At 40.4% G+C, this 43,531-nt stretch carries 43 protein-coding genes; 12 read left to right on the top strand and 31 right to left on the bottom strand.

The window, feature by feature from the left end; all coding sequences use genetic code 11:
* Positions 1 to 105 precede the first annotated feature (105 nt).
* From LI074_RS13150 to greA, 4 genes are all read left to right on the top strand, one after another.
* A complete protein-coding gene (locus LI074_RS13150) occupies positions 106 to 444 on the top strand; it encodes a CGGC domain-containing protein (protein WP_118521761.1) in 339 nt (112 codons plus the stop codon).
* A gap of 379 nt (positions 445 to 823) precedes the next feature.
* Positions 824 to 1,765, top strand: a complete 942-nt coding sequence (locus LI074_RS13145; protein WP_008705918.1) for a hypothetical protein — start codon at positions 824 to 826, stop codon at positions 1,763 to 1,765.
* A 230-nt stretch (positions 1,766 to 1,995) separates the two neighbouring features.
* On the top strand, positions 1,996 to 4,701 hold the full coding sequence (locus tag LI074_RS13140) for a translation factor GTPase family protein (protein WP_173698258.1): 2,706 nt from the start codon (positions 1,996 to 1,998) through the stop codon (positions 4,699 to 4,701).
* Positions 4,702 to 4,716: 15 nt separating this feature from the next.
* The gene (greA, locus tag LI074_RS13135) at positions 4,717 to 5,217 is read left to right on the top strand and encodes a transcription elongation factor GreA (protein WP_008705914.1); all 501 of its coding nucleotides are present in this window, start codon (positions 4,717 to 4,719) and stop codon (positions 5,215 to 5,217) included.
* Positions 5,218 to 5,500: 283 nt separating this feature from the next.
* Here the strand turns inward: greA and LI074_RS13130 are convergent, their stop codons facing one another.
* Both LI074_RS13130 and LI074_RS13125 read right to left on the bottom strand, forming a co-directional pair.
* Positions 5,501 to 6,691, bottom strand: a complete 1,191-nt coding sequence (locus LI074_RS13130) for a site-specific integrase (RefSeq protein WP_003062094.1) — start codon at positions 6,689 to 6,691, stop codon at positions 5,501 to 5,503.
* A gap of 77 nt (positions 6,692 to 6,768) precedes the next feature.
* Positions 6,769 to 6,972: an excisionase gene (locus LI074_RS13125; RefSeq protein WP_173698257.1), complete on the bottom strand. Its 204-nt coding sequence runs from the start codon at positions 6,970 to 6,972 to the stop codon at positions 6,769 to 6,771.
* 546 nt (positions 6,973 to 7,518) lie between these two features.
* On the opposite strand from LI074_RS13125, the gene LI074_RS13120 reads away from it, so the two are divergent.
* The gene (locus tag LI074_RS13120) at positions 7,519 to 8,757 is read left to right on the top strand and encodes an IS110 family transposase (protein WP_118419932.1); all 1,239 of its coding nucleotides are present in this window, start codon (positions 7,519 to 7,521) and stop codon (positions 8,755 to 8,757) included.
* Positions 8,758 to 8,984: 227 nt separating this feature from the next.
* Here LI074_RS13120 and LI074_RS13115 read toward each other — a convergent pair whose 3' ends face one another.
* The 28 genes from LI074_RS13115 to LI074_RS12980 all read right to left on the bottom strand — a co-directional run bounded on the left by LI074_RS13115 (position 8,985) and on the right by LI074_RS12980 (position 32,893).
* On the bottom strand, positions 8,985 to 9,239 hold the full coding sequence (locus LI074_RS13115) for a helix-turn-helix domain-containing protein (protein WP_002322727.1): 255 nt from the start codon (positions 9,237 to 9,239) through the stop codon (positions 8,985 to 8,987).
* Between the two features lie 3 nt (positions 9,240 to 9,242).
* Positions 9,243 to 9,662 carry an RNA polymerase sigma factor gene (locus LI074_RS13110; protein WP_003061815.1) on the bottom strand — a complete coding sequence of 140 codons (420 nt, stop codon included), beginning with the start codon at positions 9,660 to 9,662 and terminating at the stop codon, positions 9,243 to 9,245.
* A 294-nt stretch (positions 9,663 to 9,956) separates the two neighbouring features.
* Positions 9,957 to 10,961 (bottom strand): sensor histidine kinase, encoded by a 1,005-nt coding sequence (locus LI074_RS13105; RefSeq protein WP_007286197.1) that lies wholly within the window; start codon positions 10,959 to 10,961, stop codon positions 9,957 to 9,959.
* Positions 10,958 to 11,617: a response regulator transcription factor gene (locus tag LI074_RS13100; protein WP_015517518.1), complete on the bottom strand. Its 660-nt coding sequence runs from the start codon at positions 11,615 to 11,617 to the stop codon at positions 10,958 to 10,960. The genes LI074_RS13105 and LI074_RS13100 overlap by 4 nt, the downstream gene beginning before the upstream one ends.
* A gap of 58 nt (positions 11,618 to 11,675) precedes the next feature.
* Complete coding sequence (locus LI074_RS13095; RefSeq protein WP_173698256.1) at positions 11,676 to 13,643, bottom strand: ABC transporter permease; 1,968 nt, start codon at positions 13,641 to 13,643, stop codon at positions 11,676 to 11,678.
* The gene (locus LI074_RS13090; RefSeq protein ID WP_003061398.1) at positions 13,633 to 14,403 is read right to left on the bottom strand and encodes an ABC transporter ATP-binding protein; all 771 of its coding nucleotides are present in this window, start codon (positions 14,401 to 14,403) and stop codon (positions 13,633 to 13,635) included. Before LI074_RS13090 ends, LI074_RS13095 begins: the two co-directional genes overlap by 11 nt.
* 166 nt (positions 14,404 to 14,569) lie before the next feature.
* Positions 14,570 to 14,800: a hypothetical protein gene (locus LI074_RS13085; RefSeq protein WP_003060191.1), complete on the bottom strand. Its 231-nt coding sequence runs from the start codon at positions 14,798 to 14,800 to the stop codon at positions 14,570 to 14,572.
* A gap of 15 nt (positions 14,801 to 14,815) precedes the next feature.
* Positions 14,816 to 15,145: a DUF3784 domain-containing protein gene (locus tag LI074_RS13080; RefSeq protein WP_005342570.1), complete on the bottom strand. Its 330-nt coding sequence runs from the start codon at positions 15,143 to 15,145 to the stop codon at positions 14,816 to 14,818.
* Positions 15,146 to 15,159: 14 nt separating this feature from the next.
* Entirely contained in the window at positions 15,160 to 15,369 is a 210-nt protein-coding gene (locus tag LI074_RS13075; RefSeq protein ID WP_005342572.1) for a helix-turn-helix transcriptional regulator, read from the bottom strand.
* Position 15,370: 1 nt separating this feature from the next.
* A complete protein-coding gene (locus tag LI074_RS13070; protein ID WP_009243022.1) occupies positions 15,371 to 15,685 on the bottom strand; it encodes a DUF6442 family protein in 315 nt (104 codons plus the stop codon).
* Between the two features lie 144 nt (positions 15,686 to 15,829).
* Positions 15,830 to 16,741, bottom strand: coding sequence for a conjugal transfer protein (locus LI074_RS13065; protein WP_173698255.1), 912 nt, complete (start codon positions 16,739 to 16,741; stop codon positions 15,830 to 15,832).
* A gap of 16 nt (positions 16,742 to 16,757) precedes the next feature.
* Entirely contained in the window at positions 16,758 to 17,765 is a 1,008-nt protein-coding gene (locus tag LI074_RS13060; protein ID WP_003059774.1) for a bifunctional lytic transglycosylase/C40 family peptidase, read from the bottom strand.
* On the bottom strand, positions 17,762 to 19,972 hold the full coding sequence (locus LI074_RS13055; RefSeq protein WP_003060083.1) for a CD3337/EF1877 family mobilome membrane protein: 2,211 nt from the start codon (positions 19,970 to 19,972) through the stop codon (positions 17,762 to 17,764). Before LI074_RS13055 ends, LI074_RS13060 begins: the two co-directional genes overlap by 4 nt.
* On the bottom strand, positions 19,972 to 22,422 hold the full coding sequence (locus LI074_RS13050; protein ID WP_003060327.1) for an ATP-binding protein: 2,451 nt from the start codon (positions 22,420 to 22,422) through the stop codon (positions 19,972 to 19,974). Before LI074_RS13050 ends, LI074_RS13055 begins: the two co-directional genes overlap by 1 nt.
* Complete coding sequence (locus LI074_RS13045; protein ID WP_003061368.1) at positions 22,400 to 22,798, bottom strand: conjugal transfer protein; 399 nt, start codon at positions 22,796 to 22,798, stop codon at positions 22,400 to 22,402. The genes LI074_RS13050 and LI074_RS13045 overlap by 23 nt, the downstream gene beginning before the upstream one ends.
* Positions 22,799 to 22,906: 108 nt before the next feature.
* Positions 22,907 to 23,410: an antirestriction protein ArdA gene (locus tag LI074_RS13040; protein ID WP_002323345.1), complete on the bottom strand. Its 504-nt coding sequence runs from the start codon at positions 23,408 to 23,410 to the stop codon at positions 22,907 to 22,909.
* A 17-nt stretch (positions 23,411 to 23,427) separates the two neighbouring features.
* Entirely contained in the window at positions 23,428 to 23,931 is a 504-nt protein-coding gene (locus tag LI074_RS13035) for an antirestriction protein ArdA (RefSeq protein WP_173698254.1), read from the bottom strand.
* Entirely contained in the window at positions 23,850 to 24,146 is a 297-nt protein-coding gene (locus LI074_RS13030) for a hypothetical protein (protein WP_008687105.1), read from the bottom strand. Before LI074_RS13030 ends, LI074_RS13035 begins: the two co-directional genes overlap by 82 nt.
* A gap of 90 nt (positions 24,147 to 24,236) precedes the next feature.
* Complete coding sequence (locus LI074_RS13025) at positions 24,237 to 24,656, bottom strand: nuclear transport factor 2 family protein (RefSeq protein ID WP_003060053.1); 420 nt, start codon at positions 24,654 to 24,656, stop codon at positions 24,237 to 24,239.
* Positions 24,657 to 24,723: 67 nt separating this feature from the next.
* A complete protein-coding gene (locus LI074_RS13020) occupies positions 24,724 to 24,945 on the bottom strand; it encodes a hypothetical protein (RefSeq protein ID WP_009265886.1) in 222 nt (73 codons plus the stop codon).
* A complete protein-coding gene (locus LI074_RS13015; RefSeq protein WP_117536720.1) occupies positions 24,946 to 25,080 on the bottom strand; it encodes a DUF3789 domain-containing protein in 135 nt (44 codons plus the stop codon).
* Positions 25,081 to 25,092: 12 nt separating this feature from the next.
* Positions 25,093 to 26,289, bottom strand: a complete 1,197-nt coding sequence (gene mobT / locus LI074_RS13010; protein ID WP_173698253.1) for a MobT family relaxase — start codon at positions 26,287 to 26,289, stop codon at positions 25,093 to 25,095.
* 183 nt (positions 26,290 to 26,472) lie between these two features.
* Positions 26,473 to 27,867, bottom strand: a complete 1,395-nt coding sequence (locus LI074_RS13005; protein ID WP_173698252.1) for an FtsK/SpoIIIE domain-containing protein — start codon at positions 27,865 to 27,867, stop codon at positions 26,473 to 26,475.
* 67 nt (positions 27,868 to 27,934) lie between these two features.
* Complete coding sequence (locus tag LI074_RS13000; protein ID WP_008787613.1) at positions 27,935 to 28,138, bottom strand: helix-turn-helix transcriptional regulator; 204 nt, start codon at positions 28,136 to 28,138, stop codon at positions 27,935 to 27,937.
* 3 nt (positions 28,139 to 28,141) lie between these two features.
* A complete protein-coding gene (locus tag LI074_RS12995) occupies positions 28,142 to 28,783 on the bottom strand; it encodes a DUF3796 domain-containing protein (protein ID WP_025579173.1) in 642 nt (213 codons plus the stop codon).
* Positions 28,784 to 28,885: 102 nt separating this feature from the next.
* On the bottom strand, positions 28,886 to 29,269 hold the full coding sequence (locus LI074_RS12990) for a YdcP family protein (protein ID WP_027089108.1): 384 nt from the start codon (positions 29,267 to 29,269) through the stop codon (positions 28,886 to 28,888).
* A gap of 15 nt (positions 29,270 to 29,284) precedes the next feature.
* On the bottom strand, positions 29,285 to 29,611 hold the full coding sequence (locus tag LI074_RS12985) for a YdcP family protein (protein ID WP_002606075.1): 327 nt from the start codon (positions 29,609 to 29,611) through the stop codon (positions 29,285 to 29,287).
* 237 nt (positions 29,612 to 29,848) lie between these two features.
* Positions 29,849 to 32,893, bottom strand: coding sequence for an SrtB-anchored collagen-binding adhesin (locus tag LI074_RS12980; RefSeq protein WP_173698251.1), 3,045 nt, complete (start codon positions 32,891 to 32,893; stop codon positions 29,849 to 29,851).
* A gap of 457 nt (positions 32,894 to 33,350) precedes the next feature.
* Here LI074_RS12980 and LI074_RS12975 point away from each other — a divergent pair, with 457 nt between their 5' ends.
* The 4 genes from LI074_RS12975 to LI074_RS12960 all read left to right on the top strand — a co-directional run bounded on the left by LI074_RS12975 (position 33,351) and on the right by LI074_RS12960 (position 38,925).
* Positions 33,351 to 35,120: a Na/Pi cotransporter family protein gene (locus tag LI074_RS12975; RefSeq protein WP_008705912.1), complete on the top strand. Its 1,770-nt coding sequence runs from the start codon at positions 33,351 to 33,353 to the stop codon at positions 35,118 to 35,120.
* A 298-nt stretch (positions 35,121 to 35,418) separates the two neighbouring features.
* Positions 35,419 to 36,087, top strand: a complete 669-nt coding sequence (locus LI074_RS12970) for a winged helix-turn-helix domain-containing protein (protein WP_025580682.1) — start codon at positions 35,419 to 35,421, stop codon at positions 36,085 to 36,087.
* Between the two features lie 32 nt (positions 36,088 to 36,119).
* Positions 36,120 to 37,463: a sensor histidine kinase gene (locus LI074_RS12965; RefSeq protein WP_022380566.1), complete on the top strand. Its 1,344-nt coding sequence runs from the start codon at positions 36,120 to 36,122 to the stop codon at positions 37,461 to 37,463.
* Positions 37,464 to 37,656: 193 nt separating this feature from the next.
* The gene (locus tag LI074_RS12960; RefSeq protein ID WP_062807319.1) at positions 37,657 to 38,925 is read left to right on the top strand and encodes an ABC transporter substrate-binding protein; all 1,269 of its coding nucleotides are present in this window, start codon (positions 37,657 to 37,659) and stop codon (positions 38,923 to 38,925) included.
* Between the two features lie 40 nt (positions 38,926 to 38,965).
* Here LI074_RS12960 and LI074_RS12955 read toward each other — a convergent pair whose 3' ends face one another.
* Positions 38,966 to 39,865 (bottom strand): helix-turn-helix domain-containing protein, encoded by a 900-nt coding sequence (locus tag LI074_RS12955; RefSeq protein WP_173698250.1) that lies wholly within the window; start codon positions 39,863 to 39,865, stop codon positions 38,966 to 38,968.
* 269 nt (positions 39,866 to 40,134) lie between these two features.
* On the opposite strand from LI074_RS12955, the gene LI074_RS12950 reads away from it, so the two are divergent.
* The 3 genes from LI074_RS12950 to LI074_RS12940 all read left to right on the top strand — a co-directional run bounded on the left by LI074_RS12950 (position 40,135) and on the right by LI074_RS12940 (position 43,423).
* On the top strand, positions 40,135 to 41,379 hold the full coding sequence (locus LI074_RS12950; protein WP_025580678.1) for an ABC transporter substrate-binding protein: 1,245 nt from the start codon (positions 40,135 to 40,137) through the stop codon (positions 41,377 to 41,379).
* Positions 41,380 to 41,625: 246 nt separating this feature from the next.
* Entirely contained in the window at positions 41,626 to 42,531 is a 906-nt protein-coding gene (locus tag LI074_RS12945; RefSeq protein WP_025580677.1) for a carbohydrate ABC transporter permease, read from the top strand.
* Between the two features lie 13 nt (positions 42,532 to 42,544).
* Complete coding sequence (locus LI074_RS12940; RefSeq protein WP_008705900.1) at positions 42,545 to 43,423, top strand: carbohydrate ABC transporter permease; 879 nt, start codon at positions 42,545 to 42,547, stop codon at positions 43,421 to 43,423.
* The last annotated feature ends 108 nt before the right edge of the window (positions 43,424 to 43,531 follow it).

The following is a 43,531-nucleotide window of genomic DNA, read 5'->3' as shown; positions in this document are numbered from 1 at the left end:
AAGAACCGCGGGACACGCGGGGATAGCCTGTTTTAGCTTTGCCCTGAAGGGCAATTGAGCAGGAAGCTCCCACTTCAAAATCTGTAAGATTTAAGTGGCGAGAGCATGTCACCGTGTATTCATTCTAATAATGTATGCGCCAGAGTTGGATGCCTGGCAGCATTTCAGAACAGAACCGATTTCTTTCAGGATTATCCGGAAGATACCTGTCTGGCAGCAATGATGACCTGTAACGAATGCAAAGGCGTCAACCCGATAGAACCCATAGAAGACAAAGGAATCCTGGAAAAGATAGACAGACTGGTCAGTGAAAAAATCAGTACCATCCACGTAGGTGTCTGTCGTCTCCCGGATGGAAAGCATGAATGTCCAAGGATGACACAGATCTGCAATATGATAGAAGAACGTGGAATCAAAGTAGTCAGAGGGACACATAAGGAATAAAAAAGTTTCCATACGTTACTGTTCACTCCGTTCACAGTAACGTAGCCAAAATTCATTCCAGATTGCCTGCGGCAATGGAATTTTGGCATATTCATGCCAAAACACCTCGCAGAATAGTGGTGTGTGAACAGTAACTCCCATATAATTTATAAAATAAAAAGAATATAAAATGCCTTGAAAATAAGAGTAAGTAATGCTAACATAAGTATAAAGCATATTTCTCTTATATTTCAAGGCATTTTTGCCGTCTGATTATTCTAATCTCAATTCAGAAATCCATGCTTTTAATTCCAGTTAATTATGAAAAGCAGGAGCTGAGAAGTGATAAGAATAGCACAAAATGTTCTTTGACTCCTGCGGAAAACAGGAGGTATTGCCAATGGCAAAAAGAAAGAACAAAAAAATTATTGTGAAAAGAAACCGATTGAAAGGCAACACAGCAACTGCAAACCGTAAGTACAAAGATACAGTCTTCCGTATGCTGTTTTCAGACAGAAAGAATCTGTTGTCGCTGTATAATGCAATCAATGAAACTTCTTATACAGATGCTGCTCAATTAGAGATTGTGACACTTGAGAACGCAATCTATATGGGAATGAAGAATGATCTGGCGTTTATTATAAATACGAATCTGTTTCTGTATGAACATCAGTCTACGTATAACCCGAACATGCCTTTGAGAGACTTATTCTACATTTCCAGCGAATATCAGAAAATGGTGGATTGGAAGTCCTTGTATACCTCAACAAGACTGAGAATACCCACACCGAATTTTATCGTATTTTATAATGGAACAGAGAAAAAAGAAGATAGGTGGGTAGATTATCTGTCAGAATCGTATGAAAATATGTCAGGAGAACCAAATCTTGAACTAAAGGTCATCACATTAAATATCAATGTAGGGCATAATAAAAAACTAATGGAAGAATGCCGGACGCTAAGAGAATATGCTCAGTATGTTGATAAAGTACGCAGATATTCTAATGAAATGGAACTGAATACGGCAGTAGAACGTGCAGTGAGCGAAAGCATTCAGGAGGGAATTCTCAAAGAATTTCTGCAAAAGAATCGAGCGGAGGTAGTTGCTATGAGTATATTTGAATACAATGAGGAAGAGGAAAAAAGGAAACTCAGGAAAGCTGAGTACGAAGCTGGAAAAAATGATGGGATAAAGATTGGACGAGAAGAGGAAAAACGTAAAATTGCAAATTCCCTTTTTAAAGAGGGAGATTCAATTGAAAAGGTAGCCAGGATTCTTTGCGAAAGTGAAGAAACTATCAGAGGATGGGTAAATGAAAAAATGGATATAAAGGTGGAGTAAGACATATAAAGAAAGCTATGGTGTTATCGATTAAAGTAGAACCATATTGGAATGTAAAGAATACTGCGCTCAATGCGTTCAATGCCGGATCACTTATTAAAGTAGAACCATATTGGAATTATATAGATTCTTATGTTAAAATAGTTCTTTAATTGATACAAACGATTAATTTTATTTAAGCCAATACTTATATATCAATTCATAAAGAAAAAGGAGCTTTTAAATATACTATGGAGAAACTTGTTGTAGGTATCCTTGCGCACGTAGATGCCGGTAAGACTACGTTGTCGGAAGGGATTTTGTATTTGACTGGAAAGATTCGTAAGCTGGGGCGGGTGGATCATAAGGATGCTTATCTGGACACCTATAACCTGGAACGGGAACGAGGAATTACGATTTTTTCCAAGCAGGCGGAGTTTGAACTGGGAAACAGGGGGATAACTCTTCTGGATACGCCGGGGCATGTGGATTTCTCAGCGGAGATGGAGAGAACACTGCAGGTTCTGGATTATGCCATCCTTGTAATCAATGGAGCGGATGGTGTGCAGGGACATACCATGACCTTATGGAGACTTCTGGCAAGATACCAGATCCCGACGTTCCTGTTTATCAATAAAATGGATCAGGACGGAACTGATAAAGAGAAACTTTTGGCAGAATTAAAGAAGCGATTAAGTGATAATTGCGTTGATTTCACCTGGGAAAAATCAGATCTGCAGTCTCAGTTTCTGGAAGATGTTTCTGTCTGCGATGAGGAACTGCTTGAAAAATACCTGGAAACAGAGGAAATATCAACATCAGATATCCGAAAAGTAATCAAAGAGCGAAAACTTTTCCCATGTTTCTTTGGCTCTGCGCTGAAAATGACAGGTGTAGAAGAATTCCTCCATGGTTTGGAAAAATACTGTGAGACACCAGAATATCCATCCGAGTTTGGCGCAAAAGTATTCAAGATTGCCAGAGACGATCAGGGCAATCGTTTAAGCTATATGAAAATCACAGGTGGAACATTGAAGGTGAAGGAACTTCTCACAGATACAGAGAAGGCAGATCAGATCCGTATCTATTCCGGTGCGAAATTTGAGCTTGCAAAGGAGGCTCCTGCAGGAACCATCTGTGCAGTAACCGGTCTTTCCCAGACACATCCGGGACAGGGCTTTGGGATTGAACGGGAATCCGAAATGCCGGTTCTGGAACCTGTATTAAATTACAGAATTCTGCTTCCTGAGGACTGTGATGTTCACCAGATGCTTAAGAAACTCAAAGAGTTGGAAGAGGAGGAACCGGAACTTCACATTGTATGGAACGAACAGCTTGGAGAAATCCATGCCATGCTGATGGGTGAGGTTCAGATCGAGATATTAAAGCATCTGATCTGGGAGCGTTTCCATGTAGCAGTAGAGTTTGGCACAGGAAATATCGTATATAAAGAAACAATCGCAGAGCCGGTAGAAGGTGTAGGCCATTTTGAACCGCTGCGTCATTATGCAGAAGTACACTTGCTTCTGGAACCCGGAGAACCGGGAAGCGGTCTGCAGTTTTTTACTGCATGCAGTGAGGATGTGCTGGACCGTAACTGGCAGCGTCTGATTCTGACTCATCTGGAAGAACGGGAGCACCCGGGAGTACTGACCGGTTCTCCGATTACGGATATGCAGATTACACTGATCACAGGGCGAGCTCATCTGAAACATACAGAGGGCGGCGATTTCCGGCAGGCGACGTACAGGGCTGTGCGTCAGGGATTAAAGAAAGCAAAGAGTGTCCTGCTTGAGCCATATTATGAGTTCAGACTTGAGATTCCGGGGGATATGATAGGGCGTGCTATGACTGACATTCAGAAAATGAATGGAACCTTCCAGCAGCCGGAAGCGGATGAGGATGATATGATGATATTGAAGGGGAGTGCACCTGTATCAATGATGCGAGATTATCAGACACAGGTAACCTCCTATACAAAGGGACGGGGCAGATTATTCTGTTCATTGAAGGGCTATGCCCCATGTCAGAATCAGGATGAAATTGTAGAGGAGATTGGATATGATTCCGAACGTGACCTGGACAATCCCACGGGTTCTGTATTCTGTGCTCATGGAGCTGGATTTGTGGTGCCATGGTATGAAGTAGAGGATTATATGCACTTAGAAGGGATTGACGAGTCTGAACTGGGGAATGCCATACCGGATAGTGAAGAAAGTATAGCAGGAAACAGGAACAGTAACAATCAGACAGATTCAGGTTATCGTCCACCCAGGAATGCCGGCGTAGGAAGCTATGAGGATGAAGAAGAGCTGAAAGCCATTTTCGAGCGCACATTCGGACCGGTCAAGCGTTACAAAGAACCACAGTTTAAGAGAACATTTTCTGCAAAATCTGACAGCGGCAGCTATTACCGCAACAGTTTTTCTGCTAAGAAGAAAGAAAAAGAATATCTCCTTGTAGATGGCTATAACATCATCTATGCCTGGGAAGATTTAAAAGAGCTGGCAGATGCAAACCTCCATGCAGCTCAGACAAAACTGATGGATATTCTGAGCAACTATCAGGGCTTTAAGAAATGTACGTTAATTCTTGTATTTGATGCTTACAAGATAGAGGGCCATGCAGAGGAAGTGATCACCTATCATAACATTCATGTAGTTTACACCAAAGAAGCTGAGACAGCGGATCAGTACATTGAGAAAACGGTTCATAAGATTGGCCGGGAAAATCAGGTAACGGTAGCAACATCCGATGGACTGGAGCAGATCATCATCATGGGACAGGGTGCCCACCGTATGTCTGCCAGAGGTCTTCGGGACGAAATAAAAGCTACAGAAAATCAGATCCGCCAGCAATGGCATGAGAAACGTCAGAGCAGTAAAAATTATCTGATCGACAATATTTCTGATGAAATGGCACAATATATGAAAGAGAAACGACTTGGAAAACAGTAAAAGGGAGATGCAGTCATGAAAGAAAAGCTTACACAGAAGGATGTTGAGAAAATCCAGCAGGAGATTGACCATCGCAAGCTGGTTGTACGAAAAGAGGCAATCGAAGCTGTAAAAGAAGCAAGAGCCCAGGGGGATCTGAGTGAGAACTTTGAGTATTATGCGGCAAAGAAGCACAAAAACCAGAATGAAAGCCGCATCCGCTACCTTGAGAATATGCTGAAAACAGCAACCATTGTTTCTGATGATTCCAAAGACGATGAAGTTGGAATGGATGATATTGTAGAGGTATATTTCGAGGAAGACGATGAGATTGAGAAATATAAGTTGGTAACTTCCATCAGAGGAAACTCCATGGAAAACCGTATCAGCATTGAATCTCCCATTGGTATGGCATTAAAAGGTCATAAGGTTGGAGACAGAGTGGAAGTAAAGGTAAATGATAACTACAGTTACTTCCTGGAAATCCGTTCTATTGATAAGACTGGTTCCGAGGATGAAGAAATCCGCGGATTCTGATAATAATACTGTCGAAATACAGGATCCGGATTGATAAAAGAACTATTGTAAGAGATGAACACCGGTTAGTGTCATATCTCCGGCAATGGTTCTTTTTATTTTTATATCAAAAACTTACTAAATTTCTGATTATCTTTTCATAAGTTGGTAAATGCCGATATATCCCGTATTTTAGGGCTTTATCGGTATTTTCTTTTTGGAAGATACCTTGCATAAGCTGGCATTTACCAGCATGAAAATGCAACCAAAAGTAGTAAATGAGTAGTAAATATAAGCTCCGATATTAACAAGCCAGTCTTTCCAGTTCTGCTTTTGCAGATTGAAATGTACCGTGTGCATAATAGCCAAGTGTCATGGTTATGTTAGCGTGTCCCATAAGATATTGCAGGGTGTTTGGGTTCATTCCTCTGTTTGCCATATTCGTACAGTAAGTATGTCGGAATGAATGTGGTGTGATGTTCGGTAACTTGTCCGTGTGATACTTGTTATACTTCTTAATTAGTCCTCGCACCATGCCCTCATAGTTTCCTGCAACTTTAGGTAAGCCCTCACGGTTCAAGAATAGGAAATTGCTATAACCACCTACAATCAACGGTTGTGCCTTTCCTCTGTTCTTTAGTATTCTTTGGATTGCTTGATAAGCCCGTTCTGTCAATGGAAGTTCTCGTTTTCCGTTTTTGGTCTTTGGCGTTTCAATATAGTAGCCGATTTCGCTGTCTTTCAATAACTGGTGGTCTATATTGAGTATTCTGTTCTGCATATCAATATGCGTCGTTAGTCCGCAAAATTCAGAAATACGAAGTCCCGTTTCCAGCAGAAGCACAACCTCATCATAATACTTGCTGTAAATCTTATCCTTTTCCATAAAGGCAAGCAGGCGTTCTTCCTGCTCTGGTGTAAGGATAACTTTCTGCTCCGTATCATCTTCCAGAACATCACTTAGCTTAAATTCAAACGGGTTCTTTCTGATACAGTCGTCTTGTATCGCCATGTAAAATGACGCTTTCAAGGAACGCTTGTAGTTATCAATCGTTTTATAGGCGTATCCTTTTTCGCTCATTCTGATAGCCCATTCTTTAGCGTCCGACTGCTTAACAGTATCAATCGCCCTCATACCCAATGGGTCATTTTTCAGAGCGTTCATAAGATACTGTCGTCCTTTTTCAGTAGCCCTCTTGATGTTCTTTCTTTGGCTGTTCTTCTTGTCGTAGAGCTGGCAGACTGTCATTTTACCGCCTGCTGTATCGATACCGTCGTTAAGGTCTTTTTTAATCTGTGTTTCTTTTTCCCTCAACGATATATCATCACGCTTTCCAGCAGGTGTCTTGTCTGTCGGTACAAGTTTCCAAGAATAGATAAATTGTGGCTTTCCGTATATATCGGTATATTTATAAACGTATCTTCCGTCTTTTCGCTGGCTCTCTCCATTACGCAAATTGCGATTTTTACTGTCTTTTCGTTTTACATTAGACATAGTGTAAAGCTCCTTTCCGTCATGGAACGAGCCGTGATACGCTATATTTATTATACCATATCTACGGCTCAATGACATTAGATTTCGTCCAATGTATCTATGATTTTTTCAAATTGTTTTCGCTTAATCTGAATACGGTTGCCGTTCACGATAACCCAGCCAACGTCAAGATTTTCTTCGGCTAATTTACGCAATTTCTTTTCGCCAATGCGGAAGTATTTGGACGCTTCTTCAACCGTCAGCGTATATTTTTCCCAAATAGGCACATCAGTATTGTTCATAATCTATGCACCCCCCTTTACTGTGTGTCGTTTTTTACAAGCAGGCAGACGGCTTTGGAAAGCTCCATTAGTATCTCAACTATTCCCATTCTTGTGGGCAGAACCGCACCATGCGGACGTATCATTATTCTGTGAGGATAGGTCGTGGCAAAACAACTTTTCCAACAGTCGCTCTCGGATCACTGCGTGGGTCGCTCGCTTTCTTTTGAAAAGGTCGTGGCGTACAGTCCCCGTGGCTCGCCATCTCACAAACGTATCTGTCTGCTTTATTCAGTTGTCAACGAATCATGAAAGCTTATCTCAGCCTATAATGAAAATAGGATACTGACTCCACTACTTTTTTCACTTCTCTTTTTGCCTTACAATAGTCTTAGGCAGGATTAAGTTTGATTGCACCTTGGAGGATTTGCACCCCGTTTGTCAACGTAAATGATTTGCCCTTGAGCACAGCATATTGTCGCACCTTTTATGAATAGCACGAGTAGCAAAGTCCGTATTATCTCGGGCAAATCTCCTGCCAATTCTATAGTAAAGGAGTTGTTCTGTATGAAAGACCTTCTGGAAATTTCCTGTGGACTGGATGTCCACAAAGAAAAAATTGTTGCATGTATCCTGACTGGTCCTCTGGGCAAGCCAACCCGTTCTGAAATCCGTGAGTTTTCTACATTGATTCCGGATATGATAGCATTACGGAATTGGATCGTTTCTAAAAACTGCCATCATGTAGCTATGGAAAGCACCGGTATCTATTGGATGCCGATTTATGAAATACTGGAGGATGCTTTCTATGGTGACATTACCCTGCTTGTTGTAAATGCACGCCATATGAAAAATGTTCCTGGCAAAAAGACCGATATGCGGGATTCCGAATGGATTTCCACCTTGCTTCGCGCCGGACTTCTGAACGGAAGTTTTATTCCCGAAAAAAGAATTCGGGAATTCCGCGATCTAAATCGTTACCGTAAGAGTGTCATCCGCGATATTACATCACAGAAGAACAGGATTGAGAAATTTTTACAAAGTTCCGGCTTCCGTCTATCATCCTTTATTTCTGATATTTTTGGCGCTTCGGGTAGAAACATCATTCTGCATTTAATTGAACATGGGCAGATTGATAAAACTGCTTTAGATTCTTGTCTCAAAACCAAGACCAGAAACCGTATTGATGAAATTCTCATGTCCGTGAACGGAACACTGTCAGAACACCAAAAGGCATTTTTAAGGATTCTCATGACTCATTACGATTCTTTAAAGAAACATCTTGCTGAAATTGAAACGAGTCTCGAGGAAGATATGGCTCCATTTACCCTGCAGGTTGAGCAGTTGAATAGCATCTATGGAATAAGCACAACTGCTTCCTGTGCAATTATTGCTGAAATCGGTATTGATATGAAGCCGTTTAAAACTGCGGAACACATCTGCTCATGGGCCGGTTTGTGCCCAGGTAATAACGAAAGTGCTGGAAAACGAAAAAGCACCTCTGTCACAAAAGGCAATCCTTACATAAAAAGTATGCTCTGCGAAATTGCCTGGGTGATTGCAGGGAAACGCAACACTTATCTTTCGGCATGGTACTGGAGAATCAAACAGAAAAAAGGAGCCAAAAAAGCGATTGTCGCACTTGCCCGAAAACTTCTTGTCATCATCTACACAATGTTAAAACAAGGAACTCTATTTGACGAATCCTGTTTTGAAACAAGACGTAAGCACTGTGAACAAAAACAGCTTTCTCGTTATATACGGGAATTGGAAAAACATGGTTATCATGTGGAAGCTCAAAGCTAGCCTTTCTTAAATACGATCAATCTCTCACTACAGGCAGCCAATACTGTGACTGCTTTATAGTGATGCTTTCATAATTGTTGAAAACATTTGTTGTCAAGGTTCAGTTTTTGGCTACGAGTTTTATTTTCGTAGCAAAGAGCTGTGGTGAAAGCGTGTTGCTTTCATATAAAAGCAGGTGGCAGAGCAGGAAAGAGGGGGATATTAAATCATGCTCCGCTAAAAACTGCTTATTCTTCTGGTTCTAAGTCCATATCTTCAATATCAAAACCTAAAATCATTTTGATAAGTGCTTCTCTGATACGTCCTTTTAATTCCATATCTACAACGATATAAACATTGCCGTATTCATCATAAAGTGAACGCAAACAGCACTTTGATATGTAAGGGTCATAAAATGCCAGTAATTTTTCAATCGCTTTTTCGTTTCCGTCCATAGCTGATGAAATCAAGTAATAAGACGGTTTCTTAAATAACTGTTTCATTTTCTAATGTTCCTCCTTGAGTATTTTTTTCATAGTTTCCAAAGCGTGATGTCGGTTTCTAAATACACCGCTTTGCGTGATTTTCTGCAAGTTGGCAATTTCACTTTCTGTCATTTCCAAGAAGTAATACATCAACAGAGTATTGCGTTTTCTTTCTGGAAGTTTCTTCAAGGCTTCTGCCAATTCATCATCAAGGACACGAATATCAATGCCACATACTGAAAAGATTGTATAATCTGTTTCGTAGTCGTCCCAAACAGCCATTTTATCAACAAGGACATCTGGCAATTCGCTGAAAGATATTTCTTTATTCTTACGACGGTTTAATTCCTTGTAATAATCTTTCACGACACTACGGACAACTTTCTTTAAACAACTTTCAAAACGACATTGAACTGTTTTCTGGAAGTCAGACGGTTTCATCAATCTCACCTCCTTTCCTTTATGATTTGAAAAGTGTTTATCCCTCTTTCCGCACCATATAAGGACAGCTAGGTGTGATTTAATGACCTCTTTTGAAAAATTTTTTAAATTTTTTCGGGTATGAAAAAAGCCCGCACAAAACATATAGTCTGTACGAGCCTTTAAAGCTAAAACATATTCAATTTTTAATAGTGTGCTATTAGGTGGGATTTGATTGCAAATAATTGTACTTAAAGCTTTCCATAACGCAAGCCCCCTTAAAGCACCGTATCAATGTTGGCATGGTTTTTCAAATTACTCTGAAAAATTATGAACTGTTCCTTTTGGAAATATAATTGTCAGTCTTGTATATTCTTTTTCCGTAGAAGCAATATCCAATTTCAATCCCAACCTATCGCATAATTTTTTAGATAGATACAGTCCCATACCTGTTGCATTTGCCTTGTTTCTGTTAGAACCAGTAAAGCCTTTTTCAAATACACGGGATAAATCAGACGTTTTTATTCCACAGCCATTATCTTCAATTACAAGCAGTATATTTGTTCCGTTGTCTTGACTGTATATCGTCAGTTTGTTTTCCTGCTTGTCAAAATACTTAATCGCATTTTGCACGATTTGAGATAGAATGAATGTCAGCCATTTTTCATCAGTATATACAACATTCTCTATGTCATGGATATTGATAATTACTTTCCTTTCCATAAGTGAATGACGAAATTTCAGAATGACATTATGTATCACTTCGTCTAACTGCAACTGTTTTACAAAATAGTCCTTTTCCGTATTTTCACTCCTTGCATAGTAGAGCATTTGTTCCACCAACTGAAATATCTTGTCTGTTTCTTTTTTTAACGTGTAATTTTTCGTATTATCGAACGTCAAAGACAATGCTCCTATCGGTATTTTAATTTCATGGGCGAAACTTTCCACATATTCTTGATAATCCTGCTTTTCCTCTGTGATTTTACCGATTTCATCATTCATAGATTTGCAGGCTTTTTTTAGTGCGTAGTAATAGGCTTCATTTTGAAATTCTTTTGGCTTTGGTAAAACATCTGCAATATAGTAGGTTTCTTCCAGTCCGTCTACTAAATCAATAATATGTTGCGAAGCCTTACGTTTCTTCCGATACAAACACCATTGAAAAAGCCCTTGTATGCTGATGAACAGAATTACCAGCAATACAACAAATAGCGTATCTACACCGTAGAAAATCAAGAGAAATGCTACTAAGGCAAGAAAGAAAAGCTGAAACAATATCTCTGTTATTTTTTCTTCTAAGAATGTAAAAAAGCTCACAGTTTCCAACCCTTTCCTCGTATATTTTCCAATAAATGAACAATACCGATTTCTTTCATTTTCTTTTTTAGACGGGTCATATTAACCAGTAATACATTTTCGTCTAAATAATATTTGTCGTTCCACAGCTTTTCCAATAGTTCTTCCTTACTGATAACTTTATCTTCGTTCATAAAGAAGTAGTATAAAATACGAAATTCATTTCTTGTCAATTCAATGCTTTTCTCTTGATACTTCAAAATAGATAAATGTAAATCAAGGGTACAATCTTTTTTAACAAGCTCACGGAAATTATTCGGGTTTGATAACTGCAATGCACGCTTGATCTTCTCAAGAAGAATAAGCGTGTCATACGGCTTTGTGATGAAGTCAATCCCACCCACTTGAATACTTTTCAATTCGTCAGCATTTGTATCTCTGCTTGTTACAAAGATAATCGGTACTGGCATGACTTGTTTTATTTTCCTGCATACTTCATAGCCATTCTCATACGGCAGGTTAATATCAAGCAGAACCAGTTCTATGGAATATTGCTTTAATTCATCTGTCAGGTTTCCAAAGTCAATCAATAAAACTGTTTCATATCCTTGTGTGTTCAATAATTTAGAAAGCTCCAAACGAGTGATTTCATCATCTTCGATAATTGCTATTCTCATTTCAACACCCCCTTGATTTACCATTATAATAATTTCACAGCAGGAGAGCTAGAAAAATCTAACTCTCCTCATTGATATTTCGTTTGAAACCGATATACGTTGCTATCCAGTAAATACTATAAATTAGGAAGAAGATAATTAAATTCAAGCCAAAGTACATTAGATAAAGGTGTTTATCTCCCAAAATTTGTTGATACACATTATTCAATGACGACATCATCACAAAAGAACATAATATTGCTGATATTGCAGGGACACAAAATAATATCAATAATTGTTTTCTGATTGTCTTAAATAGCGACTTATCATTTATTCCTAATCTTCGCAAGGTCAAGTAGCGATATTTGTATTTAGTAGAGTCGCTCAATGATTGAACTGCCAAAATTGTTCCTACTGCGGAAATCAAAATAAATGCAATGTACATAAACAGACTGGCTACTATTGCAACCATTGCTTTTTGTTGTTCTATTTCTGCACCTCTTACGTTTACTCTATACGACTCATCATTTATTTCTCCATTTTCATCAACCTTTACTAATTGATGTTGCATATCTTCTTTTATCTTATTTTCTAATTCTGCGTCTGTATCTTCTTTTGTATCTATAATCAAATGATTTTCTGATACTTCAAGTCCTTGAACATATTTATCTGGAAGTACAACAACAAATCTGCCAGTATTAGTTATAGAGTTCCAATAAGACTTAGTGTCATATCCTTTTAATTTCAAATTTTTATTTGCTACTGTTATGGTTTCAATATCTTTGTTATCTTCAACCTTATATGCAAACTTGCTATTTGTAACTATATAGTATTCGTTATCATTTAAAGAAAGCAACGGCATCTTTCTTAATTCCAGTAACCTATTATAATCACTTAACTTCAAGACTGGGTCAAAATCATAATATTCTGATTGGAAGAAATTTTGTACCTGATGATTCGGCTCTTTATAAATGTTGTACTCAATGGTATTAACAATCGTATATTCTTCTTCAATTACTCGAATATATTCATCAAATACCTGCTTATCATCAAAGAGTTGTACATCATATGGTGCATTTAAATTCACGCTGATATCATACGAAGCTTTGTTGATACTAGAATAATTCAGAGCCAGCAGTGAAGTTAAAATCAACATAGACAATGTACCAAATGTGAAGCTCATTGTTCTTGCTTTAGAAGCAAATGTTCTTGCTACAAACAGATTATCATTTTGATATTTCATTTTTTTATTCTTTAACAAAACAGTCAAGAACATATCTGCACAAGTTGTAGATATACCATAAATGCTGATAATCAACATGATTACGCTTACCATCAAATAAGTAAGTGTTTCTTGCTTATTAAAATTATCCATAGTACAACGTGAATTCCAGAGAAAAAGAGAAATCGCACCAAGAATAATACTTAAAACAAAAATGACATTTCTTTTTTTACTGTCACGGAACATTTTCTTTTCATTTTGTTTGTCAAAATAAAGAAAATCACGTATCGTCATTTTACTTATTCTTCTTAATAGATTAAGCAAAACCAAAACATAAATAGTTAAAAAATAAATTATCAATAGTCCAATAGAAACGAAATTCAAAGAAATAAAGAGAGTTTTTGGAATACCCAGTAAGTTTACAATTACTAACGACACAAACTGGCTGAATAAAAAGCCAATAGGAATAGCTAATACAAATGCTAAAATTCCCAACAGTATATTTTCAATTACAACTAAGTGGGCAATTTCTTTTTTCTTAATGCCAAGAAGCATATATGTTCCTAATTCTTTACTTCTTTTTTCAAACATAAATTTCGTTGTATAGTTGATCAAAAAGCATATCACAAAAATAATAAGAATATTTACAGCGAACAATGAACTCTTAAATGCATCCATACTGGAACATAACTTTACAATTTCATCAGAATTTGCCACCAAATTAAAAGCAAATATAAGAGAAAAGGATGCAGTAACGGTTATCAGATAAATCAAATAATCTTTAATATTTCTTTTTGTATTTCTATACGCTAACTTACCTAACATTTCCCACTTCACCTCCGAGCAAGGTTAATATATCCAGTATTTCATTGAAGAAATCTTTTCTGCTTTTTTCCCCTCTGAAAATTTCATTGAATATTTTACCGTCTTTCAAGAACAAAATACGTTCACAGAAAGACGCACTAAACGGGTCATGTGTTACCATTAAAATAGTAGCCTGCATTTTCTTGTTGATTTCAGACATTGTTTCCAGTAATAATCTGGAAGCTTTTGAGTCCAAAGCTCCCGTCGGTTCATCAGCTAAAATCAGTTTCGGTTCATTGATTAAGGCTCTAGCACAAGCACAACGCTGTTTTTGTCCGCCAGAAACTTCATAAGGAAATTTCGATAAAATATCACGAATACCCAATTTATCGGCGATAGCATGAACTCTTTTCTCAATATCAGTAGGGTTCTGTTTGTTGATAACCAATGATAAAGAAATGTTTTCTCCAATCGTTAAAGTATCTAAAAGGTTGAAATCTTGAAAAATGAACCCTAAATTTTCACGTCTGAAATCAGCAAAATCTTTATCCTTGATTTTGGTAATATCTTGATTATTGACTGTAATGTGTCCGCTGGTTACAGTATCAATCGTAGAGATACAGTTTAATAGGGTAGTCTTTCCAGAACCACTAGCTCCCATGATTGCGACAAATTCGCCCTTATCTACATACATAGAAATACCGTCTACTGCCTTTGTGATATTTCCAGAGTTACCCCCGTAGTATTTTTTTACTTGCTCTAAATTTAAAATGTGTTCCATTAAAAATCGCTCCTTTCTTCCTGCCACATTTATTTGTTTTGGAATACAATTAAATTATAGCAAGGGCAGTATTCAATTACACTTACAGTTTTGAAAGTAAACAGAGAGTAAAAGAGCCGTGATAATGCAGATCACAATTTTGTGAAGCATTTCCACGACCCTTTTATTATAATTTTGCCTTTGTCTTTTTCGTAATGATATAAATATATTCTTCTGGTGTAGGGCGTTTATTCCCAAAATACTTTTTGAAATTTGCCTGCACCTCTGGGTCGGTGCTATTCATAGCTTCATCAATCGTAGCTTCAATATCCGCCCGAACATCAGCCAATGATACACCGCCAGCTTTTGCACCAGCTTTCAATGCCTTTTTTATATCTCTTTTGTTCAGTCCTATCATATTCATACCTCAATTCTACTTTTTAAAGCTAATAAGTTTTCCGTTGTATTTTACAATGATGAATATGATATAAAACACTCCTGCAAAAATCAAAATAAGACCTATGTAATAGCCTAATTCAGAATGAGAGATTAAATTGATAATCGGCATAACAAGAATACCAATACTAACCAGTAAAGTGCCTATTCCTATTTTTTTTGTAAACACCTTTTTATCTTTAGGGTCAAGTTGTGTATAATGATAACCATGTAATAAAGTAATATTCTCTTTTATTCCTATTTGATAAGATATAAAAAGTAAAAACAATCCTATAACTATTTCAACAATCAATTCCTCTAATTCCATAATCGTTCTCTCCTTTAATCAAAATAAAATAATTCTTCAAATTTTTTATCTAAAGCTATACAAAGCACTAATGCCAATTTTGCTGTTGGATTGAATTGTCCAGTTTCAATAGAACTAATTGTATTCCGAGAAACCCCGACTAGTTCAGCTAATTCTGTTTGTGATAATTTTTTTTCTTTTCGTACAGTTTTTAATCTGTTTCGCAAAATTAAATGTTCGTCCATTCTATAAACCTATCATTAAAAATTTATAAAAGTAATACCCCATAAATAGAAGAAAGAATAAAGCAATAACAAATTTGGATTTATTTTTTGAAATATGTGCTTCATAACCCATAGAGCCAAATGCCACAGACCCAATAATTGTCATTATGTCATAGTAGGGTTCTTTACAAACTGCTTTAATGAGAAGAATTAAAATGCAGATAAATAAAACAAACATTAAGCCAAAAGATTTCCCTTGAAGTTTAATATGTTTTTCGTATTCATCAAGATATAGATTCTCTTTTTTGTTTTGTGATAGTATTTTTTCTTTATCCATTATATAACGCTCCCTTCAAATAATACCAAGTACACTTGTCATTTATATTATAGCATTCGGTCATTACAAGTCAATATTTTTGCACAGTTTTCTTGTCGTTTTGTAAAAGCGTGCAAATCTGATAGGAAATGCACGCTATATCATTTATCCTACAATCTTCCAGTTACTATCCTTATGTAGCACAAGCTCATACTGCGATACCTGCGTCGCTTTTGTCTGATTATCAATGAATTTTACCGCAACCTTGACTTTCACATTGTCGCCGTCCTTTATAAAGATAGGGTTTACCAGTTCAGAATAAAGGTAGTCCCTGCCGATAGGTTCAATCACATTTCCAGATACATAATAGGCAAGTTCTTTTTCTGTGGCTGTTGGATAGAGCTTAAAGAATGTTTCCAGAAAAGCGGTAGCGTCATTGACAGTATCAGCGTCTACGCTTGTGTCTGCTTCTGGTGTCTTAGGCTCATAGTCTGATTTTTCGATTGCTGGTGCAAGGGTAGGGTTCTGAACAATTACCATATCCCCGTCAGCGTCCACATGGACTTTTACCGTATAGGTTGCCTTGACCGCTGTTGTCTGTTCTCCCTCTTTTATCTGCTGATCTACTTCGTAGGTAGCAGAAAAAGTGTCCGTTCCCGACTGTTCAATACTCCATACAATCACATCTGTAACTGTGGAGCTGGTCGGTATATCGGTTCTAATGGTATCTATATTCAAGTCCTGCAATTCCTTTGTCAGATAACCGCTGATTGCCTGCGTCCTTGCTTCGATAGCTTCTTTGCTGTTATCCCATGTGTAATAGGACTTCGCAAAGTTTTTCACGAAATTTTCTATCCCGTTGGTGTCCTGCAAGCAAAGTTCAATGATTTCTTTTTCATGGGTGGTGTGCTGGTCGATAGCCGTAAAATTCTTATACACCCCAAAGCTCACGCTTGCGACAAGCACCACCCACAACGCAATCACGGTTTTCTTATGTGTGCCTACCTTGACAGTACGCACCTTTTTTTCTTTTGGTTCTTTGATAGTTTCTGTCTGTTTCTTATTCTTCTTAAACATATTTTTCAAGTCCTTTCTATTGTTTTACTCGTCCTGCACCGATTAAGTGCTGTTGCCAGTAACTACTACTTAGGTCTGCATATCCTATCGGGTCGCCTGCGTGGTACATCTGTGTCGGCGAAACAAGAATACCGACGTGTGTTACATACGAACCAGCGTTATAGGTGGAATGGAAAAACACCAAATCGCCTGCTTTTGCCTGCGAGAGTGGCAGATGTTGGGTTGCGTCATACTGTGCTTGTGCTGTTCTCGGTAAGGAGATACCAGCTTTTCCATAGCACCATTGCGTCAATCCCGAACAATCAAAGGAAGTATTCGGGTTACTGCCACCATACACATACTTCCAGCCTTGATATTTCAACGCTTCATTCATTACCTTTTGTGCCAGTTCTCCCGATACCTGCGGAACTGCTAAATACTGATTGACTACTTCCACATAGAACATATTTCCATAGCCATACCGCCAGCCCCCATTCTTAGCAACGGCTATCGGGTTGGTGTAGGTTACTTTCTTTCCACCCGATTTCTCACGGGCGAAGCTCTCTGCAAGATTAAAAGTGTGTTTTTTTCCTTTTCCTGCCACATATCCCACATAGCCACCGCCATAGTTATAAGACTGTATCGCTACATTCAAGTCGTCGATACCTTGATTTTTGCAGGAAGAAAGCAGGGACGCAAAATACTTACACCCCTGCTTGATTGAGCTTTCCGTATCTAAGGAATTAGGCGGTAAACCAAGACTTTCCGAACTCTGCATAACATCTTCTGCCGTACCGCCACTTTCTACTTGAATGATAGCAAGTAACACATTGACATACTCGGAGATACCGTTTTCTCTGGCGTATTTTTCTACCATAGGCTGATGTTTCAAGACTTCTGCGGATAGGTTCATACCCGTAATGCCAGAAGAAAAATTGCTGTTCTCGTCGTCGCTGTCCGCACTAATGAGGACGCCAAAGAAAAGCACCAGAGAAAAGAGGATAGGAAACAGACTGCCAATGATAGCGATATGTTTCAGTTTCATTTTTTCTTCTGTCCTTTCTTCGTTACAAGGTTACGGGTTTTCTCTATGGTCTGCTGGTTCTTCTGGACGCTCTGGGTCTGCTGAACCTTTATCCTGCGGTCTTTGGTGTCATTCTGGCGTGTTTCCTGCGATACCACTTTTTCTACATTCTGCCTATGTACTGTCTGTGTAGGCTGGGGTGCTTTCTTATCAGAAGCACCAGAAGATAACGGACGCTCTTTGATAACATTTGTCTTGACTGGCTCACTTGCTTTCGGAGTTGGAGCTGTGGCTGGGCGTTTGACTTCCTGCATTTTTTCAACACTCGGCTTTGGAATGGTTGAAGCTGTGACTGGTCGCTCATGGGGACGGGTAGCTCCCGTTGTCGCTGATCCGTCAGCCTTTCGCTGTACCTGCCTTGCTTCTTGTGCCTTTTGAAGCTCCATACGTTTGTCAGCGATATTTTTCTTACGCTGTTCCTGCTTTTCCAAGCGTCCCGTCTGTCTGGACTGCTGTTCCTGCACCATGCCACGCTTGAAGTCGGACACGCTGGACTTTGCCTTTTCCTTTGCGGAATACACCGCATAAGCGGTCTGTGTCGGCATATCCTTGATATTCTCTTTGACAGCGTTTGCCTTGTCTTTCACTTTATTTTTCGTATCTAAAACAGCACCGACTTTTGAACCTGCACGCTGTCCCATGCTGGAAGTGGTATTGCCCCGATTTTCTTTAGAAGCCGTATTTTTTCTTTCGGCTCTCTTGCCAGCAACGGCACTTCCAGCCACCGCACCAGCTACACCGCCCGAAATACCGCCAGCACTTACCGCCCTTGCAATACGGTGTTCCATACGCCTAGCCCGATGTCGCATAAACAGATACGGTCTGCGGAATATGCGTCGTCCCATGCTTTGACTGTCGCCAGCATTAAGTGAGAACATACTCATTAAGTCGCCCAGCTTCATGTAGATACCAGCGAAACATACTATCTGCAAGAACGCCACCATAAAGAATGGGTAGTCTGTGGAAATGTTGTAAAACATACTGGAAATACTAAATGCCACCGTTACAATGAGCGTTATTCCTGCCCGTGTCATTATGGTATTAAATACTCTCACGATTGCCTGCTTTGCCATGCTTTCATAGCTCGGTATCATGGAAAGTAAAAAACTGATAGGTAAAAACATTGCAAAGATAATAAAAAGTATCTGGCTGAACAACATCATGCCCGTAAGCAAGAATACAAATATCGTGATACCCAAGTTAAAGAACAAGAGGAAGAACACCATACCCAAACGGTTCACGACCTGCGGTATTGTCAGATTGTTATTGTCGTTGTCCTCGATTTCTGTTTTCACGACTTCCTCTCTGGTTTTCCCGTCCTCGTCCTCTGGACTTGCCGATACGAGAGCTTCTACACGGTCTGTCCCGATTTCTTCTGCGTTGCTGTTCCCGAATTGAAGCAAGAGCCACGGCTGTTCCACTTGAATAGAAAATAGGCTGTCCCGTATCAAGTCCACGCTGTCCTTACCCTCGCTGTCGGAGTTAGGGAGCATGATTTTTGTTCCCAAATCCAAAGAAGCGGTACTGATGTCTGATGAAAATTCATTTATCTTCTTGATATAGTCGGGAGCATAAGCAATAAATGAAGCGGACAGCACGAACACCACCACAAAGTTGATAACAGCGTGAAGTGCTTTGCTGGTTTCCCGTTTTATCAGTCCCGTATAAGCAACGTACATTCCCACCACTAAGATAATGAGAAGCAGGAAACCAACATAGAAGCCCGTAGAAGAAAAGCCGTTCTCGGTAACGCCTGCAAGGGTCTGTATGCTCTTTCCGATACTGTCTGCCATATCATTGATGAAGTCCAGCTTATAGGCTTCCTGCACCACATAGCCCGTTGCATTACTCAAATACAAACTGATAGTCCAGACAAAGTTGGTAATGCAGTACAGCCCGTATTGTACCGATTTTCCGATACCGTCGAGCCAGTTCCACGGAAGCCACGACCAGCTATTATCGACGAAAAAATCAAGCTGGTAGTTGGAAAGGGGATATTTTGAATAAAGATTTTCTGCGTTTATGGTATCGTCTACAAGCCCCGTCGCATGAGCCACCGTCCCCAAAAGTGAAAGCAGGATAAGGGAGAGTGCCACCACGAACAGAGCCATTTTGAGAAAGTGGAAAATCTTCTTTTTTGTGAACACACCTTTTATCCTTTCTTTCATCACTCCACCTCATTTCTCTGTACGGGCGGTCTGGTATCAAAGGCGTGTAGCAGTTCTTCAAAGACTGGGTGTATCTGCACCACACCGACACGCCCGTATAAGTCCTGCAATAAGCATTGTCCGTTCTCCAAATCACGCAAGCGTTTCTGGTTGTTCTCATCGTCCTTGTCGATACCGAAAAACTCTAAGGTCTGCTTTATCTCGTTTATATCCGTGCTTCTAAATGCAAACTTTAAGCCGATATTGTTTTTCAGACTTTCCTTTGACACGTCATAGGCAGACTGGGTAACGAAATAAACGCCTGCCTGCATAGCTCGCCCAGCACGAACCAGCTTATTTGATAAGGTTTCTCCTTGTGCCACATTTAAGAACGCCCACGCTTCGTCTAAATCGACAATCTTAAAAATGCTTCTGTCCGAATGGATAAAATCAAGGGCAAAGGTACTAATCACAATCAGCATAGACACAGACAACAATTCAATGGTCGTGTATTCTTCAAAAGTGGTATCTTTATCTGGCAGTACAAGGTCGGCTACTTGAATGATATTGAGCTGATTATCCAGACTGATAGCATTTTCTACCGTACCGTCTGAAAACAGCAGGTGTGCAAAGTCGTAGTCCGTGAAGCTGTCGATATGGTCTGCGATATTTCTTGATATGGGCGTATCTTCACGGCGTAGCTCGTCTATCACATGGAGCAAGCCCCGACTGTCGCTCTGGGTAACGGAGCGTACTGCCTTACGAAGTACGGGGAATTTTTCGCCGTCCCTTGAAGAAATACCCGTAAGGAATGTTAAGATGTCGATTGCCAGACTTTCAGCGTCTTTTACATTCTTCATAATCACAAACGGGTCAAGAAGCCCTGCATTGTCCTTATCGCTGGTAAGATTTACGATATTGATTTCATGTGCAATCTCTGGGAGCGTTTCTTTCCAGTTACCACGCTCACTTTTAGGGTCTAACAGAAGTGCTTGACCGCCAAACAGCACCGCATAATATACCAGAAGATTGTTACAGAACGATTTCCCACCGCCAAGCGAACCGACAAAAGCAGACGCTAAAGCGTTGGTAACTGTACCTTTTACACCTTGACTGGCAAGGGACGGTTGCAGGTACACATTTCTTCCCGTATCAACAGAATAGCCCATATAGATACCCGTAGTTTCTCCTAACTGCTGTGTCGCACCAAAGCCAAGCCCAGCTAAAAAATCTGATTTTACATACTGCACATAGTCATTGATATATCGCTTGCTGGCTGGTAAAAATTCAGAATGAAGCCCCAGCATATCCCCAGCAGGACGCACCAGCTTTACATTGAGGTCGTCGTAAAAGTCCTTGACTTCATCACAACGGCGTTTCAGCTCGTCAAGATCGGGTGCAGACACCCGTATGACGTAGCTTAACTTATACATACTTTCTTTTGTCTGGTCTAAATCAGTTTCCAGCTCGTCCACGCTGTCTAAAGCGTCCACCACATTTGAGCTGGTTTCACTTCCTGCTTGATAGGCGTGATTATCAAGGTCTTTCAGTTCCTTTTTCTTGTTGCGGACGGTCGTTAATGCTTTCCGATTTTCCACGATTTCTACATTCATGCTCGTATCAACGGGGAATGTGAATTGCTGTTGCTGGAAATAGAAGATTTCAGACGACGGAAAATCAAGCTCTCCTACAATCGCATTGACGGTAAAATAGGACACATAGCTTTCCTTGTCCTCATGTTCCAATCGTAAATACCGCTGGCTTTCCTCAATCACACACCTTGTCGGACGGATAAGGTCGTAGTATTTTATCAGCGTCTCTTTGTTCAATTTTTTCTTTGGTAGCTGGTACTCATAATCTTCATAAGCGATACCGTCCCTGCCGTAAAGATGTTCCATGAGATACCCAAAATCATGGATTTCCAAGCGACGCACCTTAAAGCGACGGGAGATTTTATTTTCCAGTAACTTTTCCATTTTTATGTAACGGTTGATTTCATCATTCGGCATGGAAACAAAATCATTCATCAGCGTGTGGTTCACTTCATGGAGAAATTCCGTGAACGTCAGCCACACCGATTTTTTGATGTTCTTCAGATTGAGCTGTTCTTCCGTAACCATGAGCTTAAAGCCAAGAAAAAAGCGGTAGTCCACTTGATTGTCCCCAATCATAGATACTAACGCTTCGGTCTGTTCGTCTATCTTCTGGCAGGCAACTTCCTTTAATTTTCCAGTTACCAGCTTCTTTGACTGTTCCTGCATACTGCGGATTGAGCTTTCTGTGGCAATCTGCAACGCATGAATTTTACCCTCACGGGACTGTGCGATAAGCTGTCGGAAACTGTCATGCACGATAAATTTCTGCTCTGCGGATAGAAAAGAATAGTTGTATGGTATCAGCTCATAGTAGGCGAACACCTCATTGTCCTTGTTCCAGACAAGGTTATTGTCAATATATTTTATCGGGAACATAGTTCACACTCCTTACTGCCGTGATTGTTTCATTCAATATCTGCTTATGCAGTTTTACGGCTTTTCCTGCATAAGTGATTTTTGGTCGCAGGGCATAGGTTATCTGTGATTTCAAAAAGCTGTACGGCTTCTTTCCGTCAAAGGTTTTCTGCGACATGAACCAAGTGAGAGCAACGGGAATACCAAAGTATTTGAGAAATGCTCCCTCAATCATGGAAAGTGGGGGAATATCCCCAAACAGAATGATGATAAATTCCGTAATCACAAACCATGTAATCTGTGTAAAAGTAACGGGAAAGGGTAAGTTAAAGTCATTGATTGCATATAAGACTTTTTCCACGTTCCAGATACCCGTGTAGCTTTTAATCTTTTTCAAGTTCTTTCAGCTCCTTTCAAAATAGAAAAGGACAGCCATTTTCAGACTGTCCCTTAAAAGAGAAATACGCTGTCAGTAGCAACAATGCTTGTCGCTGATCTTCCAGCGTTAATATGGTATCTCGCACATACCTCGGCTTGTTTCAATAAAGCAACCGCCCATATCCAAATCTCGCCCGTAGGCTTCATAGTCAATGTAATTCTGTAAGCTGGGTGGAATGTCCCCAAGTGCCTGCAATTCGTCTATGTAGTAGTAGGCAACATCTGTCATGGTTTCACAGTCGGGATAATAGTAAATATCGTCCTTATGTTCCACGACTTCTTCCAGCGTCCCATAGTGGCTGATAAATTCGTCTAGACACTCTACAATATAGTCGGGAAGTTCCTCTATCATTTCATACATCTCATTGAGTTCTTCAATGGAAACATACTCGCCAATCGCAATGGGAAAGTTGTCGGTATCATGGATAGCGTATTCCTCATACTGTTCATTCAAGCCGATTTTTTCTTTCACATCTTCCTCGTCAATGGGGAACGTGAACCAAGCACCGACTAAATAGCCCTCATTGTATTTGCCAAGATTAGCAATATAAACCGCCATATCATCAATCATAAGCACCACCTCATTTCCTACTCTGGCAGTTCAAAGATACCGTGTTCTGTTACTAAAAATTTCCCGTGTTCCTGCAAGTGAGAAGCGTAGGCTTCAAAGTCAAAGTAGTATTCTTGACAGTCCTCGGATAAATGCTTGAACATCGGGTCGTTCATCAGCTTTTGCCTTGCAACATCTATCATGATTTTACAGTCGGGATAAACAATAATCACGTTCCTGCAAATATAAAGTGCTTCTAAATTTTCAAACACCGTAAGTAGTGATACATATTCTTCCTGCATATCACTTGAAAGCTGGCGGTACATAAAATCTAATTCGTTGAGCTGGTACACGCTGGTGTGTTCGTGGACTTCATCAGCATAAGGCAACACCTTTTCGATAATACGATAATCCCCACTTTCTGCACCGATACCTAACTTTTCTTCAAACTCGGCAACATCTATCGGCAGGTCGAACCAGTATGATATTGTTTCTTCGCCAGTTGTTCCTCTCGTTTCCACCAGCACCCTTGTTTCCTGCATTGTTCCTCACGTCCTTTCTGTTGCTTCATCACATCTTTTAAGCTCTGGTACGACATACCAAACACATACTTTGAAAAATCTTCTAACTGTTTTATATCATAATTCGTAAGCGGTAATCGCTTCATTTCATGCCACACTTTACGCTTGTAAGAGGGCAGGTTAGAAATATAATCACAGCCGACGTTTGCCTGCATATCCTTAAAAATATCGCTCATTTCATCACTCCAATCTGATTTTAGGTAAGAAAAAAGCAGTCAATCCTAAGACTAACTGCTTTATGTATATGGATATAATTTGATTAAGTTTTAAAACCAGTTTGTTTTTTCATCTCTAAATTGAGGGTTATCGCTGTGTTGATATGGATTATAGTTATTCAGATTGCAACCATATTCTTTTAATGATTTGATTTTGTTATCTTCTGTCCATTCAATTAAGGAAATACCGTCAAATTCTTCAACGCTTCCCGTATTCATTTCATTTTTAAAATACCATTCTACGACAGTTTGATTTTCTTTATGAAAGAACTGTTTAATATCCCAAATAATGACTTTACCACGAGTATTCCATTCATTAAACCAATGTTTTACTGTTTTAAGATTTTCATATTTAGGACACCAGCTTTCCGTATAAACAACATCTTCTGTAAAAATTTTATCTATTCCTAAGTCTTGCTGTTTCAACCACATATCAAACCATAAACGAATAATTTTTTCTCTCTCATTCAAAATAGAACACCTCGATTACTTCTTTTTTCACATTATAGCACCCATACATCAGCCCCACAATAAAATTTTATGCACCGATAATCTTATTGAACAGCTCTAACAGTACATCTTTCACACCGCCAGCATTGAATACCAAGCCGACAGCAATCAAGGCAACTACTAAGAAGCCGATAAGTTTGGAAAACTCACGCTTGAACCCTAAGTAGATACCGATAACCACAATCGCCATAAGCACTAAGCTCTGTGCGTTGCTTAAAAACCAAGTGTAAAGATTTTGTCCGAAATTCATTTAATTGTCCTCACTTTCTTCTAATTGTTTCATTTTACAGTCAGCTTCTTTGCCGACATTCAAAATACACATCAAGACCACGCCGATACCCATTCCCATAGATACCAGCAGGAAGTCTTTTAATAATACCCACATTTTTTATCACTCCTAACTTTCTACTAAATCTTTTGCAGGGGTCGTCTGCTGTCTGATTATCATTTCATGCTTTTCTGTGAGCTTCGCCTGCTGTTCAATCATTTCCATGTAGTCTGTACCGTTTCCCTTATCAATCTTTTTCAGCATTTTCAAGGTTGGTGCTACCTGCCGTTGTACCCAACGCAATGTGCGGTCTAAGGTGTAAGGCTCTGGCTTTGTCGTCAGCTTCAAGCTCTGTCTGTTATCGCCGATAAACCAAGCCCAGCGGTCATTGAGCTTCCAGTCATTTTTTCGCTTGTCTGGTTCTTCATCAACAAACCGCACATACTGATTGATGATAGAAAAGGCGGTCTGTTCTGCGTCATAATACGTCAGCAAATCCCGTACTGCATAATAGGCACGTTCATTCCGAAGCCGTATCTCAAAACGGTTGATAATGTCGGCTTCATCAAGCGGTGTCCCTAACTTGACGTACTGCTCATAGTCCTTTTCATAGATACAGAAATACACATCAGATTTCAGCGAACCAAGATAAAGGGTACGTCCCATATATTCTCTGTCATCCTCTCTGTGCTTGATAAGCTCGCCCGACTGATAATATTTGTAGCTTCTGGACTTTCCGATATATTCCCGTTTTCTGCATTTTTCCGCAAGCTCTGGAATATCCAAAATGCCCGTATGGTCGTTGATAGCTAGGTCGATACGCTTCATCACGCCACCGTCTATGAGTGCGTCCATGAAAAAGTCATACCAGCTTCTTTGCTGTGCCAGCAGGTAACTTTCAAACTGCCTGCACCCACGCCCCTTTAACTCTAAAAGGACACCTTTTTCTTCGTCAGCCGACGTATAGATAAAGATGTCCCCTAAAGAGTAATGCTCCGTATAACTGTAATGTCCGTAATCTTCATGGAGCATATAATTGATATTCAGTTTTAATATATCTTTGATGATGTGCTGTATATCCAGCGTGGGAAAACGAATTTTCACATAATCAAACAGCATGGTAAGCGGTGCTTCTGGATTGAACCTTGCCAGTTCTTTATACAAAGTTTCCAGAAGTTCCTTTGACGGCTTCATTTTTCCGCTTTCTATCTTGTTGAGATATTCCCTTGTGATACCAGAAGCCACCGCCAGCCAGCCTTGTGAGATACCGTAAGCAATCCGTTTCTCCCGTAATTCTTTTATCCATTGTTCTTCATTCAGAACCATACCCCCAATCTGTAAAGTGTGAAGTTTTTTAAGGCGACTTCACAGCCGATTTTTGCTAGAAAACCATGCCAGAAGCCTTATGTTTCCTATGTTTTTTGTCTATTGTCTATTTGCAAACGTACCCCTCTGTTAGATACCGAGGGGTTTTACCTGCTGGCGTGGCTTACGCCACACCAGCAACGGCTAGTCCGTGCCGTCGCCTTTCGCTTCGCACGTCGCCGTTCCGTCCTGCCTTGCTTGTGCAAGAGAGCCGATAGTCTGCAAAAAATCATGTCCTTTCGGGACTAAAGGCGTGTAAAACTCACTGATAACGCTTGTTCCCACATCACAATATCCACGCCCCTTGATACGCTTCTGAAAAAACTGCTTTTTCACATCTGAACCAAACAGCATACCGTAACCTAATTCGCTGATACGCCCCAATCCCACACGGAAATTGAAGTTATCTCTGATACCGTCCGAGAAATACTTTGCGTCTGGACGCTGGCAGGCAACGATAAGGAAATAACCTGCTTGTCGCCCTAACATAACAATTTTCTTTAACTGGCTAAGTAGACTCACGCTTTCTTTTGTCCCCAGCATTTCAAAAAATGCCACATATTCATCAAAGATAAGAAAGCAGGGTGGCAGTCCCAGATAGGCGTAGTTTTCGCCCGTCTTATAGTTCGGGTGTTGCTTCATTTCCTCGCTTCGCTGTACCATGCCCTCATAAAAGGCATTGACGCAATCTATCATTTCTTCTTTAGTATGGTAGACGTTTGGCATGACTGTTCCCAAGTCCGCAAGGTCGCTGTTCTTTGGGTCTAAAATGTAAAGGACAGCGTTTGTATGCAGTAAGGCTTCAATGAGCGTCAGCAGAAAATAGGTTTTACCGCCACCAGTCCCACCAGCGATAAGGGCGTGAGGGAGTGCGTCATATTCCCAGACAAGGTTTTTCATCAATCTAAGACAGCCGTTTTCTGCCCGTACTTCATCAATGGTAATGCGGTTCGCTATCATATCATAAAGCAGGGTATATTCGATATAGCCGTCATGCAGGGTCTTGTCGGTCAGCTCGCAATATAAGCCACTTTCCAATTTATCCTCTAACCGTAAAAGCTGGTCTTGATATTTTCCTAATGTGATTTCACAGCGGATATGAAGCAGTCCCTTTTCCATTTGATAATAAATCTTTGGAAACCAGACGATTTTTTCCCTTGATCTGCTTTGCAGGTCAGTAAAAAAACCGCTGTTTTGTACAGTATCGGCTTCATACCACTTATTTTCCAGTACCATTCTTGCCAGCTTTTGACGGTGCAGGAGCTTCTTAAAACTGTCGTAATAGAAGCGGTAGTACAGAAAAGCGACCAATGCACAAACACCAGTCGCTATCAGTATGGTTATGAAGTTGTAAGGGGAAAGCGTCAAGCCATTCTCAAACAAGCTGAAATGCTCCCAATCGGTACGCATGAGCTGTTTGATATTCAGTAGCAAAAGAACCGCTACAAATACAAACAGAAGCGTTCCTATGGAAAAGTGATAGACAAGGTGCTTGTCGCTGGCTCTGATACGGTGTCCTTTGTTACAAATCTTACGCATAAATCAATCACTCCTTTCTGGATATGAAAAAGCAGTCAATCCTAAGACTAACTGCTTTAAACTGTCTTTATTCAAAAATAAATATATCTTCTATCGGAGCTTTTACAGCTCTTGAAATATCTATTGCCAATTTAAGTGACGGATTATATTGTGCTTTTTCTAATCTCATAATAGTTTCACGACGAACACCTACAATGTCAGCGAGTTGTTCTTGTGTTAATTCTTGTGCTACACGATATTTTTTTAAATTACATACAAACTTTGCTTCCATAATTTATTCCCTTTTTTCATAACGATATAATAAATAGTTGCTAAGAAAAAGAACAAGAGCATAGATAAGTGAAACAGAAATCAGCATAAATATTGCACACCACTCAACATTACGGGAAAACATACCTATTGCCATAAGCCAGATAACTACAAATAATAGTTTAAAACCTATCTTGTAGGCTTCTAATTGTGCCTTACGTTTATTTTCTTGAAAAAGCTCATCTTCTAAGATATGAGAAAGTTTACCTTCAAAGAAAAAACTGAAAAAACCAAAAAATATGAAAAAAGCAAAAGGAAATATTTCTCCAAATTTATAGTATGTCCAAAATCCGCCAAACCCCAGAAAACCAAACATTCCACAAAATCCCCAGTAAGGAGAAATTGTTCTTGAATATCGTTTTTCCCTGCTGTTTTTTGAAAAGACATTTTTAAAGCAGATAATTACTATATAGATAGCATATAGTGCTATTAAAGCTCCAATTACTAACATAGGAATATCCTTGTAAGAAAATACATATTCCGACATATCCATATTTTTGACCCAGCGTCCATCATTGTATAATAGGGAGTAGATTGTACCAACAATAAGCAATAAAGCACACCCTACCCCCATAAAAATAATTTTTTTAATTTGTTTCTTTGACATATTTATCTCTCCTTTCAAATGAGATGTTTTTGTATCTTTATGAGATAAATATATCACTCCGCATTGTTCGTGTCAATCAAAATTAAGACAAATACATCACTTTTATTTCTTCGGCTGTCCCTGCGGTGTAGGGTTCTGTGGACTGCCTGCGTTCTGGTTGCCTTTATTCTTCAACACAATATCCTCTGCCTTTACATACCAGTCCACATCTGCACCCGTATAGGTCTTTCGTGATACCGTATCAGCTACTGGATTGACAAGTTCCACAACTGCATTGTACGGAAATTCCCTTAATGGTACTTCTGGCGGTACAGACACGGGGATAATTCCACCATGCAGACTACATTTCAAATCATAGATACGTTTTTTTAGCTGGGTACTCGGTGTCCCGTCCTCATTCTGCAAGAATACATCTCGCACCGCTGTAAATTTTAATTCTCCAAATGTTTTCTCTTTGTCAATAACAAAACCGTTTGATAATCTCATAAATGCTTCACTCCTTTACTTTTCTTCAACTGCTACAATATCATCAGCAACTAACACATAATCGGTATGTCCCATATCTCCGATTGCGTAACCTCTGCCGTATAACTTCGGATTGACAAGTTTTACTTTCTGCTCATACTTGAAATGCTTTTCGCCAGCCTGCACGGGAATTTCTACCACAACATTTTCGCCTTTCTGTACGTCAGAATAAAGGTTATAGCTTCGTCTGGCTAAGACCCTGCGGTTATTTTTATCTCTTTCAAAGACTGGCTCGCTTTCGCCTGCAAATTCAAGAGTTCCAAAAGACTGTGCCATATCTGGCACAACATATTTCATTTCCATATTGTTTTACCTCGTTTCTTTCTATTTTTGATAAGTTTTTTGATTGTGATTTCTTATTCTGGCGGTTTGGGAAGTACCAGCAATCCCCCAGATAGTAAAGGGTAAAATCAATGCTTCGCACCCTTGACTATCCGTGTTCTTGCAGGTTGTTGGCAGACAAGCCGGAATAAGCGGAAGTCTGCCGTTTGACAGCTTCGGCGGAGAGCGTGATTTTTCTTTCCTCATACCGTTACCGCCTTATGATTTCTTCATTTTACGGCGTTTGTAAAGATATGTTCCAGCCAGTCCACCAGCAGACGCAAGCAACATCACGATAAATGCCATTACATTTGTACTGTCGCCCGTTTTGGGACTGTCGCTAGGTCTGTTAGGCTTTTCTGGTGTCGGTGGTGTTTCGGGTTTCTCTGGTTCTTCTGGCTTTTCCTTAAAGGTAATCGTCTGTCCCTTATCCTCAATATCCTTATGCTCGGTAACTTTCTTCGGCTCGTCTGGATTGCTTAAATCGTACAATCCTTCAAAAGTTACAAGCTGATTGCCGTCAAGGGAAGTAGCGTCAAACGTAAAAGCAACTTCCACTTTCATAGTTTCGCTGTCAGCAGTAAACGTATAATCACTTTCCACACGTTTTCCATTGATAAGAAGTTCTGTATTTTCTTCTTTCAACATCTGCCAGCCCACAAGTTTGTACTGTGTACCGACTTCTAAGCCCTCTAAGGTTACGGTATCAATGATTGTAACGTCTTTTCCAGCTTCAAGCTCTTTGTTGCCGTCCTTATCCGTAGCAGTCGTATGAATTTTGATGATACGCTCTGTGATAAGTACGGTCTGCCCGTCGTCCTCAATGTCTTTGTGTTCTGCAACTTTTACGGGTTCGTCTGGATTGCTGAAATCATACAATTCTTCAAAGGTAACAAGGTTTTTGCCACCTAAAGCAGACGCATTGAATGTATAGGAAATTTTCACTTTCATTTCTTCCTCATCAGCGACAAAGGTATAATCGTTTTCTACACGTTTCCCGTCAATGATAAGCTCGGCGTTTTCTTCCTTTAACATCTGCCAGCCTTTGAGCTGATACTTTGTGCCTTTTGTAAGTCCGTCCAATTTGACAGCATCAACGATTGTTACCTCTTTTCCTGCAAGGATAGTCTTTTCGCCGTCTTTGCTGGTCGCTGTGGTATGGATAGAAATTTCTTTTTCGTATTCATCAGTCAGCGTTCCTAAATCAATCACAAGATTAGTTCTTGATACCACGATTTCAAAAGGTGGGATAAGCTCAAAGCCTTTGTTGCTTTCAGAGCGTAATTCCTCGATGATGTAGGTATCATAAGGTAACGCACCCTTGCTGTCGTCTGGTTCAGAAGTTCCAAACCATACACCGTCCTCGCTGGTCTTGCCTGCGTTGGTATTGTGCTTATGTGAAGCCCAGTCAGAAGAAGTGGAGAATTGCCCGTTATCATCAGTTACCACTACATGATTTTCGCCCGTCGTCTTGCTTGTGATCCTAAAGGGAACATCAGCAAGACGCTTGTGTGTGCCTGCACCGATTTTTACACCCTCAATATCTCCACGCTTAATCTGATTATAGATAGAATGGGCTTTTTCGGTTAAGTCCACGATTTTTCCATTTTCTGTGATTGTAAAATCAATCGGCTTTGCACCGTCAGTTAAGTAACCGTTGGGAGCTTCACTCTCAACGATACGGAATTTTCCATAAGGTAAGAGGTCAGAAGAAGTAGAAGCGACACCCTCAATATCTGTACGAATTGTCTTTACCACTTCATTTTTCTTGTATAACTTGCCCTCAACCAATACTGCATTATCATTTAAGGAAATGATGTCAAAGGCAGTATCTTTCAAAGTGGCACTTCCTTGTGGCTTTGTATCGCCCGTTTCTAAATCTCGTTTCTGAATTTTGACACCGCCACGGATAACCTTGTCTGATACGGAAAACTGGTTACTTCCAGATAATACGGCAAGGTCGCCGTCCTCGGTAATCTGTGTTACATATAAGCCTTTTATCTGTTCGGACTTATCGCCAGCCTGCATATATGCACCCTCTAACAAGTAGCCGTTTGGAGCTTTTGTTTCTTCTACGGTTAGTGTTCCAAGTGGAAGAACCGCCTTGCCGTCCTGCATATAGAAGCTGTCGCCAGATACTTTGTATGTGTCCGCTAATTTTGTGATGTAGTGGGTTGTTCCGTCGCTGTCTGTTTCAGCGGTTGTCTTTGTAACCCATGTACGAGTAGCTTCGGCAGGGAGATTGTCTTTATTGTAGAAGCCAGCATAATACTTCCATGTAAATTCCGCACCTGCTAAAGAAGCGTTCCCTTGCGGATTGTCTTTCTGTGTTTCCATATCAATCTTGAAAAGCTCAATCAAAGTGTCCGTTACTTTTGGCGTATCTGATACTTTCAAAATTGCTGTCTTTCCAACTTCAACCTTTAAGGAATATACAGTTTTATCCACTTTATATCCTGCTGGTGCGTATAATTCCTTGATATAGACTGTGCCTGCTTTTACCTCTGCAATATCTGTGTTTCCGTTTTCATCAGTCGTAAGGGTGGCAAGCTGTTTTGTGCAGTCTTTATCAGAAAAGACACCGTATGTTGCACCAGCGATTGAGTAATTCCCGTTACCGTCTGTGATGCTGGCATTACTGGAAACCTTTTGCAGTTTCGTATTTCCGACATTCAGTTTCGCCCAGAATTGTCCCAATTCCTGCCCCTCGCCAGAGTAGATATAACCGCCACATTCATAGCGTCCTTTATTTTCTTTGACAAAGGCTTTCGCACCAGAGAAAACTTCGTCCTGCGTAGCCTTTGGAATTTCATCATAAGAAGCTCGCACGTTATCACATTGCCAGCCAAGATGTACGCTCAATCTCTGCCAGACTACAAGCTGTCTTAAAAGATAAGCGTGATTTTTGCTTATTCCGCTGTGGCTGTCTGTGTACTGTTTTACATATTCGATAGATAAGGCAACGTCGCTTATCTGGTCGGCACTCATACGGGTGCTTACGTCAGCTCTGGTCTTGTAACCATTCTTAAAGTCTGTGTTGATGTCAATACAGTAAGCGTCCTCGCCCTCAACGGTCAAATGTCCCTCATTAAAGGTAGAACCAATTGAACCGTCATTCATTACTTTTTCAACGATACCGACACGCTCTTTTGACTCCGTCCAGTATTGCTTACTTTCTGCATGAACGGGTGTAGTCGGCAAAGCAGTAACGACAGTTGCAAGAGCTAAGAAGCCCGTACACAATCGTTTTAACATCTTTTTCATAAATCTAATGCTCCTTTCATTTTGGGTAATAAAATAGCCGTCCAATAAGAACGGCTGGAAATAGAAAAGGAACGTCATGTTAGGCATTCCATAGTCTATAAAATATTTAATTTTTTCTTGTTTCAATACTGATGTGTTGTACCATAATATCTTTGCATATCTAGGAAAACTTGCGTATCAAGGCTCATTCGTTAGTAGTAAATAAGTAGTAAATTGATGTGTTTGTTTCCTTGAAAATGCTGATAGATACTGTGTTTTAGCGGATAATCAGATTTTTATTGTGTTTTTTACAAAAAAATACGGATGGATTTATGGGAACTTTACACAGAATGAATATGATGACTGGAAATTTTACATGGATTTAACATTCTCATGGGGATGATTTTACAAAGCATGGTTATGATGGGAAACAAGTTAAATAACCATATACTTATGAAAAGGGAAAAGGAGAATAATCATGGATTTATTCAGTATATTAACATTGATCGGAGGCCTTGCATTATTTTTGTATGGTATGAATGCAATGGGAGATGGCCTTGCGAAGGTTTCCGGCGGAAAGCTGGAGAAGATTCTTGAAAATCTTACTTCAAATCCGATAAAAGCAGTGCTTTTGGGAGCAGGAGTAACAGCAGTGATCCAGTCATCTTCAGCTACGACTGTTATGGTAGTAGGTTTTGTAAATTCAGGGATCATGAAATTATCACAGGCAGTAGGAGTGATCATGGGTGCCAATATTGGTACTACGATCACCTCCTGGATCTTAAGCCTGACAGGAATACAGAGTGATAATTTTATTATTCAGATGTTTAAACCAACATCATTTTCCCCTGTGCTTGCGATCATTGGTGTGATCTTCATTCTGTTTATCAATGATTCAAAGAAAAAAGATATCGGAACAATTTTTATAGGTTTTGCAATCCTGATGTACGGTATGGATATGATGAGTTCTGCTGTAAAACCTCTTGCAGAAGTGCCGGAATTTACAAACCTGTTACTTAAATTCTCAAATCCGTTGTTAGGTGTTATAGCAGGTGCCCTTCTTACTGCAGTGATCCAGTCATCTTCTGCATCTGTAGGTATTCTGCAGGCCCTGTGTCTTACAGGTGCAGTACCGTTCAGTGCAGCAATCCCGATCATTATGGGACAGAACATCGGAACCTGTATTACTGCAATCCTTTCTGCAATCGGAGCCAAGAAGAATGCAAAACGTGCAGCAGCAGTACATCTGTATTTCAATCTGATCGGTACGGTTATCTTTATGACTGTATTCTATCTTATAAATGCAGTTGTTGGATTTTCTTTCTTCCATCAGGCAGCAACACCGGCAGGAATTGCTGTTATCCACAGTGTATTTAATGTTACTGCAACGATCATTCTCCTTCCTTTTGCAAAGGGACTGGAGAAACTTGCCTGTCTTACAATCCGGGACAAAAAAGAGGATGTTGTTGTTTCAGCAGAGGACAGAGAGTTTATGATTCTGGAGCCTCGTTTCCTGGAGAAACCGGCATTTGCAGTAGAGCAGAGCCGCAATGCAGCAAGAAAAATGGCAGAAGAATCCCACAATGCACTGTTTACAGCACTGAGTCTGGTGGATAAATACAGTGAAGAAGGCGTAGAACGTGTGGAAAACATGGAATCCAAGGTTGACCGCTATGAAGATGAACTGGGAACTTATCTGGTGAAGCTGAGCCACAAAGATATCTCAGAAGCAGACAGTCACAGTCTTTCCATTATGCTTCACTGTATCGGGGATTTTGAACGTATTTCCGACCATGCTGTAAATATTATGGAATCAGCACAGGAGCTTTATGAAAAAGGACTGAAATTTTCCGAAAATGCAAAGAAAGATCTGGAAGTGCTGGGACAGGCAGTAGAAGATATCGTAAATACGGCATATGAAGTTTTTGACAAACAGGATATGAAGCTTGCGGAGAAAATTGAACCACTGGAAGAAGTGATTGATGAACTTTCCAAAGAAGTAAAACGTCGTCATGTACAGAGACTGAGAAACGGTGAATGTACAATAGAGATGGGATTTATCCTTTCGGATATTACAACCTGTCTGGAACGTGTGGCAGACCATTGTTCCAATATTGGAGTCTGTGTGACGCAGGTGAATGAAGATCTGTATGATACTCACAGTCATCTGAATATCGTCAAGAGCCATCCGGACGAAACATTTTATCATGAACTGGAAGACGCACGAATCAAATATCAGCTTTCATAATAATAAACAGGTAGATGACAAAATGCCATTGCCGCAGGCAAGTTGGAATGAATTTTGGCAACGTTACTGAGAACGAAGTGAACAGTAACGGATGATGTTATCCGCATGATCAGGAAATCCGGGCACTCTGAAGTATCTGAGAGAGATATTTCAGAGAAAATGGCCGGATTTTTGCTTTAAAGAAATGAAGCAGATGCCGGATATTTACTTGTACAGGGATAAAAAAATAAGTATACTGAAAAAAGAAATACACTTGTGACGACAAAGCAGGTGATAAATAAAGGGGAGGCAAAGCAGAATGATCTATTGTGTAGAAGATGAGCGGAATATCAGGGAGCTTCTTATTTATACACTGGAAACAACAGGATTTAAAGCCAGGGGGTTTGGCAATGGCAATGAACTGATGAAAGCGCTGAAAGAAGAGATACCGGAGCTGATCCTGCTGGATATCATGCTTCCGGGAGATGATGGCTATACCATTCTGGAACAGCTGAAAAGTATGCCATCTGTAAAGGATGTGCCGGTAATTATGGTTACTGCAAAAGAAGCGGAATTTGACAAAGTAAAAGGTCTGGAAGGCGGAGCGGATGATTACATTACCAAGCCTTTCGGTATGATGGAATTTGTTGCCAGAGTAAAAGCAGTTCTCAGACGAAGTGCCCGTCAGAATGAAGACAAGGAACTGCATTACGACGAGCTTTATCTGAATGTAGGACGTCATGAGGTGCATTACCGGGAAGAAAAGGTCGATCTTACCCGAAAAGAATTTGAACTTCTTCAGTATCTGCTGGAGAATAAAGGACTTGTTATGACAAGAAATCAGATCCTCTGCCATGTATGGGGATATGACTTTGACGGTGAAACCAGAACTGTGGATGTCCATGTGAGAACCCTGCGTCAGAAACTTGGAGAGGCAGGAAATCTGATCGAAACGGTCCGGGGTGTAGGATACAGAATCGGCGCATAACAGATAAAACAGGCGAAAACAGGAGTGGAAAAATGAAGCATAAAATATTCAGTCACACCAGTTTACTTATTATTTTATCCGTAATACTTACATTCCTGGCAGCAGGAACTGTCATGTATAACAGATATGATATTTATATGAAACAGGGTGTCAGAGATGAAGCCGCATATATTAAAACAGGTCTGGAAGAAGACGGAGACGTTTTTCTCTCAGACAGGGTCGGAGACGCCACCAGCAGCAGGATCACTCTTCTGGGAAAAGATGGTCAGGTGTTGTTTGACAGTATTGAGAATCCGGAAGAAATGGAAAATCACAGTAACAGACCGGAATTTATTGAAGCTGAGAAGCAGGGATCCGGTGAGATGGTCCGCTATTCAGACACCTTATCAAAACAGACGTTTTACTATGCTGTAAAATTAAAGGATGATCAGGTTCTGCGAGTAGCCAGAACTACAGACAGTCTTCTGGTAACAATGTTAACCAGCTTTCTTCTGCTTGGCGGACTGGTATGCGTGATCCTTGTAATTGAACTTTTTCTTGTGCAGAAACAGACCAGAAAGCTGATAGAGCCTATCAACCGGATTGATCTGGAACATCCTCTGGAGCATGTATGCTACGAAGAATTAAGGCCATTGCTTTTTCGTCTGGATCAGCAGAACAGACAGATTCAGAAACAGCTGGAAGATCTTAAGAATGCAGAGAGTGCAAGAAAAGAGTTTACGGCAAATGTTTCCCATGAATTGAAAACTCCTCTTATGTCAATCTCCGGATATGCGGAGCTTATGATGAATGGAATGGTACCGCCGGACAAGATGCAGGATTTTTCCGGCAGGATTTTTCATGAGTCCGAGCGTTTATCAAATCTGGTTGCAGATATCATTCAGCTTTCCAGACTGGATGAGAAGAACGGAGAAACTATGTTTGAACAGGTTGACATCGGAGAGCTTGGGGAAGATGTGATCAACAATCTGCAGAACAGGGCAGCAAAGAAAAAGATTAATCTGGAATATACAGGCGGACCTGCACAGATGCAGGGAGTACGCCATGTATTATATGAAATGTTCTACAATATTACGGATAATGCTATCCGCTATACCCCGGATGGTGGAGATGTAAAGGTTTTTGTGGGAAAACTCAATGGGAAACCGTATTTTCGTGTGGAAGATAACGGAATAGGTATTCCGGAGAGCGAACAGCAGAGAATCTTCGAGCGTTTTTACAGAGTGGACAAGAGCCATTCACGTGAAACCGGAGGTACAGGCCTGGGGCTTTCTATTGTAAAACATGGCGCAGTTTTGCATCATGCGAAGATTCTTCTGGACAGTGAGCCGGGTAAGGGAACGAAGATGGAAATCCTGTTTGATCAAACTAAGTAAAGCTCCTGTGAAGCAGTTATTCGGTGTAGTGAAGCGGATGATTTTGTCTGGTGTTGAAAAGAGAGTGGACAGTATCCGACATGGTTGTTAGAAATGTATAAATTTTGGGGATTGACAGACAAGTGATTATTGGAGAAAATAAAATCAGACAGTTATCCATGTAAAAGCAGGTACAATGGAGGGTATTTTCAGTATGGAAAAATGGAGAAGCATTGCAGCGGGTATGAGCTGTTTGTCAATGCTGTTCGCAACAGGAGCGGTTACTGTATCAGCATCAGATGAAATCACAGAAATTCCGGAACAGAGTATTGTATACTGGTCCATGTGGGAAGAAGATGAACCACAGGCAGATGTGATCAGAGAAGCAGCAGAAGCTTATGAAGAAGCAACAGGTATTTCTGTAGAGATTCAGTGGAAGGGCAGAGGAATCCGGTCTCTGATAGAACCTGCCCTGGATGCCGGAGAACAGATTGACCTTTTTGATGATGATTATCAGAGGATGGCTCAGGAACACAGGGATTATCTGGCAGAATTAAAAGGAATGGCAGATACTGTGGATTATGAGAAGCATATTATGCCGGTACTGTTGGAGCAGGTGAAGAACTGGGGAAATGGAGAACTGCTTGCAATGCCGTATCAGCCTTATATCACAGGCGTCTGGTATAATAAGGATTTATGGGAAGAGGCTGGACTTACAGAACAGGATATCCCGGATACCTGGGAGAAACTGATCAGAGTATGCCGTAAGATTAAAAACAGTGACAGTGGCCTTAGTGCCATGACCTGCGATGAAGAGTATGTGAATCTTCTGTATGGATATCAGCTTGCCAGATATCTTGGACAGGAGAAAGTGCAGCAGCTGATCCGTAACTGTACCTGGTCACAGATTCCACAGGCAAAAGAGGCGGCAGATGATATCAGAATTTTGTTTTTTGCGGGATATATGAGTCAGAGTGCACCGGCACAGCATCCGGAAGGTCAGGATGAAGTGGGAGATGGCGAGGCAGTCATGGTGCTGCAGGGCTCCTGGGTTCCGAATGAAGTGACAGAAGCTACAGAATCTGATGATTCCTGGGGATTTTTTCCATGGCCTGCAGTAAAGGCCGGAACAGACGGCACAGAAGGTGTTATGGTGGGAGCACAGGGATTTGGAGTCACAAAGGATTCGCAGATGAAGCAGGAAGCTTTTGACTTTGCATATTCCATCTGTACCGGGGAAACAGATATGAAAATGACAGATGCGGTTAATTCCATCCCGGCAGATACGGACAATACACAATGGCCGGAAGTGCTGGCAGATGCAGTACCGTATATGAAAGAGATGTCAAAGCCGTACATGTGGGCTGCAGGTCTGGAGGCAGATCCGGATTATAAAGAACAGATACAAAGCGAACTTCTGAAGCTTACAAGATTAGAAGAAACATCGGATGAATTTATAGAGAATCTCAGCAATATGAAATAAGAAAAAGGCTGTTCAACATTATGAAAATATTGGTCTGGTATTACTGGCGCTCTCGTTCTGAGAGCGCCTTTATTGATGTGATATATTCTGTGGGTGTCATTCCGGAAACTTTTTTAAACTGTCTGGAAAAGTAATGGATGGAAGAGTATCCCAGAAATTCTGAAATCTGCGTAAAGTTCATCTGGTTCTCGCGGATCAGCTGTCTGGCATAGGCGATCTTTAACCGGGAAAAGAAATCCATGGCGCCACACTGATGTTGTTCCTGAAATATTTTCTGAAGCTGGGAGCGTCCGATCATATTGTCATGGCACAGATTGCAGAGTGTAATATTTTCCCGGATGTGGTCTTCCATATAAGCAATGACACGCTTATAGACAGCGGAATTATTTTTCAGATTCACAAATTGGCTGACAGGTACAGTCATGGGAGGAGAAGAATTTCTCCGGATCATGTAGATCAGCATCTGCTCAAGGTAAATACGGATAAGCTGCTGAGAACCAAACAAAAAATCTTCTTTCTTTTCCATCTTTTCTGTATAAGGATCATCCAGAGGGGTTTTGATACAGCGGCGTGCCTCGGCAATCAGCATTCCCATGAGATTTCTCTCAGAATCAGAAAGTTTCAGCAATTTTTTCTCAAAGAATTTCATACATGGAGAATCGCATTCAAAAGAAACTACCACAATATTAGGTGCGGTATTTCCTATGGCAATAAGGTTATGAAATTCATTTGGTCTGTGAAAGATGAGCTGTCCGCTTGTCAGATGGTAGATACCGTTATCTGTCTCTATTTCTGCCTTTCCCTTATCTACACATTGAAATTCCCAGAAATTATGGCGTTCTCCTGCAAAGTGAAAATCACTTTTGTATTCAAAATAGTGGATTGTATAAATCCGGTCAATATGAATATCTTCTTCCAGATACATACTCTCAAAAGCCATTACTGCCACCTCCCTCAGCCTGTCCGAAAACTGCAATATGGTTGTTGTGTACAAGTATACAACAAAAACAGATGAAAAACCAGTTAAAAATGAATTTTTGTACAAAAGAAATGGACGTTTGTGCAAATACTATTTGTGCAAAAATGATAAAATAAGAACTACCAAAAGAAATAATTGTTGAAATTCAACAAAAGAGCGAAAAGAGAGAAAAGAGAGAAAAAAGAAGACAAAATGTCAAAACTGACCAAGGAGGAAAAAAGGTTATGGGTATGAAGAAAAAGATGCTTAGTGCAACATTATGTGCGGTTATGGTTGGTTCACTTGCAGCACCGGCTTTCACTGTTCAGGCAGCAGATGATACATTAGTTTACTGGTCAATGTGGGAAGCTACAGAGCCACAGGGACAGGTGATTCAGGAAGCAGTTGACGCTTATACAGAACAGACAGGAGTTAAGGTAGACCTTCAGTTTAAGGGACGTACCGGAAACCGTGAAGCACTTCAGCCTGCACTGGACGGCGGCACACAGATTGATATTTTTGACGAAGATATCGACCGTGTAAACGGAATGTACGGTAAATATCTTCTGGATCTGGAAGACCTTGCGAAAGAGAATGACTATGAAGCAACTGCAAATGCAGGTCTGATGGCAGCATGCCGTGATGCCGGCGGCGGTACATTAAAAACAATTCCATATCAGCCAAACGTATTTGCTTTCTTCTATAACAAAGATCTGTTTGAGCAGGCAGGAATCACAGAAGAACCGAAGACATGGGATGAATTCAAAGATGTATGCCAGAAATTAAAAGATGCAGGAATCACACCAATGACTATGGATGATGCCTATGCAACATGTGTGATCGGATATCATCTTGCAAGACTGGTTGGCGAAGATAAAGTAAAAGAGATCGTAACTGAAGGTGAATGGGATGATCCTGCAGTTCTTCAGATGGCACAGGATATCGAAGAACTTGCATCTAACGGATATTATTCAGAGATGGTTGGTTCCAACGTATGGCCTGCAGGTCAGAACACAGAGCTTGCACTTGGAACAGCTGCAATGTATCTGAATGGCTCCTGGTTACCAAACGAAGTAAAAGAGATGGCAGGTCCTGACTTCCACTGGGGATGCTTCGCATATCCGGCACTTACAGACGGAGCAAACGGAATCGAAACAAACAACTTTGGTGCACAGGTATTTGGTATTAACAAAGATACAAAACTTGCAAAAGAAGCTTTTGATTTGATCACATTCCTTACAAAAGGTGAATACGACCAGAAACTTGCAGATGAAACTGTAGGTATCCCGGCTGATACAACAAACACAGAATGGCCGGCAATGGTTGAGTGTGCAAAACCTGTTATTGAGCAGAGCACAAACCGTTTCACATGGGCATGCGGTGTAGAATCCAACGTAGATATGACTCCGGTTATCAAAGAAAACTTTATCAAATTAATGGCAGGTTCCATTACAGCAGATGAATTTGTTTCCACTATGCAGGACGCAGCGAAATAAATAAAGAATTTATAGAGATGGTGGCATCGTATCTACGCTGCCGCCATCTGTCTTTTTGAATATCCAGGTTTCAAAGGCAAAAAGTCGTTCGTGCTTGCGCGATAAGACTTTTAGACTTGGAAACCGCCAGACATGAGGAAGTAGCGATTTACGAAGTAAATCAGCGGATTCCGAATGGCTGGAGGATTGCGGGAGCGAAGCGTAGCAATCCGTAGATATGGTATAACTTACAGAGGAGGTATTTATTTGAAGAAGAATAAAACGATGATCGTTGTATTTCTGACTCCGGCAGTTCTGCTGTTTCTGGGAATCTTTCTTTATCCAATCATCAGAACAGTGATCATGAGCTTTTTCAAGATCGACGGAGTTACAGATTCCATGGATTTATGGAAATTTGTAGGATTTGGCAACTATACAAAGCTGATGAGTACCAGCTTATTTAAGACTTCATTTTTTAACCTGTTTCGTATCTGGCTGATCGGCGGTCTGGTGGTAATGAGCCTGTCTCTTTTATTTGCAGTTATTCTTACCAGTGGAATCAGAGGAAAGAAATTTTTCCGCGCGATCATTTATATGCCAAATATTGTCAGTGCAGTAGCGCTTGCTACTATGTGGCTGCAGTATGTATACAGCCCAAGATATGGCTTGCTGAAAGATCTTTTTACAGCACTGCATCTGGACAATCTGGCAAAGATCCAGTTTCTGGATAATGACCACAAATTCTGGGCACTGTTGTTTGCATATTGTTTCGGCATGGTTGGATACCATATGCTGATCTGGCTCAGCGGTATTGAGCGTATCAGTCCCGAATATTATGAGGCGGCAACCATTGACGGAGCGACCAAACCGGCACAGTTCCGTTACATGACACTTCCATTGTTAAAGGGAGTATTTAAGACAAACATTACCATGTGGTCTGTAAGCAGTGTAGGCTTTTTTGTATGGTCACAGCTTTTCTCCACAGTAACTGCAGACACACAGACAATTACCCCTTATGTTTATATGTATATGCAGATTTTTGGCGGCGGCAATACAGTTACAGAACGAAATGCAGGTCTGGGAGCTGCCATTGGTGTACTGCTCAGTGTCTGCGTAGTCATTGTATTTACAATCTGTAACAGAGTGATCAAAGATGATGATCTGGAATTCTAAGGAGGGATGAGAAATGGCAAAAGAAAAAGAGGCACGCAGACCCTTTAATCTGAAAAAAGAAGTCAAACTCCTGCCGGGATACATCATTCTGCTGCTCTGGGTAATCTTTACCATTGCGCTTCTGGGATGGGTATTCGGGGCAAGTTTTTCAACAACAGCAGAAATCTTCCAGGGAAAAGCCCTGAAGTTTGAGTCCGGGTTACATTTTGAAAACTATGCAAAAGCATGGAACGGTGCCGGAGTTGCAGGATTCTTCGGAAACTCTCTGATTTATTCAGTGATTTCCTGCACAATTCTGGTCCTGGTGTGTGCACCTGCAGCTTATGTACTGTCCAGATTTGATTTTATTGCAAATAAATTCATCCAGACCAGCTTCGTATCTGCCATGGGTGTTCCGGCAATCATGGTTGTTCTTCCTCTTTTCAGTATTATTTCCGGTATGGGAATCCTGAATAATGTGGCTGCAGGAAGAACTGTACTGATCATATTGTATGTAGGAATTAATGTACCTTATACGACCATTTTCCTGCTTACATTCTTCAGCAATATTTCCAGGACCTATGAGGAAGCGGCAGCAATCGACGGATGCCCTCCCATGCGTACTTTCTGGAAAATCATGTTTCCCATGGCACAGTCAGGAATCGTAACAGTAACAATCTTTAACTTTATTAATATTTGGAACGAGTATTTCCTGTCCTTGATCTTCGCAAGCTCGGATAAGCTGAAACCTGTTGCACCCGGACTTTATGGAATGATCAACTCCATGAAATATACAGGTGACTGGGCCGGAATGTTTGCAGCAGTGATCATTGTATTCCTGCCGACATTTATTCTGTATATTTTCCTGTCTGAGAAGATAATTGGTGGTGTTACCGGTGGCATTAAGGGATAATATTAGAGGACAGCAGGACAATAACAATTGTTTGCGATGTTACTGTTCACACACCACTATCCCGCGAGGTGTTTTGGCATGAATATGCCAAAATCCCGAGACATACAA

It is taken from the genome of Blautia sp. MSK18_10, assembly GCF_020553185.1.
GTDB classification, from domain to species: domain Bacteria; phylum Bacillota; class Clostridia; order Lachnospirales; family Lachnospiraceae; genus Blautia_A; species Blautia_A wexlerae.
The sequence above is the reverse complement of the archived record's forward strand: the minus strand, read 5'-3'. Positions and strand labels throughout refer to the sequence as shown.

Excerpts from the sequence above, each read along its gene's own strand:
- LI074_RS13150 (WP_118521761.1), top strand. The coding sequence starts at position 106 with ATGTCACCGTGTATTCATTCTAATAATGTATGCGCCAGAGTTGGATGC.
- LI074_RS13145 (WP_008705918.1), top strand. The coding sequence starts at position 824 with ATGGCAAAAAGAAAGAACAAAAAAATTATTGTGAAAAGAAACCGATTG.
- LI074_RS13065 (WP_173698255.1), bottom strand. The coding sequence starts at position 16,741 with ATGTTTAAGAAGAATAAGAAACAGACAGAAACTATCAAAGAACCAAAA.
- LI074_RS13100 (WP_015517518.1), bottom strand. The coding sequence starts at position 11,617 with ATGAGAATAGCAATTATCGAAGATGATGAAATCACTCGTTTGGAGCTT.
- LI074_RS12980 (WP_173698251.1), bottom strand. The coding sequence starts at position 32,893 with ATGAAAAAGATGTTAAAACGATTGTGTACGGGCTTCTTAGCTCTTGCA.
- LI074_RS13080 (WP_005342570.1), bottom strand. The coding sequence starts at position 15,145 with ATGGAATTAGAGGAATTGATTGTTGAAATAGTTATAGGATTGTTTTTA.
- LI074_RS12950 (WP_025580678.1), top strand. The coding sequence starts at position 40,135 with ATGAAGAAAAAGATGCTTAGTGCAACATTATGTGCGGTTATGGTTGGT.
- greA (WP_008705914.1), top strand. The coding sequence starts at position 4,717 with ATGAAAGAAAAGCTTACACAGAAGGATGTTGAGAAAATCCAGCAGGAG.
- LI074_RS13140 (WP_173698258.1), top strand. The coding sequence starts at position 1,996 with ATGGAGAAACTTGTTGTAGGTATCCTTGCGCACGTAGATGCCGGTAAG.
- LI074_RS13090 (WP_003061398.1), bottom strand. The coding sequence starts at position 14,403 with ATGGAACACATTTTAAATTTAGAGCAAGTAAAAAAATACTACGGGGGT.
- LI074_RS12965 (WP_022380566.1), top strand. The coding sequence starts at position 36,120 with ATGAAGCATAAAATATTCAGTCACACCAGTTTACTTATTATTTTATCC.
- LI074_RS13110 (WP_003061815.1), bottom strand. The coding sequence starts at position 9,662 with ATGAAACCGTCTGACTTCCAGAAAACAGTTCAATGTCGTTTTGAAAGT.
- LI074_RS13055 (WP_003060083.1), bottom strand. The coding sequence starts at position 19,972 with ATGAAAGAAAGGATAAAAGGTGTGTTCACAAAAAAGAAGATTTTCCAC.
- LI074_RS12990 (WP_027089108.1), bottom strand. The coding sequence starts at position 29,269 with ATGAGATTATCAAACGGTTTTGTTATTGACAAAGAGAAAACATTTGGA.
- mobT (WP_173698253.1), bottom strand. The coding sequence starts at position 26,289 with ATGGTTCTGAATGAAGAACAATGGATAAAAGAATTACGGGAGAAACGG.
- LI074_RS13085 (WP_003060191.1), bottom strand. The coding sequence starts at position 14,800 with ATGATAGGACTGAACAAAAGAGATATAAAAAAGGCATTGAAAGCTGGT.
- LI074_RS12995 (WP_025579173.1), bottom strand. The coding sequence starts at position 28,783 with ATGTCAAAGAAACAAATTAAAAAAATTATTTTTATGGGGGTAGGGTGT.
- LI074_RS13000 (WP_008787613.1), bottom strand. The coding sequence starts at position 28,138 with ATGGAAGCAAAGTTTGTATGTAATTTAAAAAAATATCGTGTAGCACAA.
- LI074_RS12985 (WP_002606075.1), bottom strand. The coding sequence starts at position 29,611 with ATGGAAATGAAATATGTTGTGCCAGATATGGCACAGTCTTTTGGAACT.
- LI074_RS13120 (WP_118419932.1), top strand. The coding sequence starts at position 7,519 with ATGAAAGACCTTCTGGAAATTTCCTGTGGACTGGATGTCCACAAAGAA.
- LI074_RS13115 (WP_002322727.1), bottom strand. The coding sequence starts at position 9,239 with ATGAAACAGTTATTTAAGAAACCGTCTTATTACTTGATTTCATCAGCT.
- LI074_RS13015 (WP_117536720.1), bottom strand. The coding sequence starts at position 25,080 with ATGTGGGTATTATTAAAAGACTTCCTGCTGGTATCTATGGGAATGGGT.
- LI074_RS13040 (WP_002323345.1), bottom strand. The coding sequence starts at position 23,410 with ATGATTGATGATATGGCGGTTTATATTGCTAATCTTGGCAAATACAAT.
- LI074_RS13095 (WP_173698256.1), bottom strand. The coding sequence starts at position 13,643 with ATGTTAGGTAAGTTAGCGTATAGAAATACAAAAAGAAATATTAAAGAT.
- LI074_RS12975 (WP_008705912.1), top strand. The coding sequence starts at position 33,351 with ATGGATTTATTCAGTATATTAACATTGATCGGAGGCCTTGCATTATTT.
- LI074_RS12955 (WP_173698250.1), bottom strand. The coding sequence starts at position 39,865 with ATGGCTTTTGAGAGTATGTATCTGGAAGAAGATATTCATATTGACCGG.
- LI074_RS13030 (WP_008687105.1), bottom strand. The coding sequence starts at position 24,146 with ATGAGCGATATTTTTAAGGATATGCAGGCAAACGTCGGCTGTGATTAT.
- LI074_RS12970 (WP_025580682.1), top strand. The coding sequence starts at position 35,419 with ATGATCTATTGTGTAGAAGATGAGCGGAATATCAGGGAGCTTCTTATT.
- LI074_RS13070 (WP_009243022.1), bottom strand. The coding sequence starts at position 15,685 with ATGGATAAAGAAAAAATACTATCACAAAACAAAAAAGAGAATCTATAT.
- LI074_RS13050 (WP_003060327.1), bottom strand. The coding sequence starts at position 22,422 with ATGTTCCCGATAAAATATATTGACAATAACCTTGTCTGGAACAAGGAC.
- LI074_RS13005 (WP_173698252.1), bottom strand. The coding sequence starts at position 27,867 with ATGCGTAAGATTTGTAACAAAGGACACCGTATCAGAGCCAGCGACAAG.
- LI074_RS13020 (WP_009265886.1), bottom strand. The coding sequence starts at position 24,945 with ATGAATTTCGGACAAAATCTTTACACTTGGTTTTTAAGCAACGCACAG.
- LI074_RS12960 (WP_062807319.1), top strand. The coding sequence starts at position 37,657 with ATGGAAAAATGGAGAAGCATTGCAGCGGGTATGAGCTGTTTGTCAATG.
- LI074_RS13060 (WP_003059774.1), bottom strand. The coding sequence starts at position 17,765 with ATGAAACTGAAACATATCGCTATCATTGGCAGTCTGTTTCCTATCCTC.
- LI074_RS13130 (WP_003062094.1), bottom strand. The coding sequence starts at position 6,691 with ATGTCTAATGTAAAACGAAAAGACAGTAAAAATCGCAATTTGCGTAAT.
- LI074_RS13125 (WP_173698257.1), bottom strand. The coding sequence starts at position 6,972 with ATGAACAATACTGATGTGCCTATTTGGGAAAAATATACGCTGACGGTT.
- LI074_RS13075 (WP_005342572.1), bottom strand. The coding sequence starts at position 15,369 with ATGGACGAACATTTAATTTTGCGAAACAGATTAAAAACTGTACGAAAA.
- LI074_RS13035 (WP_173698254.1), bottom strand. The coding sequence starts at position 23,931 with ATGCAGGAAACAAGGGTGCTGGTGGAAACGAGAGGAACAACTGGCGAA.
- LI074_RS12940 (WP_008705900.1), top strand. The coding sequence starts at position 42,545 with ATGGCAAAAGAAAAAGAGGCACGCAGACCCTTTAATCTGAAAAAAGAA.